A 55,514-nucleotide genomic window follows, 5' to 3' on the forward strand; every position below is an offset into this window, starting at 1 on the left:
GTGCCGGATCTCGGTCAGGCGCTGGTCCGCGGATTTCAGCACGGCCGACATCCACTCGCCCTGCGGATCGAGCGCGGTGCGCCACGCCTGCGACGTGACGTCCTTCAGGTTGTCCTGCCCGAGATGCGCCTCGAGCTCGTCGCCCGCGCGCGTGCGCCACTTCATGTGGCCGGAGTACACGTGGAACAGGACGGGGCGGACGACGCCGTCGGCGAGCGCGCGCCCGTACCCGTAGGCGTAGTCGGTGACCGACGTGCGCAGGCCCTGCTCGTCGGGCGCGTACTCGACGAACGGGATGGGCGCGTCGTCGCTGCGGAACGGCGTGCCGCTCAGCAGCAGGCGCCGCTTCGCGGGCCCGTACGCCTCGCGCAGCGCGTCGCCCCAGCTGAGCGCCTCGCCGCCGTGGTGCACCTCGTCGAGGATCACGAGCGTGCGGCCGCCCTCGGTGAGCGCCCGGTGCACGGACGCCTTGACCGCGACCTGCGCGTACGTGACGACCACGCCGTGGTACTGGCGCGAGAACGTGGTGTGGCTGTTGCGGAACGCGGGGTCGAGCCGGATGTGCGCGCGCGCCGCCGCGTCGGCCCACTGGGTCTTCAGGTGCTCCGTCGGGGCCACCACGATGACGCGGTCGACCTCCCGGGTGCGCAGCAGCTCTCCCGCGAGCGTCAGGGCGAAGGTCGTCTTTCCGGCGCCCGGCGTGGCCGCCACGAGGAAGTCCCGCTTGTCCGCGGCGAAGTACGCCTCGAGCGCCTCCTGCTGCCAGGCGCGCAGCTTGCCGGCGGTACCCCACGGAGCTCTCTGCGGATAGGACGGTGACAGCATGGGAGACCCACCCTAACGGGCGGCGCGGACACCCGATCCAGCGCTTCCCCAGCGACCCGCGCACTCCGCCCCGATGTCCCACTGGATGACGTAGTCTCGTCAGGCCCCGAGACCGAGTGTGGAGGATCCGATGTCGAGCGAGCCCGAGGTGCGCACGCCCTTCGTCCCGAACGAGGGACCCCATCCGTGGCGGCGGTTCGTCGCCCTGGGCGACTCGTTCACGGAGGGGATCGGCGACCCGGAGCCGGACTCCCCCGGCGGCCATCGCGGCTGGGCGGACCGCGTCGCCGAGGTGCTGTCGCGCCAGGTGGACGACTTCGCGTACGCGAATCTCGCCGTCCGCGGGCGGCTCATCCGGCAGATCGTCGACGAGCAGGTGGAGCCCGCCCTCGCCCTCAAGCCCGACCTCGTGACGTTCTGCGCGGGCGGCAACGACGTCATCCGGCCCGGTGGCGACCCGGACGCGATCGCCGCCGTGTTCGAGGACGCCGTCGCGCGCCTCAGCAGCGAGGGCGCCACGGTCGTGGTGTTCACGGGCATCGACACGGACTTCACCCCGGTGTTCCGGCCGTTCCGAGGCCGCGTGGCGATCTACAACGAGAACGTGCGCGCGATCGCCGACCGCCACGACTGCATTGTTGCCGACCAGTGGGCGCTCAAGGAGATCCAGGACCGCCGGTTCTTCGACGACGACCGCCTGCACATGAACGCGCTCGGCCACCACGAGGTCGCGCGCATGGTGCTGCGCGCCCTCAACGTGCCGAACGACCTGCAGCCCATGAAGCCGGACCCCCTGCCCCCGACGACGTGGCGCGAGGCGCGCGTGAACGATCTGGTCTGGGCCCGCACGCACCTCGTGCCGTGGGTGCTGCGCCGGCTGCGGCACCAGTCATCCGGCGACCACATCACCGCCAAGCGCCCCGAGCCGCTGCCCCTCGAGCTGCGGACCGAGGACTGACGCTCAGGCGCGCTGCCCGCGCGACACGGCCCACAGCGCGACCGCGGCCGCCGACGCCACGTTGAGCGAGTCGACGCCGCCCGCCATGGGGATGGTCACGACCGAGTCGGCCGCGGCGAGCGCCCTGCGCGACAGCCCGTCGCCCTCGGCGCCCATCAGGAGCGCCACGCGCTCGGGCGGCGCGGCCGCGAAGTCGTCCAGCGACACCGCATCCTCCGACAGGGCGAGCGCCGCGATGTGGAAGCCCGCGGCGTGCAGCTGCGCCCGTGCGCCCGCGTCGCCGTCCCACTCGGGCAGCCGCGTCCACGGCACCTGGAACACGGTCCCCATGCTGACGCGGACGCTGCGACGGTAGAGCGGATCCGCGCACCGCGGCGTCACGAGCACCGCGTCGGCCCCGAGCCCCGCCGCGGCGCGGAACGCCGCGCCCACGTTCGTGTGATCCACGATGTCCTCCAGGATCACCGCGAGCCGCGCGCCGGCCAGGACCTCCGCGACGGGCGCCGGCTCGGGCCGGTGCATGGCCGCCAGGACGCCGCGGTGCACGGCGTAGCCGGTGACCCCCTCGGCGACGTCCGCGGGCACGACGTACACGGGCACGTCGTGCCCCTCCAGCAGCGGCTCCAGCTCCCCCAGCCAGCGCTCCTGCGTCAGCACGGACCGCGGCCGGTGCCCCGCCGCCAGGGCGCGCGCCAGCACCTTCGACGACTCCGCCATGTACAGGCCGCCCTCGGGCTCGAGCACGCGCCGCAGCGCGACGTCGGTCAGGTCGCGGTAGTCCGCCAGCCGCGGGTCGGCAGGGTCGGCGACGGGGATGATCCTCATCCCCCCAGCATCCCGCACGCGAGCCCAGGCCCGTCGCCGCGCGCGGGCGGCGACGGGCGCCGGGCGGCGGTCCGGCCGGTCATCCGCACGCCCTAGACTCGCTCCGTGCCCCTCGTCCCCGACCTCGACGACGCCGCGCGCTCGGGCGTCGGCCGCGCGATCGACGCCCTGGCCGGCCGCCGCGTCGCGGTGCTGACGGGTGCGGGCGTGTCGACGGACTCGGGCATCCCGGACTACCGCGGCAAGGGCGCCCCGCGGCGCACGCCCATGACCGCGCAGACCTTCCTGAGCGACGAGGCGGCGCGGCGGCGCTACTGGGTCGGCTCGCACCTCGGGTGGCGCGCCTTCTCCGCGGCCGAGCCGAATGCCGGCCACGAGGCGCTCGCGGCGCTCGAGCGCGACGGGATCGTCACGGGCGTGGTCACGCAGAACGTCGACGGCCTGCACCTGCGCGCCGGAAGCCACCGCGTGGTCGAGCTGCACGGCACGATGCGCCGGGTGTTCTGCACCCACTGCGGGCAGGTGTTCGACCGGCGGGACATCGCCGAGCGCCTCGAGCGCGACAACCCGTGGATCACCGTCCCCGACAGCGTCCCGCTCGGCCCCGACGGCGATGTCCTGCCGGAGTCCGCGGAGGGCTTCGCGATCCCGGCGTGCAGCGTCTGCGACGGCGTGCTGAAGCCGGACGTGGTCTTCTTCGGCGAGTTCATCCCGGCCGGCAAGTTCCGCGAGGCCGAGCAGCTGCTGCTCGCCAGCGAGGCCCTGCTGATCGCCGGATCGTCGCTCGTGGTGAACTCGGGCATCCGGCTGGTCGAGCGCGCGCGCCGCCGCAGGCTGCCCGTCGTGATCGTGAACCGCGGCGAGACGCGGGCCGACAACCGCGCGACCGTCAAGATCGACGCGGGGACGAGCGCCGTCCTCTCGGAGCTGGCGCGCGCCCTGCCCGCCGCGCGCTGAGCCCCGCACGCGCCTGCCGCTGAGCGGGCGTCCTCGGCATCCGCCAGGGAAGGCGTCCTAGGCTCGTCCGTGTGACCCTCCTCGCGCTCGTCCGACATGGCCAGACCGACTGGAACGCCGAGCGGCGGATCCAGGGACGCACGGACATCCCCCTCAACGACACGGGCCGCGCGCAGGACCTGCTCGCCGCCGAGGCCCTGCGCGACGGCGGATGGCAGCGCATCGCGTCGAGCACCCTGGGACGCGCGACCGAGACCGCCGAGATCATCGCCTCCGCGCTGGGCCTCGAGCCGCCCGCGACCCACCCGGGCCTCATGGAGCGCGACTACGGCGTCGCCGAGGGCACGCTGGTGGCCGACTTCCATGCGCGCTACGACGGCGGCGTCCCCGTCCCGGGCGCCGAGACGCACGAGGAGCTGACCGAGCGCGCGCTCGCGGCGCTCGCCGAGGTGGTGGCGCAGGAGCCGGACGCCCCGACGATCGTGGTCGCGCACGGCGGCGTCATCCGCGGGCTGCTGGGGCACGCGTCGAACGGCGCGCTCCCGCGGCCCGGCGAGCGGATCGACAACGCGTCGGTCACGCTGTTCCGGATGACCGACGACGGGCTGGTGCTGGCCGCCGACGAGCGGGAGAGCGTCGGCGCCGGGCGCGGCGCCTAGGCGGGCCCGTGGTCCGCCTGCGGCGCACGTCGCCCGACCAGCCCGGATGGACCCGCCGCGGCGCGGGGCGCGGCTTCGTGTACCTCGACGAGCACGGCGAGCGCCTGCCGGCGGAGGAGGTCGAGCGCATCCGTGGCCTGGCGATCCCGCCCGCGTGGCGCGACGTGTGGATCACGCCGTTCCCGAACGGCCATCTGCAGGCGGTCGGGACGGATGCCGCCGGCCGGCGGCAGTACCTGTACCACCCGCAGTGGCGCACGCGCCGGGACGCGGCCAAGTTCGACCGCGTGCTCGACTTCGGCCGCGCGCTCGCGAAGGCCCGCCCCCGCGTGCACGACGACCTGGCGCGCGACGGCATGCCGCCCGAGCGCGCGTGCGCGCTCGCGGTGCGGCTGCTCGACCTCGGGTGCTTCCGGATCGGCAACGACGTGTACGCCGACGCCAACGGCAGCTTCGGGCTCACCACGCTGCGCCGCGACCATGTGACGCGCCGCGGGGACACGCTCGTGTTCGCCTTCATGGGCAAGTCCGGCGTGGACCACCGCATCGAGATCGCCGACGAGCCCGTCACCCGCGCGGTCGAGACGCTGCGCCGGCGCCGCGACGACAGCGAGACGCTCCTGGCGTGCCGCAACGGCGCCTGGCGGTCGCTCACCTCGGCCATGGTCAACGAGTACGTGCGCGACATCACGGGCATGGACGCCACGGCCAAGGACTTCCGCACGTGGCACGCGACGGTGCTCGCGGCCGCCGAGATCGCGTCCGGCGCGGATGAGCTCGAGCGCTCGGGCCGCGGCGGCGTCACGCGCCGGCGCCGCGTCGTGTCGGACGCCATGCGGGAGGTCGCCGCGTTCCTCGGAAACACGCCCACGCTGGCGCGCACCTCGTACGTGGACCCGCGCGTCGTCTCGGCGTTCGATGAGGGCCGCACGATCGCCGCCGCCGTGCGGCGCTCGCACCCGTCCGACGAGGCCAGGCAGGAGGCGCTCGAGCGGGCCACGCGCCGGCTGATCCGGGAAACCGACGGCAGCTGATCGGACCGACCCGGCGCGCCTGGAACGTGCAAAACAGCACGCGCAATCGATCCGATAACGACTGAGCAGGATGCGCAGGGATCGCGGCAGAATACTGCTACTGTCTCGCACTATGGCCTCCCTCGATCACGTCGACCTCGAGCTGCTCGCCGCCCTCAGCGAGGACCCCCGCGCCACCGTGGTGGCGCTCGCGGAGCGACTGCGGCTGTCCCGCAACACGGTGCAGGCGCGGATGTCGCGCCTCGACAAGGCCGGCGTGTTCCGCTCCTTCGAACGCTCCATCTCGACGGCCGCCCTCGGCTTCCCGCTCGAGGCGTTCCTCGCCATCGGCGTGCGCCAGGTGGAGCTGCCGCGCATCACGAGCGAGCTCGCCTCGGTCCCCGAGGTGGTGCAGGTGCACGGGCTCTCGGGTCAGACCGACCTGCTCGCGCTGGTCGCGTGCCGGGACGCCCGCCACCTGTTCGATGTGGACGCTCGCATCCTCGGCATCGAGGGCGTCGAGCGCACGGAGACGTCGCTGGTGATGAGCGAGGCGGTGCCCTACCGGGTGAGCGGCCTCATGCAGCTCGCGCGCCGCGAGCCGTAGGCCCGCTCAGGCGAGGAAGTCGCGGATCGCGGCGGCGGCCTCGCCGGGCTTCTCGTAGTGGATGAGGTGTCCGACGCCCTGGATCTCGACGAGCCGGGCGTCCGGGAAGCGGGTGGCGAGCACGCGCTCGGCCTCGATGGGCGTGATGTCGTCGCGGTCGGCCGCGATCAGGAGCGTCGGCGCCGCGATGCGCGCGGCGTACTCGCTGACGTCGTGGGAGACGCTCGTCACGAACGCGTCGCGCAGCACGTCCCGATCCGCGAAGAGCGAGAAGTACCGGTCGTGCTGGTCGTGGATGAACGCCCGCAGCGCGCGGTCGCGCGTCTTCGCCATCGCGATCGACATGACGCGCACGATCAGGCGGTTGCGCAGCAGCCAGGTGCCGATCGGGCGGGGCAGCCGGGAGCCGGCCCAGTAATACAGGATCGCCAGGCGGGTCAGGATGCCGCGCGGCCCCTCCAGCGCCGGCGCGCCGATCGGGTTGATCAGCACCAGGCGAGGCGTCGCGAGGCCGCGCGCGACGGCCGCGGCGGCGACGATCGAGCCGAACGAGTGCCCCAGGACGATCGCGCCGGGCGCCACCGCGGCGGCGAACGCGCCGAGCCAGTCCGCGTACGCCTCGAGGTCGTGGCGGCGGCCCGGGATCGGCGGCGTCTCGCCGAAGCCGGGCAGGTCCGGCATCACGACCCGGACGCCCTCGCGGATCGCGTCCTCGAGGGCGGCCACCACGGGCTCCAGGCCGTGGTGCTCGCCCCGGAAGCCGTGCACCGCCAGGATCGTCGTCGCGGCGTCGTCCGGGCCGTACACCCAGTAGGCGGTGCGGCCGCCGAGCACGTCGGCCTCGCGACGGACGACCGGGATCGCGGCGAGCTGGGTGGCGTAGGGCGAGGCGACGGGCACGGATCGAGTCTACGGACGCCGGCCTGCGCGCTTCCCGGGGTGCCTCCGCGGGAATGTCCGCGCCGCGTCCTACGGTGTGGCGTATGACGAGGTCGTGGCCGGATCCGCCCCCGCTGTTCGAGCTGGACTGGCTCGACCACCCCGGAGAGACCCCCACCTGGACCCCGCGCGGCGAGGCCGCGACGCGCGACGCCGCGCCCGCCGACGCCGCGACCACCATGACGGTGACCGAGACGACCGTCACCGAGACGACCGTCGCCACGCCCGACGCCGTGGTGCGCGAGACCTCCGTCGTCAGCGAGACCGTCGTGGTCGACCAGGGACCGCGGCGCTGGACCCGACGGATCGGCGTGTTCGACCTCGAGACGACCGGCATCGACGTGACCGAGGACCGGATCGTGACCGCCTACGTCGGCCTGCTCGACGAGCGCGGCGCGGTCATCCACGACGAGCACTGGCTCGCGGACCCGGGCATCGAGATCCCCGAGGGCGCCACGGCCGTGCACGGCATCACGACCGAGCACGCCCGCGCCGAGGGCCGCCCCGCGGCGGAGGTCGTCGCCGAGGTGACGCACGCGCTGCGCACCCTGCTGTCCGCGGGCATCCCCGTGGTCGCCTACAACGCGGCCTACGACTTCTCGCTGCTCAAGTACGAGGGCGAGCGGCACGGCATCGCGACGATCGACTCCCCCGCGCCCGTGATCGACCCGCTCGTGATCGACAAGACGTGCGACCGATACCGCAAGGGCAAGCGCACGCTCGACGTCGTCGCGGCGCACTACTCGGTGCCGCTGGAGTCCGCGCACGAGGCGTCGGCCGACGCGATCGCGGCCGGGCGCGTAGCGCTCGCCATCGCCGAGCGCTTCGCGGAAACGCTGCCCGAGGACGTGCAGGAGCTGCACACCCGCCAGATCGGCTGGGCGCGCGAGCAGGCCGAGAGCCTCACCGAGTACTTCATCCGCATCGGGCGCCTGGAGCCCACCGAGGTCCTCGACGGCAGCTGGCCCGTCCGCGCGTAGCCTGCCGCCGGTGCTGTCGCCCCGGTTCCGAAAACCGGACCGATGAGGCGGGTGGGGCGGATGAGACCCCACCCGCACCGCAGGCACCGCCCATCCGGTGTTCGGAGCGCCGCACCCCGGCCGCTCACAGGCCCGATGTGACGCACGTCGCCCGGTGGGGCTCCTGAGCCTGCCTGCCGGCGGCCGAGCCTGTCTCCGGCGCCCCGTTCCGAAAACCGGACCGATGCGACGGATGCGGCGGATGAGACCCCACCCGCACCGCAGGCACCGCCCGTCCGGTCTTCGGAGCGCGCGTCGGCACCCGGGAACGACGAAGGCCCCGCCGGAGCGGGGCCTTCGAGCGCGGAACGCGGCTTACTTGGAGCCGAAGTTCTTGAAGCGCTGGTTGAACTTCTCGACGCGGCCGGCCGAGTCCATGATGCGCTGCTTGCCCGTGTAGAACGGGTGCGACGCCGACGAGATCTCGACATCGATGACCGGGTACTCGACGCCGTCGAGGTCGATGGTCTTGTCGCTGGTCACGGTCGAACGGGTGAGGAAGGTCTCGCCCGAACCGAGGTCGCGGAACACGACCGCCTTGTACTCGGGGTGGATGTCAGTCTTCATGGGGGTCCTTGCCAAGAGAGTTTGAAAAGTCTTCCGGTGCTTGGGCACCAGCGACCCACTCTACCAGAAGAGCCGGCCGAGCGGGGACCGGATCAGGCGCCGCGCGCCGCGTAGCGGCCGCCGTCCTGCGTCATGGCGATCGGCAGCCCGAACGTCTCGCTCAGGTTCTCGGAGGTCAGCGTCTCGGCGATCGGCCCGGCCGCGACGGCCTTGCCATCGCGCAGCAGCAGGACGTGCGTGAATCCGGCCGGGATCTCCTCGACGTGGTGCGTCACCATCACGAGGGCGGGCGTCACGGGGGACTGCGCGTACGCGCTCAGCAGGCCGATGAGGACCTCGCGCGAGCCGAGGTCGAGGCTCGCGGTGGGCTCGTCGAGCAGCAGCAGCTCGGGGTCGGTCATGATCGCGCGGGCGACCTGCACGCGCTTCTGCTCGCCCTCGCTCAGCGTGCCGAACGTGCGGTCGGCCAGGTGGTCGAGGTGCCACTCGCGCAGCACGCGCAGCGCGCGGCGCTCGTCGATGTTCTCGTACTCCTCGTTCCAGCGGCCGAGCACCGAGTACGCCGCAGTCAGCACCGCGTTGATCACGGTCTCGTCGGCCGGGATGCGGCGCGCCAGCGCCTGCGAGGCGAAGCCGATGCGGGGGCGCAGCTCGAACACATCGGTGCGCCCCAGGCGCTCGTCGAGGATCTCGACGGTGCCCGACGTGGGGTGGACCATCGTGTCCGCCATCTGGAGCAGCGTGGTCTTGCCGGCGCCGTTCGGGCCCAGGATCACCCACCGCTCGTCGTCGTTCACGGTCCACGTCAGTCCGTCCACGATGTTCCGGCCTTCTCGGCGGACCACGACGTCTTCGAAGGAGAGCACAGCGGGCATGCGGCCAGCCTACCCACTCGCCCGCGGCCTCCCCGCCGGACGCGCGGGGCCGCGCGGCCGATGGGCGCCTCCGCGGCCCGGTACGCTCGGAGATCGTGACCGCGCGCTTCCTGGTCGTGCTCGACGCCGACTCCACCCTCATCCGCAACGAGGTGATCGAGCTGATCGCCGACGAGGCCGGCCGCGGCGCCGAGGTCGCCGCGGCGACCGAGGCCGCCATGCGGGGCGAGGTGGACTTCGCCCAGAGCCTGCGCTCGCGCGTCCGCGAGCTCGCCGGCGTGCCCGTCGCCTCGTTCGCGCACGTGCGCGGCCGCGTCGAGCCCACGCCCGGCGTGACCGACCTGATCGACGCCGTGCACGCGCGCGGCGGCCTCGTGGGCGTCGTGTCGGGCGGCTTCCACGAGATCCTCGACGACGTGGCCCCCGCGCTCGGGGTGGACTTCTGGCGCGCCAATCGCCTCGTGGCGGCCGACGGCGCGCTCACGGGAGAGGTCGACGGCCCGATCGTCGACGCCGCTGCCAAGGCCGAGTGGATGCTCCGCTGGGCCGAGGAGCACGGCGTCCCCCGCGCCCGCACCATCGCGATCGGCGACGGCGCCAACGACCTCCTCATGCTGAGCGCCGCGGGGCTGGGCCTCGCCTTCAACGCCAAGCCCGCCGTGCGCCTCTCGGCCCCGCTCGTGATCGGGCCGGTCGACCTCGCGCAGGTCGTGCCGCTGCTCCCCTGACCGCGATCGTCCCGGGGCGTCATCCGCGCCGCCTGGCCCGATGTCGGCGGCCCGGCGTAGCGTGCGGAGCATGGCAGAGATCATCCTGATCCCCGGGCTCTGGCTCGACGCGTCCTCGTGGGACGACGTCGTGCCCGGGCTGGAGGGCGCCGGTCACCGCGTTCACGCGCTGACCCTGCCGGGCGTCGGCGCCCCGGCATCCGAGTCCGCGGACCTCGGCATCGACGACTGGGTCGACGCCGTGGTCGAGCGCATCGACTCGATCGAGGGACCCGTCGTGGTCGTGGGCCACTCGGGCGGCGGCAACGTCGCGTGGGGCGCCGCCGACCGGCGCCCGGACCGGATCGCCCGCGTGGTGCTCGTCGACACGATGCCCCGCCCGACGACGCCGGCATCTCGGAGTTCCCCGTGGTCGACGGGGTCGTGCCGTTCCCCGGCTGGGACTTCTTCGACGACGAGGACGTCGACGACCTCGACGCCGCCACGCGGGAGCGCACGGCCGGGCTCACGCGCTCCGTGCCGACGAAGGTGCCGACCGACGGCATCCGGCTCGCGGACGACCGCCGCTTCGACGTCCCCGTCACGGTGCTCTCCGGCAAGCTCGACGAGCAGAGCCTGCGCGCGATGATGTCGGACTGGCCCGCGTGGGGCGCGACGCTCGATCGCATCCGGAGCTTCGAGGTGGTCACGCTCGGCACGGGCCACTGGCCGCAGTTCTCCAAGCCGGGCGCCCTCGCGGAGGCGATCGCCGCCGCTGTCCGCGAGTAGGCCGTCGCGGGGCGCGGCCGCGCCGGTGCTTGGATGGTGGCATGACCCTCGCTCTGGTGCTGGACCTCCTCGGCACCTTCTTCTTCGCGATGTCCGGCTGTCTGCTGGCCGCGCGGAGCCGCTTCGACATCATCGGCTCGCTGTTCCTGGGCTCGCTCGCGGGGCTCGGCGGCGGGGTCATCCGGGATCTCGTCCTCGGGAACGTGCCCAACGCGTTCGCCAACCCCTGGTACCTCGCGCCGCCCCTGCTCGCGGCCCTCGTGGTCTACTTCCTGCACGCGTGGGTCGAGCGCCTGCATCGCCCGCTGCTGATCCTCGACGCGGGCGGGCTCGCGCTGTTCTGCGTCACCGGCACCGTGACGGCGCTGCACGCGGGGATGAACCCGGTCGCCTCGGCGCTGCTCGGCGTGACAACCGCCGTGGGAGGCGGGCTGCTGCGCGACGTCGTGGCGAACCGCGTGCCGCAGCTGTTCAACCGCGACGACCTGTACGCCGTGCCCGCCATGATCGGCTCGGTCCTGGCGACCGTCCTGTGGCTCACCGGGCTGTACGGCATCGTGACCGCCGTCGCGGTGGCGCTGGTGGTGTTCGCCTTCCGTGTCGTGTCGCTGCACTTCGGCTGGCACATCCCCCACGCGGCGCCCGTCGCGCCGCCTTCCCGAGAGGACCCTCATGGCCGTTGACGTGCGCGTCGAGACCGTGATCGCCCGGCCCGTGGCGGAGGTCGCCGCGTACGCGGCGGACCCGTCGCACGCGCCGGAGTGGTACGCGAACATCCGCAGCGTCGAATGGCGCACGGATCCGGTGCTCGTCGAGGGCGCCGAGATGGACTTCGTCGCGCGTTCCTGGGCCGCCGGCTCGCCTACACGTACCGCGTGGCCACCTACCGTCCCGAGCGACTGCTGGTGATGCGCACGGCCGAGGGGCCGTTCCCGATGGAGACCGCCTACACGTGGGAGCCGGCGCCCGGCGGGACGCGGATGACGCTGCGCAACACGGGCGAGCCCGCCGGCTTCGCGCGCATCGCCGCCCCCGTCATGGAGGCGGCGATGCGGCGCGCGACCCGGGCCGACCTGGCCCGGCTGAAGGGCATCCTCGAGGGTCAGTGACCCATGCCGAGGCCGCCGTCGACCGGGATCACGGCGCCGGAGATGTAGGCGGAGTCGTCCGACGCGAGCCACGTCACGGCGGCGGCGACCTCGGCGGCGCTGCCGTACCGGCCCGCGGGGATGGCCTTGCGGTACTCGGCCTGCGTCTCCTCGGGCAGCTCCGCGGTCATGTCCGTCTCGATGAAGCCCGGCGCCACGACGTTCGCGGTGATGCCGCGCGCGCCGAGTTCGCGCGTCAGCGAGCGGGCGAAGCCGACGAGGGCGCTCTTGGACGACGCGTAGTTGACCTGGCCGGCCGAGCCGTAGAGCCCGACGACGCTGGAGATCAGGATGACGCGGCCGAAGCGCGCCTTGAGCATGCCCTTCGAGGCGCGCTTGACCACGCGGAACGCGCCGCCGAGGTTCGTCGCGATGACGCTGTCGAAGTCGTCCTCGCTCATCCGCATCAGCAGCGTGTCCTTGGTGATGCCGGCGTTGGCCACCACGATCTCGACCGGACCGAGCTGCTGCTCGACCTCGGTGAACGCGGCGTCGATCGCCGCGGCGTCGGTGACGTCGGCGCGCACGGTGAGCGTCCCCTCGGGGCCCTCGCCGCTGCGGGCCGTGACCGCGACGCGGTACCCCTCCTGGACGAAGCGCTCGGCGATCGCGCGGCCGATGCCGCGGTTGCCGCCTGTGACGAGGACGACGCGTTCACTGCTCACGGTGGGTGACTCTCTCTGCTCGGGGTCCCCGACGGATCGGGTCCGGTCGGGCGGTCCGGCGCTGATCCGGGGCCGCACGCCAGCCTATTGTGCGGCGGGTGGCGATGCCGAGGCGACCCGCTCGGGGGCCGCCCGATCGGGCGCGGAAGCGTAGGCTGGAATGATCGTGAAGACCCCCAGGAAAGACGCCTCCGCCGCCCAGTCGGCGACGTCGCTGCCGCTCGCTCCGGCCGACGACGCGGGCGACCGCGTGCGCAACTACCTGATCACGATGGGCATCCGCATCGTGTGCCTGTGCCTCGCGGCGTTCGTCACGCCGCACAGCTGGTACACGTTCGTCTTCGCCGCCGGCGCGATCTTCCTGCCGTACTTCGCGGTGGTCGGCGCGAACGCCGCCAGCGGCCGCCACGTCGCCGACGCCGTGCGCCTCGACGCCCCGGCGATCGACGCCGCGCGGCCCGCGGAGCCGGACGCCGACGCCCCGGCGGCGCCCACCGTCATCACGATCGCCGAGTCCCCCGCGCCGCGCCCCGAGCCCGCTCCACCCGTCGGCGACGAGGCCCGCGACGGCGGAGCCGACGACACCGGGCCGGCGGACCCGGACCGCGCATGATCGGCCTGGATCCCCAGATCCCCACGTGCTCGCGCGCCGGCTGCCCCGAGCCCGCCACGTGGACGATCCGCTGGCGCAATCCGCGGATCCACACCGGGGACCGCCGCAAGACCTGGCTCGCGTGCGACGCCCACGTCGGCTACCTGCGCGACTTCCTGGCCGCGCGCGACTTCCCCCTCGAGGTGGCCGCGGGCGTGGTCCCGGACGGCGCGTCCGCGGAGGACCGCGCATGAGCAAGCCCGAGGTCATGCGGTCGACCGCCGCACGCTGGAGCGTGTACGCGCTGATCGCGGTCGCGTTCGCGGTCGCGTGCGGGTTCCTCTCCCACTGGCAGTTCGAGCGCAACGAGGCCCGCGCCGCGATGCTCGAGCTGGTCGACGCCAACTACGACGCCGCGCCCGTCCCCGTGGAGCAGGTCCTGGACCGGGGATACGCGCCGTCCGACGAGTGGCACCCGGTCACGCTGACGGGCCGGTACCTGACCGAGGATCAGCTCCTCGTCCGCAACCGCGCACAGGGCGGCACGAGCGCGTTCGAGGTGCTGGTGCCGTTCCAGCTGGCCGACGGCCGCATCGTGGCGATCGACCGCGGCTGGGTGCCGCCGGGCGAGGACGCCGTGCCGGATGCCGTCCCGGCGCCGCCCGCGGGCGACGTCACCGTGGTCGCGCGCGTCCGTCCGGGCGAGCCGCTCCCGTCCTCGGGCCGCAGCGCGCCGGAGGGCCAGCTGCCGACGATCCACCTGCCGGCGGTCGCCGATCTGACCGGCCCGGAGACGGAGACCGCCTTCTACGGACTGATGGTGTCGGAGGATCCGGCGCCCGCCGATCGCCCGGCCGAGCTCAAGCCGCCGACCGAGGATCCCGGCCCGCACCTGTCGTACGCGATCCAGTGGATCCTGTTCGCGATCATGGGCTTCGGGTTCATCGCGTACATGATCCGCACCGAGATCCGCGCGCGCCGCGAGGACGCCGAGGACGACGACGAGGACGAGCTGCGGCGCGCGACCCCGGCCCGCCGCGCGCGGACGCGCCGCCGCGATCGCGATGCGGACGAGGAGGACGCCCTCCTCGACGCCGGCCGCTGAGCGGCCGCGCCGCTACGCCAGCGTGATCAGGTCGAGGTAGGACTTGTTCCAGATGTCCTCGACGCCGTCCGGCAGCAGCAGGACGCGCTCGGGGTTGAGCGCCTCGACGGCGCCCTCGTCGTGCGAGACCAGCACGACCGCGCCCTCGTAATGCGCCAGCGCGCCGAGGATCTCCTCGCGCGAGGCGGGGTCGAGGTTGTTGGTCGGCTCGTCCAGCAGCAGCACGTTCGCGCTCGACACGACCAGCGTGGCGAGCGACAGGCGGGTCTTCTCGCCGCCCGACAGGACGCCCGCGGGCTTGTGGACGTCGTCGCCCGTGAACAGGAAGGATCCGAGCACCTTGCGCGCCTCGGTCTCGTTGAGGTTGGGCGCGGCCGAGACCATGTTCTCGAGCACCGACCGGTTCACGTCGAGGTTCTCGTGCTCCTGCGCGTAGTAGCCGATCTTGAGGCCGTGGCCGGGCTCGATCTGTCCCGTGTCGCTCTTGTCGACGCCGGCGAGGATGCGCAGCAGGGTCGTCTTTCCCGCGCCGTTGAGGCCGAGCACGACGACCTTGGAGCCGCGGTCGATCGCGAGATCCACGCCCGCGAAGATCTCCAGGGCGCCGTACGACTTCGACAGCGACTTCGCCATGAGGGGCGTCTTGCCGCACGGGGCGGGCTTCGGGAACCGGAGCTTGGCGACGCGATCCTCCTGTCGGACCTCCTCGAGACCCGACAGCAGCTTCTCGGCACGCGCGACCATCTGGTGCGCGGCGGCGGCCTTGGAAGCCTTGGCGCCGAAGCGCGCGGCCTGCTGCTGCAGCGCCGAGGCCTTCTTCTCCGCGTTGACGCGCTCCTTCTTGCGGCGCTCCTCGTCCGCGACGCGCTGGCGCTGGTAGTGCTTCCAGCCCATGTTGTAGATGTCGATGACCTGGCGGTTGGCGTCGAGGTAGAAGACGCGGTTGACGGTCTCCTCCACGAGCTCCACGTCGTGGCTGATGACGATCAGCCCGCCCTTGTAGGACTTCAGGAACTCGCGCAGCCACACGACGCTGTCGGCGTCGAGGTGGTTGGTCGGCTCGTCCAGGATCATCGAGTCGGCGTCCGAGAACAGGATGCGCGCGAGCTCGATGCGGCGCCGCTGACCGCCCGAGAGGGTCTTGAGCGGCTGGTCCAGGATGCGGTCGGGCAGCGACAGGTTGTGCGCGATCGAGGCGGCCTCGGCCTCCGCCGCGTAGCCGCCCAGGGACTCGAAGCGCTCCGTGAAGTGCGCGTAGCGCTTCATGGCCTTCGCGGCGACCTTCTCGTCGTCCGAGGCCATCGCCACCGACGCCTCCTGCATGCCGAGCGCGAGCGATCCGAGCCCGCGGGCATCGAGGATGCGCGTGCGCGCGAGCTGCTCCGGGTCGCCGCTGCGCGGGTCCTGCGGCAGGTAGCCGAGCTCGCCCGAGCGGTCCACCCGGCCGTTGGCGGGGATCAGGTCGCCCGCGAGCACCTTCGTCAGCGTCGTCTTGCCGGCGCCGTTGCGGCCCACGAGGCCGACCTTGTCGCCCGGCCCGACGCGGAACGAGACGTCCGACATGAGCATGCGTGCGCCGACGCGGATCTCGAGGTCGTGCACGGCGAGCACAGCGGACGTCCAATCGCAGGTGGGGATGTCTCCGGGAACGGAGCGAGGGCCCGGCTGGGCCAGCCTCCCAGTATAGGTTCGTGCCCCTGGGCGTCCGCCCGCGGGCGGCGTCAGACCTGCGGGGTGTCGAAGTAGAGGTGGTGGTGCCGCCGGCACCCGGGGTTGAACGCGCCGCCGCAGTGCGCGCACGCGCACGTCGCGACGTACTCGCGGATCGACGACGTGCGTCCGCAGCGGCCGCACAGCAGCGCCTGGGTCTCGCGCTCCCCCGCGCCCCACGGGCGGGCGGCATGATCGGCCGTCTCCTCGTGGCACGCGTGGCACGGGTACCAGCGGCCGCAGCACGGGAACAGGATGGCCAGCACGTCGAGCTCGGTCGCGTAGTGCGCGCAGCGGGTCTGCTCGTCGACCGGCAGGCCGTGGACGACGTGCCCGCCGACGCGGACGGGCGCCGTCACGCGATCCCCCGCGCGGACAGCGCGTCGGCCACGTCGTCCGCGTGCCGGAGCGACATCACCAGCAGCGGGACGACGGCGCGGAATCCCAGGCGCACGCCGCGGGCGCGCTGGGCCTCCCGGATGCGCCGCAGGAAGTCCGCGATGACCGGCACCAGCGCGATGGTCAGCGACAGCGTGAACGCGACGCGCCACGGGTCCACGCCGAACCGGCGCAGCGGCGCCAGGACGGTCTGCAGCGCCTCGAGCAGGTCCGACGTGCGGGTCGTGATCGTGAGGAGCGCCGCCAGCAGCACGACCGCGGCGATCCGCACGGTGGTGATGTACGCCTCCAGCGGCCCGGAGAACACGAGCTGCATGACCGCGACGAAGGCCACGATCCAGCGGATCGCCCACACCTGCCGCAGCCACTCCAGCGGCCCGAAGCCCGCGAGCGCGAACAGCCCGAACACCGCGGCGAGCGTCACGGTGGCGGTGACGGCCGTGTGCGGCCACACCGACACGGCGACCGCGAGCACGGCGCCGAGCGCGAGCTTCGCCCCCGCGGGCATCCGGTGCAGAGGGCTGCTCCCCGGCCGGTACAGGGAGATCACGCGAACTCCAGGCGGTACCGGTCGACGATCGCGGCCGGATCGCCGACCTCCGCGAGGCGGCCGTCCGCGAACCGCACGACCACGTCGCACCGAGCCGCCAGGTCGAGGTCGTGCGTCACGACGACCACCTGCGCGTCGATCCCGCCCTCCTCGGGCGGAGACACCAGCAGATCGGCCATCCGGCGCGCGTTGCCGAGGTCCAGCAGCGTGGTCGGCTCGTCCGCCACCACGAGCCGGGGCCCGCGGATGAGCACGGACACCAGGGCGAGCAGCTGCTTCTGGCCGCCCGACAGGCTGTACGCGGCGCGGTCGGCAAGCTCGGCGAGGCCGTGCCGCTCCAGCTGCGCCTGGACGCGCTCCGCGACCTCGGCCTTCCCCAGCCCCGCGCGCCGCAGCGACAGCGCCACGTCCTCGGCGACCGTGGGCATCAGGATCTGCGCATCCGGATTCGTGAAGACGAACCCCACGCGCTCCCGCAGCGCGCGCACGTCGCGCGCGGCATCGATCCCGTGCACCGTCACGGTGCCGCGGCTGGGCGCGACGAGGCCGTCCAGCAGCCGCGCGAACGTGGACTTGCCCGAGCCGTTCGCGCCGATCACGCCGATGCGTCGCTGGTCCAGGCGCACCGACACGTCCTCGAGGATGCGGTGCCCGTCGAGCTCGACGGCCACATCCTCGAGGACGATCGCATCGGATGCGTCAGGCATGCTGTGCGGCGGGCTTCGCCGCGGCTCCCGACTCGAACGCGCGCGGGTACGCGCGGTGCAGCGCCAGGGCGAGCACGGTCGCGAGCACCACCTTGACGAGGTCGCCCGGGATGAAGATGAGGCTGCCGACGGCCGCCTCGTGCAGCGGCATGCCGAGGATCGCGGCCTGCACCGGGATGCCGAGGGCGTACACCACGCCGATGCCGCCGACGAGCGCGCCGAGCGCCGTGCGCCACCACGAGATGCGCGCGGCGGACGACTTCGCGATCAGGCCCGCGACGACGGCGCCGGGCAGCCAGCCGATCAGGTATCCGGCCGAGGGGCCGGCGAAGACGCCGAGACCGCCGCGTCCGCCCGAGAGCACGGGCAGCCCGACGGCGACGAGCACGAGCACGATCCCGACGGCGATCGCGGCGCGCTTCGGGCCGAGCACGACGCCCGCGAGCATCACGCCGAGCGTCTGCAGCGTGATCGGCACGGGGCCGACGGGGATGGCGCCGGCGATGCCCAGCACGACGATGATCGCTGCGAAGACCGCGGCCCGGGCGAGATCGCGCCCTTCGAAACCCTTGACTGCCATGGGGACTCCTTCTCTGCGGCACGCGGCCGCCGGGGGTGGGGACGAGCGGCCGGGGGCGCCGCTTCCTGAACAGTGTTCACCTGAACGCCGTTCAGTATAGTGAGGATCATGGATGCCCGTGACGCACGCCCCGATCGGCACGGCTCCGACCGCAACAGCCGCGACGGCATCGTCGACGTCGCGCTGCAGCTCCTGGAGCAGACCGGCCTGCCCGACCTGTCCATGCGACGCCTCGCGGGCGCGCTGGGCGTGCAGCCGAGCGCGCTGTACTGGCACTTCGAGAACAAGCAGTCGCTGCTGGCCGCGGTCGCCGACCGCATCGTGGGGTCGGCGGCGCCGGTGCCCCACGCCGACGACCGCGACGCGGAGGCGACCGCGGTCGCCGGCGCCCTGCGCGACGCCCTCCTGGCGCACCGCGACGGCGCGGAGGTGGTGCTCAGCACGCAGGCGCTGGGCCTCGGGTCCGACGCGGCGCTCGACCGCCTGGCGCAGGCGCTGAGCGAGGCCGACGCGGCCGACGAGGAGGCCCGCAGCGCCGCGACGGTGCTGCTGCAGTTCATCCTCGGGCACGCGTCGCTCGTGCAGCAGCGCATCCAGGCGGCGCGGTTCGGCGCCTATCCGGCCGGCGAGGCGGAGGTCGCCGAGGCGACCGCAGCCGACTTCGCGCGCGGCATCCGCATGCTCCTCGCGGGCCTCGGGGCGCCGCTCCCCCGCTGACGCCGCCCGCGCGCCCGGGCCGCGACGACCGAGGGCCGCCGCCGCACCCGGATCCCGGGATGACGGTGACGGCCCTCACGACGGAGCGACTACTCCGCGAGGCCCTCCTCGATGGCGGCGATGAAGTCGTCCATGCCCCACGTGAGCGACAGCGCGGTGGGCGGCGCGACCGAGGCGATCGCGGACTGGCCGATCACCTTCACGACCTCGCCCTCGGGCACCTGCGGCAGCAGCTGCCCCTGCTCCGACGCCAGGAACTCGTCGACCTCGGCCTCGGTGTCGCCGTAGATCAGCAGCACGTCGGCCTCGAGCTTGTCGAGCTGCTCGTAGCTGAGCGTGTAGTAGAACGTGGCCTCGCCCGTGTCGAGCTCGGTCACGGATTCGGCGCTCACGAAGCCCAGATCCTCGGCGAACTGCACGCGCGGGTCGGCGGGCAGGTACACGTAGAACGTCCCCGCGACGTTCCAGACCTCGGCGATCGAGAGGCCCTCGAACTCGGGGTGCGCCGCCGCCTGCTCGGCGATCGACGCGTCGATGTCGGCCAGCACCTGCTCGGCCTCGTCTGCCTGGCCGAGAGCCTCGCCGACGATGCTGATCACGTCGCGCCACGGCGTCGACCACGCGACCTCGGGGTACGCGACGACGTCCACGCCGGCGTCCGTGAGCTGCGTGTACTCCTCCTCCGTGATCCCGGAGTACGGGGCGAGGACGACGTCGGGCGCGGCCGCGAGCATCTCCTCGATGGGGAGCTGCCCCTCGGCGCCCGAGGTCAGCAGCGCGGGCGTCTCGGCGCCGAGCGCGTCGAGCTCCTCGGCGATCCACGGCAGGACGCCGTTCTCGTCGCCGCCGTACATCTCGGCCGGGATCGCCACGGGCACCTCGCCCAGGGCGAGCACCGCGTCGGCGGCGCCCCAGCCCCACGTCGCGATGCGCTCGGGGGCCTGCTCGATCACGCTCTCGCCGAACGCGTGCTCGATCGTGACGGGGAACGCGCCGTCGCCGCCGGCGGCGGGCGACTCGGAGGGGGCGGCCGCGTCGCCGGCGCAGCCGGTGAGCGCGAGCGCCAGGCCGGCCGCGGACGCGACGGCGGCCAGCGCCTTCGTGCGGGTGAGCTTCATGGTTTCCTTTCGGGACGGGACAGGCCGGGGTCGGGGTCGGTGGGGACGGTCAGGCCCGGTCGGGCGCGGAGTGCGCGCCGCCAGGCACCGGGATGACGAGCGGGGTCGCCGTCAGCGGGTCGGGGATCACGAGCGCCTTCAGCCCGAACGCGTCGGCGACCGTCTCGGCGGTCAGGACGTCGGCGGGCGCGCCGTGGGCGACGATCCGGCCGTCCTTCATGACGACGAGGTCGTCGGCGTAGCGCGCCGCGAGCCCGAGCTCGTGCAGCACGACCACGATGGTCGTGCCGCGGTCGCGGTTGAGACGCACCAGCAGGTCGAGCACCTCGATCTGGTGTGCCAGGTCGAGGAACGTCGTCGGCTCGTCCAGCAGCAGGATGCGCGGGTCCTGGGCGAGGGCCATCGCGATCCAGACGCGCTGGCGCTGACCGCCGGAGAGCTCGCCGATCGACCGGTCCGCGAGCTCCGCGATCCCGGTCGCGGCCATCGCCTCGTCCACCGCGGCCGCGTCCTGCGCGGTCCAGCGGCCCATGAGGCCGCGGTGCGGGTGGCGCCCGCGGCCCACCAGCTCGGCGACCGTCAGTCCCTCGGGCGCAATCGGCTGCTGCGGCAGGATGCCGAGCTCGCGCGCGAGGCGGCGGCGCGGCACGGTGCGCACGTCCACGTCCTCCAGCAGGACGGCGCCGTCCAGCGGCGACTGCAGCCGGGCGAGGTGCGCGAGCAGAGTGGACTTGCCCGACGCGTTCGCGCCGATGATGACCGTGATGCGCCCGGGCGCGATCCGCAGGTCCAGGTCCTCGATCACCCGGCGGCCGGGGTACCCGGCGGCCAGGCCCCGCGCCGAGAGCCGCGGCGCGTCGGTGCCGGCTGCGATACGGGGTTCGGTCATGCGCGTCGTCCCTTCGACGAGGCCAGCAGCCAGAGGAGGTAGGGCGCGCCGACCGCGCCGGTGACGACGCCCACCGGGACCGAGTGCCCGGGGAACGCGTACTGCCCGACCAGGTCGGCGATCAGCAGGACGGAGCCGCCCGTGAGCGCGGCCGCCGGCAGCGCGAGCGCCCCGCGCCCGACGAGCGAGCGCGCGATCGGGGCGGCGCCGAGGGCCACGAAGCTCACGGGGCCGATGAAGGCCGCGGTCGACGCCGCAAGCAGCACGGCCACCACGACCGTGGCCGTGCGGACGACCACCGGATGCGCTCCGAGGCCGCGCACGAGCGGATCGCCGAGCTCGGTGAGCTGCAGCGGCCGCGCCAGCAGCGCCGCCGCCGCGGCGCCGAGCGCCAGCACGGCGCCGATCACGACCACCGGCTCCCACGTCGTCGCGCCGAGGCTCCCGGTGATCCACTTCAGGACGGTGCCCGCCTGGTCCTCCTGCGCGCGCTTGAGCAGGTAGCCGACGATCGACGCGCTCAGGAACGCGAACCCCACGCCCGCGAGCACCAGGCGGTACCCGCCGTCCGCGAGCGTGCGCGCCGCGAGCAGCAGCACGACGGCGACCGCGGCGGCGCCCGCGAACGCGCTGGCCGCGATGGCGGCGCCGGTCCATCCGGCCACGAGCGTGGCGTAGACGGCCCCGACGCTCGCGCCGCCGCTGATCCCGAGGAGGTCGGGGCTCGCGAGCGGGTTGCGCAGCAGCGTCTGGAACAGGGCGCCCGCCAGGCCGAGCGCGGCGCCGGCGAGCAGCGCGAGCGCGGCACGCGGCATCCGCACCTGCCACACGATGTACCGCTCGATCTGCGTGCCGCCGCCGAACAGGGCCTGCAGCATGTCGCCGGGCGGCATCACGAAGTCGCCCAGCACGAGCGCCAGGCACAGGGCCGCGAAGGCCAGCGCGGCCAGGGCCGCCGTGACGGTCGTCGCGCGACGCGCGGTCGTGCGGTGCACCGCCAGGAAGCCCGGAGCGCGCCCGGTCTGCGCGGGGGCGCTCACACCGTCGCCTGCTTCCGCTGCAGCACCAGCGCGAGCAGCGCCGGCACGCCGATGAACGCGACGACGAGGCCGGCCTCGATCTCGGACAGGAGGCGCCCCGCGACATCGGCGAGGATGACGAGCGCGGCGCCGAGCGGCGCGCTCGCGGCGACGATCCAGCGGTAGTCGCTGCCGACGACGCCGCGCACGACGTGCGGCACGACCAGTCCGACGAACATGAGCGGCCCGGCGACCGCGGTCGCCGATCCGCACAGCAGCACGGTCGCGACGAGCGCGATGGCGCGCGTCGAGCGGACGGAGTGACCGAGCCCGCGCGCGGTGTCGTCGCCGAGCGCCACGAGGTTGAGCCCGCTCGCGACGACGGCCGCCATCGCGACGCCGAGCGCGATGGTCGGCAGCACGAGCGCGAGCGTGTCGAGCCCGCGTCCGGTGAGCGACCCCACCGACCAGAAGCGGAACGTGTTCAGCGCCGTGCTCGACGTGGAGAGGATGAACAGCATCACCGACGTGAGGCCCGCGGTCACGGCGGCGCCGGTCAGGGCGAGCTTGGCGGGACTCGCGCCGTCGGCGCCGGCCGAGCCGATCGCCCACGCCAGCGCGGCCGCGAGCGCCGCTCCGGCGAACGCGAACCAGACGTAGCCGGCCGGGTTCACGACCCCCAGCAGCGTGATGGCGAGCAGCACCGCGACGGACGCGCCGGCGTTCACGCCCAGCAGACCGGGGTCGACCAGCGGGTTGCGGGTGATGCCCTGCATGAGCGCGCCGGCCATGGCCAGCGCGAGCCCCGCGGCGAGGCCGATGAGGGTTCGCGGGAGTCGCTGGGTCACGACCACGACGTGGTCGTTGTCTCCGGGGTCGTAGGCCAGGAGGGCGTCGGCCACCGTCACGGGCGCGATCGCGCGCGTGCCGAAGGCGAGGCCCGCCAGCACAGCGAGGATCAGCAGCACCGCGGCGGCGAGCAGGAGCAGCCCCCGGCGGGAGCGGGCGATCATCCGGTGCGCTCGGCGATGCCGCGACGCCAGTACCCCATGAAGGCGACCCGGCGCCGGTCGACGCCGTGGCCCGACACGAGCAGCCGCCGCAGCTGCTTGATCGTGGCGGCCTCGCCCGCGATCCACGCGTAGAACTCGCCGTCGCACGCCGCGTCCTCCTCGGGGCTGTCCCAGAGGATCTCGCGGTCGACGTCGACGTCGGCGAGCACCTGCGGGCGCGGCGCCGCCGCGCGCTCCAGGATGTCGCGGCTCTCGGCCGCCCATGCCGTGACGGCCTCGATGAGGCCCTCGCCGTGCTCGCGGTCCGGGCGTCCGCCATCCTGCTCGCGCACGATCCACCGCAGGTCGGCGTTCGCCGGCGGCCGGATGACGGCGGTGTCGGCGAGGCTCGGCACCTCGAGGAACACGTCCGCCGCGCGATCCGCGGGCAGGCTCTCCAGGATGCTGCCGACCGCCGGAACGGCCGTCTCGTCGCCCACGATGAGCAGGCGGGACGAGTTCGCGGGCTTGAAGTCGATGCCCACGCGCGAGAGGGGGCTGCGCTGGTCGGGGCCGACGACGACCAGCTGGTCGCCGACCCGCGCGGCCTCGGCCCACGAGCCGGCGGGGCCCGCGTCGTGGTGCACCACGAAGTCGACGGTGAGACGCCGGGCGTCCGGGTCGATCCTGCGCACGGTGTACGTGCGGAACGGATTGCGCTCGTGCTCCGCGAGGCCGCGCCAGCGGTCGTACCAGTCGCGGTGCGCCTGCGGGTCGTCCTCATGCTGTCCCACGTCGCACATCGAGCCGTCCGCGAACGGGAACAGCACCTTGATGCGCTGGTCCAGACCAGCGGTGCCGAAGTGCGCGAGGTCGTCGCCGCCGAACTCGATCCGCGCGAAGTGCGGGCTGAGGCGTTCCACGCGCGTCACCGTCGCCCGGTGCGGGCGATAGGCGGGCCGGACGTCGGTCGAGGCGAGAGTGGTCACGGTCGCCCAGCGTACTTCACTTAGGTAAGCCTTAGCTACTTGAGCTCGTGCGCGTGCCCCATCCGCAGGCCCGGGGCGAGGGCGAGGACGGCCAGCAGGGACGCGATCGCGAACACGACCGGGAAGCCGGCGCCGGTGCCGTGCAGGGCCGTGAACGCCAGTCCCATCACCGCGATGGTCGCGGACGCGCCGACCGAGTCGCTGATCTGCAGGGCGGACGAGTTGAACCCCTGGTCGGCGTTCGTCGAGTACGCGAGGGTCAGCACCGTCAGGCGCGGGTACATCAGCCCCATGCCGAACCCCGCGCACGACCAGAGCAGGATGGGCACGACCGGCGGGAGCGACAGGACGACCGTGATCGCGCAGGCGGCGGTCGCGATCAGCAGCAGCGCCACGCCGATCACGGCGATCCGGGTGTTCCCGATCCGGTCGCCGTGGCGGCCCGACACGTGCGAGCTGAGCGCCCACGCGATCGCCGCGGCGGTCAGCCCGAGGCCCGCCCACGCCGGCGAGAAGCCGAACCGGTCGATCAGCAGGTACGGCACGTAGACCTCGGCGCCGAACAGCGACCCGGCGATCAGGCCGCGCATCAGGATGACGCTCGGCAGCCCGCGTCCGATCCGCAGCGTGCGGCGCGGCAGCAGCGGCAGGATGGCCACGCCGATCACGGCCAGAGCGGCCGCGGCGGTCGCCCATCCCGCGGCGGGCGCGACGGATTCCGCGAGCTCCCCTGTGAGCCCCAGGGCGAGCGCCGCGGCAGCGACGACGACCGCGAACAGCAGCCGTCGCCCCACGCCGGGATCGTGCTCTCCCTCGCCGCCGTGGAGCCCGCGCAGGCGCGGCGCGATCATCGCGATCGCGACGACCGTGAGCGCCGCGAGGCCGGCGAACACCCAGCGCCAGTGCAGGTGCTCGGTGACGAGACCGGCGAGGAACGGGCCGACCAGCGACGGCACCACCCACGCGGCCGAGAACGCCGCCATGACCCGCCCGTGGAGCGCGGGCGCATACACGCGCGCGACCACCACGTACAGCGCCACGACCTGCGCCCCCGAGCCGAGCCCGGTGATGAGCCGCCCGAGCACCAGCAGCTCCATGGTCGGCGCGACGGCGTCGATCGCGAGGCCCGCGGTGAACAGCGCGACCGCCGTGTACAGCGGGAGGACGGGGCCCGACCGGTCCGACCAGGCCCCGGCGGCGACCATGCCGATCACGCCCGTCGCGAGCGTTCCGGAGAACGCGAGCGCGTAGAGCGCGTCGCCGTCGAGCGAGGCGCTCACGACGGGCATCACGGTCGTGAGGGCGAGCGAGGTCAGGGCGGCCAGGAAGATCAGGGACGTCGCGCCCACCGTGACCCACGCGACGGAGGGCTCCCACAGCGAGCGGGCGCGGGCGTCCTCGGGATGCGCGGCGACGGGGATGGGCCCGGTGAGCGTGCGGGGGTCGCCGCTCATGCGCGCAGCCGGCCGATGCGCTCGACGGCGTCGGCGAGGATCTCGGGGCTCGTGCCGAAGTTGATCCGCGCGTGGCCCCGTCCCTCGTCGCCGAACGTCGTGCCGGGATTGAGCGCCACGCGGGCCTCGCGCAGGATGCGGGCGGAAGGCTCGTCGCCCCAGCCCAGGCCTGCGAAGTCGACCCACGCGAGGAAGCCCGCGTCGCCGGGCGCGTACCGCGCCTCCGGCACGTGGTCCGCCAGCAGGTCGACCAGCAGCGCGCGGTTCAGATCGAGGCGCGCGAGGAGCGCGTCGAGCCACGGCTCGCCGCTCTCGTACGCCGCGCGGCCCGCGATCGCGCCGAAGATCGACGTGCGCCATTCGACCTCGTCGGGCAGCGCCCGCACGATGCGGGCGGGCTCGGCCGACGCCGTCACGATCTGCGCGCACTTCAGGCCCGCGAGGTTGAAGGCCTTGCTCGCGCTGGCGAGCGCGAAGCCGACCTCCGCCGCCGCGGGCGCGGCGTCGAGGAACGGCGTGAAGGTCGCGCCGGGCCGCGTCAGCGGCCAGTGGATCTCGTCGCTGACGATCCACGCGCCGCGGCGCTCGGCGATGCGCGCCAGCTCGGCGAGGGTCTCGCGCGAGTGGACGGTGCCGGTGGGATTGTGCGGGTTGCACAGCAGCATCGCCTTGGCGCCCGCGGCGAACGCGGCGTCGATCGCCTCGAGGTCGAGCTCCCAGCCCTCCCCCGCGCGCACGAGCGGCACCCGCACCGCCTCGGTGCGCGACTCCTCGTGCACGGCGAAGAACGGCGGGTAGACGGGCGGGGTCACGACCACGGCGTCGCCCGGCTCGGTGACCGCCCGGAGCAGCTCCGCCGCCCCCATCATGACGTCGCACGTGGTGCGGACCCGGCCGGGGTCGACGTCCCACCCGAGGCGGCGCGCGGCGAATCCGGCGAACGCCTCGGCGATCCCGTTGCCGTGCGCGGAGTATCCGGTGTCGCCGCGCTCCACCGCGGCGTGCAGCGCCTCGGCGACGGCGGGCGCGAGGGGGAAGTCCATCTCGGCGACGAACAGCGGCAGGACGTCCTCGGGGTACAGTGCCCATTTGGCGCTCGTCCGGGTCCGCAGCTGCTCGATCGGAAGGGCGTCCAAGGGGGTGGTGCTCACCCGATCGAGCCTAACCCCGCAGACGCGGAACGGGCCCGGAGCCGAAGCCCCGGACCCGTTCATCGGGCCTCGCCACCGACCGTCGTGCGAGCGAAGCGAGCGTGCCGCGAAGCGGCCGAACCGCAGCGCGAAGCGCTGCCGAACGGAGCGTCAGCGACGTTCCTCGCTCGCAAGGGTGCCGCTTTGCTGCCCCGCAGCGCGCGATCGCTTCTGAACTAGATCGCGAATCCCAGGGCGCGCATCATGTCGCGGCCGTCGTCCGTGATCCGCTCGGGACCCCACGGCGGCATCCAGACCCAGTTGATCCGGAACCGCTCGACCACGTCGTCCAGCGCCTGCGCGGTCTGCTCCTCGAGCACGTCCGTCAGCGGGCAGCCGGCGCTGGTCAGCGTCATGTGGATCACGAGCGCGTCGTTCTCCTCGTCCCAGGCGAGATCGTAGATGAGGCCGAGGTCCACGACGTTGACCCCGAGCTCGGGGTCCATGACGTCCTTGAGGGCCTCGGTGACCTCGTCGTACTTCTCCGGGGTGAGGGTCGCGGTCATGTCTCCAGCCTACGCTTCGATGGGCTCGCCGGGCGCGAAGTAGCCCTCGTAGCCCTCGCTCTCGAGGCGCTCGGCCAGCTCGGGGCCGCCCTCCTCGACGATCTCGCCCTTGACCATGACGTGCACGAAGTCGGGCTTGATGTAGCGCAGGATGCGCGTGTAGTGCGTGATGAGCAGGACACCGAGGCCGGTGTTCTCCTTGGCGCGGTTGACGCCCTCCGAGACCACCTTGAGCGCGTCGACGTCCAGACCCGAGTCGGTCTCGTCCAGGATCGCCAGCTGCGGCTTGAGCAGCTCGAGCTGGAGGATCTCGTGGCGCTTCTTCTCGCCGCCCGAGAAGCCCTCGTTGACGTTGCGCTGCGCGAACTTGTCATCCATGCGCAGGTTCTTCATGCCCTGCTTGACGTCCTTCGTCCACGTGCGCAGCGACGGCGCCTCGCCGTCGATCGCGGTCTTGGCGGTGCGCAGGAAGTTCGTCACGGTGACGCCCGGGATCTCGACCGGGTACTGCATCGCGAGGAACAGGCCGGCGCGGGCGCGCTCGTCGACGCTCATCTCGAGGACGTCCTCGCCGTCGAGCGTGATGGTGCCGCCCGTCACGGTGTACTTGGGGTGGCCCGCGATGGTCGACGCGAGCGTCGACTTGCCCGAGCCGTTGGGGCCCATGATCGCGTGCGTCTCGCCGGAGCGGACGGTGAGGTTCACGCCGTTCAGGATGGGCGTCGTGCCTTCTTCGGTCTCCACCGTGACGTGGAGGTCGCGGATCTCGAGGACAGCCATGGTCAGATTTCCTTCTTCAGCGTGGGGTCGATGAGCACGTCGTCTCCGTCGATCTCGACGACGAAGACCGGGACGGGCTCGTAAGCGGGGAGGTTGAGGGGCTTGCCGGTGCGCAGCGAGAACGCCGAGCCGTGGGCCCAGCACTCGAGCGTGTCGCCCTCGACGAAGCCCTCCGACAGGGAGATGTCGCCGTGCGTGCAGGTGTCGCCGATCGCGTGCACCTCGCCGGCCGAGTCGAGCACGACCGCGATCGCGACGCCGTCGACCTCGACCTTCAGCGGGGTGTCCTGCTCGAGCTCGCTCAGCGCGCACACGCGCGTGGCGCTCACGCGGCGGCTCCGTCCGGAGTCGCCGCCAGCTCCTTCTCGATGAGCGCCGTCAGCTCCTCCTCCAGGGAGGGGATGCCGATCTTCTGGACGGTCTCGGCGAGGAAGCCCAGGACCACCAGGCGACGCGCCTCCTCCTCGGAGATGCCGCGCGCCTGCAGGTAGAAGAGCTGCTCGTCGTCGAACCGGCCGGTGGCCGATGCGTGGCCGGCGCCCTTGATGTCGCCCGTCTGGATCTCGAGGTTCGGGATCGAGTCGGCGCGCGCGCCGTTGGTCAGCACCAGGTTGCGGTTGGCCTCGTAGGAGTCGGTGCCGGTCGCGTCCGGGCCGATCAGCACGTCGCCGATCCACACGGTGCGGGCGCTCTCGCCCTGGAGCGCGCCCTTGTAGAGCACGTCGCCCGTGGTCTCGACGCCCTTGTGGTGCAGGTACACCTGGCTCTCGAGGTGCTGGCCGGCGTCGCTGTAGGCAAGGCCGTACATCTCGCCGTTGGAGCCGGCGCCCGCGAGCTCCAGGTTCGGGTTCACGCGCACGACGCCGCCGCCGAAGCTGACGACGATGTGGCGCACCGAGGCGTCGCGGTCGACGCGCGCCTGGTGGGAGGCCGCGTGGATCGCGTCGTCGTCCCACTGCTGCACGGTCACGACCGTGACGTTCGAGCCGTCGCGCGCGATGATCTCGACGTTCTGCGCGTACTGCGCGGAGCCGGCGTGCCGCAGCACGACGGTCGCCTTGCTGTGCTCGAGCGCCTCGATGACGATGTGGCCGTCCGCGCGGCGGTCGGCGCCGAGGCCCGTGAACTGCACCACGATCGGCTCTGCCACCTCCTCCTCGCGCGGAATGCGCACGTGGAGGGCCTCGGTCGCGCCCTGCCAGGCGAGCGCCGCCGGCAGGTCCTCGGGGATGAAGAACTCCCCGCGCGGCGCCTGGCCGGCCGCGAGCGGCGCGCCGACGTACTGCGCGCCCGACACGACCTCGGCGGTCACGCCGTCGTTCGCGGCGGCCGCCTCGAACAGGGGCTTGAGGCGCGCCACCGGCGCGTGCTTCCAGTTGACCTCGCGGCCGGTGGGCACGCCGAAGTCCGCGGGCTCGTACGAGCGGAGGCGCTCCGAGCGGGTCTGCACCGGCACGGTCACCCCGGCGACCTGCGCCGCGGGGTCCACGTGGGCGTGCTCGTCCTGCGCCGCAACCGGCGCCGTCGTCGACGTCGTCATCTAGCCGACCGATCCTTCCATGCCCATCTCGATGAGCTTGTTCAGCTCGAGGGCGTACTCCATGGGCAGCTCGCGCGCGATCGGCTCGATGAAGCCGCGCACGATCATCGCCATCGCCTCGTCCTCGGGGAGGCCGCGGCTCATCAGGTAGAACAGCTGCTCCTCGCTGACCTTCGAGACCGTGGCCTCGTGGCCGAGCTGCACGTCGTCCACGCGGATGTCGATCGCGGGGTACGTGTCGGAGCGCGAGATCGTGTCGACCAGCAGCGCGTCGCAGCGGACCGTGTTGGCCGAGTGGTGCGCGTTCGCGTCCACCCGCACCTCGCCGCGGTAGCCGGCGCGGCCGCCGCCGCGGGCGATCGACTTCGAGACGATCGACGACTGCGTGTACGGCGCCATGTGGATCATCTTCGCGCCGGCGTCCTGGTGCTGGCCGGGGCCGGCGAACGCGACCGAGAGCGTCTCGCCCTTGGCGTGCTCGCCCATCAGGAAGATCGACGGGTACTTCATCGTGACCTTCGAGCCGATGTTGCCGTCGATCCACTCCATCGTCGCGCCCTCGTGCGCCACGGCGCGCTTGGTGACGAGGTTGTAGACGTTGTTCGACCAGTTCTGGATCGTCGTGTAGCGCACGCGCGCGTTCTTCTTCACGATGATCTCGACCACGGCCGAGTGCAGCGAGTCGCTCTTGTAGATGGGCGCGGTGCAGCCCTCGATGTAGTGGACGTAGGAGTCCTCGTCCGCGATGATCAGGGTCCGCTCGAACTGGCCCATGTTCTCGGTGTTGATGCGGAAGTACGCCTGCAGCGGGATCTCGACGTGCACGCCCTTGGGCACGTACACGAACGAGCCGCCCGACCACACGGCCGTGTTCAGCGCGGCGAACTTGTTGTCGCCGGCGGGGATGACCGTGCCGAAGTACTCCTCGAAGAACTCGGGGTGCTCGCGCAGCGCGGTGTCGGTGTCCATGAAGATGACGCCCTGAGCCTCCAGGTCCTCGCGGATCTGGTGGTAGACGACCTCGGACTCGTACTGCGCCGCCACACCGGCGACGAGGCGCTGGCGCTCCGCCTCCGGGATGCCGAGCTTCTCGTACGTGTTGCGGATGTCCTCGGGGAGGTCCTCCCACGACTGGGCCTGCTTCTCCGTGGAGCGCACGAAGTACTTGATGTTGTCGAAGTCGATCTCGCTGAGGTCGGCGCCCCACGTCGGCATCGGCTTCTTCTCGAACAGGCTCAGGCCCTTCAGACGGGTCTTGAGCATCCATTCGGGCTCGCTCTTGAGCGCGGAGATGTCGCGCACGACGGCCTCCGTGAGGCCGCGCTTGGCGCTCGCGCCGGCGGCGTCGGGATCGTGCCAGCCGAACTCGTACACCCCCAGACCTTCGAGCTCGGGGCGGTCGATCAGCACATCGGACATGACGTCACACTCTCCTCTTAGGCCGCAGACGGTGTCAGCCGCTCCAGCGGCGCGAGCCGATCGGATCCGCGCGAGCCGCCGTGGTGGGCCTTCATACGAGACGCGAAGGTGTCGCGCCTAGACTGTGGGCGGTGCGGCGAGACTCTCGCGCGCATCCGCGTCACCACCTTCGATTCTACAGGTTCCGCCCCTCGCCGGGCCGCGCCGGCCCCGCTTCACGGGGTACCGCCAGGAGGCCTTCCCGCCATGTCCGCCGCCACCGCAGCCCCCGTCACCGGCCCCGTCCCGGCCTCCCCGCGCACCGCCGCCGTGGCGGATCGCCTGCTGCGCGTGCTGGCGTGGCTGTCGTTCCTGGCGGAGACGACCATCATCGGCACGGGCGGTGCGGTGCGGCTGACCGGCTCGGGACTCGGCTGCTCGGAGTGGCCCCTCTGCACGCCCGACTCGCTCGTCCCGACGGAGGAGCTGGGCATCCACGGCTTCATCGAGTTCGGCAACCGCACCATGACGGGCGTCGTGGGCCTGCTCGCGCTGGCCGTCCTGATCGTCACGCTGCGCCGCGCACGCGCTCGCCGCGACCTCGCGGTGCTGGCCTGGATCGTGCTGGGCGGCGTCGCCGCGCAGGCCGTGGTGGGCGGCGTCACCGTGTGGACCGGGCTGAACCCGTTCATCGTCGGCTTCCACTACGTCGCGTCTCTCCTGCTGGTGTGCGTGACCGCCGCGTACCTGGTGCGGATGCACGAGGCCCCTGGGCCCCGCGAGCGCGCGGTGCCCGCGTGGTTCGCGATCCTGACGCATGTGACGTCGCTCGCGCTCGCGGCCACGATCCTCTTCGGCGTCCTGACCACGGCGAACGGCCCGCACTCCGGCGACGCGAACGTGATCCGCACGGGCTTCGACGCCACGGTGCTCGCGCACGTGCACTCGTGGCCGGGGTACATCCTGCTCGCGCTGGTCGTCGCGCTCGTGATCGCGGCCGCCGCGCTGCGCCTTCGCCCGCTCCCCTGGCTCGCGGCGCTGCTGGCGGTCATCGCCGTGCAGGTCGTCGTCGGGATCGTCCAGGCGCGCACGGACCTCCCCGCGCTGCTGGTGGGCGTCCACATGGTGCTGGCCGCCCTGTCCGCGGCGGCGTTCACCGTGGTCGTGCTGCGCCTGAAGCGGCCGGTGTCCGCCCCGGCGTGAGCACTCGGTCGGCGTTCATCCGTCGGCCACCTTCTCGTCTAAGGCGGAGGCCGACGCCGAGCTGGCCCGCGTGCGCGCCGCCGGCTTCGCCGGTCGCACCTGGTACGCGGGCTGGGACGGCAGCTCGGACGCCGCCGGTCACTGGCGCATCAACGTCCTCACGATCGATCCGCGGACGTTCCGCGGCGAGATCGGCGGCACGTACGGCCCGACGCTCGAGACGCGCGAGCGCACCACCTGGCTCGCGGCGCATGAGAACGCGACGGCGGCGGTCAACGCCGGCTTCTTCGTGTTCGACCCGGCCGCCGGAGCCGAGGGCGACCCCGCCGGCGCCGGCGTGTACGACGGCGAGCTCGTGTCGGAGACGATCGGCTCGCGGCCGGTGCTCGTCCTGGACGCGCACGCGGAGCGCACCGACATCACCCGCCCCGTCTGGGAGGGCAGCGTGCGGCTGCCGTCGGGCACGGCGACGCTCGACGGCCCCGACCGGGTCCCCGGCCTGATCCGCAACTGCGGCGGCCTCGGCGACGCGGCCACGGACCTGCCCCTGCACGACGTCACGTGCGTGGACGGGGGCGAGCTGGTCGCGTTCGACGCCGAGTTCGGCGCCCGCACGCCCGCGGGCCCGGGCGCGAGGTGGTCCTCGACGCCGCCGATCGCGTGGTCCGGATCGCCGAGACCCGCGGCACGGCGCTGCGCGAGGGAGAGCGATCGCTCCAGGCCACGGGCGACCGCGTGCGCGAGCTCGACGGCCTGCGCGTCGGCGCGGCCGTGCCCGTGACGCTGAAGCTGACGTCGGAGCGCGGCGCCGATCTCACCCAGCCGGGCATGTCCGTGATCAACGGCGGGCCGCTGCTGCTCGCCGACGGCGAGCACCGCATCACGCAGGCCGCCGACGGGATGGTCCACCCCCGCAACCCCTCGTTCCAGTACGGCTGGGTGCTGCAGCGCAACCCGCGCACGTTCGCGGGCGTGGATGCGGCGGGCCGCACCGTGCTCGTGACGGTGGACGGCCGCCAGGTCGGCGAGCTCGGCCTCTCCATCGCGGAGACGGCCGACGTGGCGAAGGCCCTGGGCCTGGTCGACGCGATCAACCTCGACGGCGGCGGCTCCACGGCCATGGTGATCGAGGACGTGCTGGTCTCGCACCCGTCGGACGCCGCGGGCGAGCGCCCGGTGGGCGACGCGATCTACATCCGCTGATTCCGACGGAGGGCCCGGGCGCTCGGCGCCCGGGCCCTCCGCGTTCCCGTCAAGGGGTCAGTCGCTGGTCGCGGTCGGGACGAGGATCCCGCGCGCGAGCGAGTGGAAGTGACGGTTGAACCCGAGGATCGCGGGGGTCGCATTCTCGGGCAGGTCCAGGTGCTCGACGTCCAGGGCGTCCACGACGAAGAAGTAGCGGTGCACCCCCGTGCCCGGCGGCGGGCCCGCGCCGATGTAGCCGCGGACGCCCTTCTCGTTCGGCAGGACGATGCCCGCGGGGGTCTCGCCCGTCGGGAACGACGAGACGTCCGCCGGGATGTCGTACACGGCCCAGTGCCAGAAGCCGGAGCCGGTCGGGGCGTCGGGGTCGAAGCACGAGAGGGCGAACGACTTCGTGCCCTCCGGGGCACCCGACCAGCTCAGCTGCGGCGAGGTGTCGGAGCCGCCGCCGGCCGCTCCCCACTGCGCCTTCGGAAGCGGCTGGCCGTCGGCGATGTCGGTGCTGGTCAGCGTCAGCGGGGCGAAGTCGCGCAGGGTGGCCAGCTCGGCATACGGGTCGTAAGAGAACATGGGGCCTCCTTCCGCCGCCAGGCTAACGCGGCGCCCGGCGTCGGCGCACCCGGCCGCCGCGGGGCGCACAGGGGATCCATAGCGGGCGCATGGACGGCGCCTGGGGCGGGCCCGTTCGACTGGACCGATGAACACGAACGCATCCGACCAGATCCGCACGTCCGCCCCGACCGCCTCCGCGCGGCTGCGCCGCAGCGTCCCGTTCTGGATCCTCCTCGCCGGGTCGGCCGGCGCGCTCGCCGGCGGCCTCGCGCTGACCTGCCGCGCATCGACACCATGGCCGCCAAGCTGACCGACATGACCGCGACCGGCATCGAGGTCTACGTGGGCCAGGCCTGGATCACCCTGGGCGCCGCGCTCGCCGGCGCGGGCGCGATCGGGCTCGCCCTCGCCCTGGCGCTCGCGGGCGCCGCCGCGCTGGTGCCTGCGCCCGCCCGCACGGACGACGCCGCGGAGGAGTGGACCGACGAGGCGCCGGACCAGGACGCCGCGCCCGAGGGCGCGGGGGCGGACGAGCCGGCGTACGCGGGCGCCCGCGCCTGACCGCTACGCGGCGCCGGCGGAGCCGATCCCCCGGCGCCGCGCCAGGTCGGCGATCGCGGTGACGAGGGCGACCGCGAGGAACCCCGCGACCGCCAGCATGCCGGCCGCGTACGCGTCGTGGTACACGACGATCGCGGCCGCGTGGCCTTTCTCGCGGTACACGGTCGCGTAGAACAGCGAGAGGGCGACGGCCGTGCCGATCGCGGTCCCGACCCGCTGACCCAGCTGGCCGACCGAACCCGCGACGCCCGCCTGCGACCGCGGCACCTCCTCGTACATCAGCGCCTGGTTCGGCGCGATGACGAACCCGGCACCCAGCCCGCCGATCACCATGACCGCCGCCATGATCCAGCCGACGTGCGCGGCCGGCGCGAGGAGCGCGGTGACGATCAGCGCCGCGACCGCGAGCAGCATCACCGCGAGCCCGAGCGCCACGAGACGCCGGCCGTGCCGGGCCACGAGTCGCCCGCCGGCCCACGAGGTGACCGCGCTCGAGAGCGCGAAGCCGACCGTCACGGCCGCGGCCGAGAGCGCAGTCATCCGGACCCCGGTCTGCAGGAAGAGCGTCGTGACGAGGAACATCGCCGGCATGCCGCTGAAGTACGCGGCCCCCACGATGGCGCCGTTGCGGAAGGCCGGGGCGCGGAACAGGTTCGCGGGCAGGAGGGGCGTGCGCCCGCGCGCGGCGTATCGCCGCTCCCACAGGATCAGCAGCCCCAGCAGCGCGGCGAAGGCCGCGAGCGCCCACCACCGCTCGGACGGGTCCTGCGGCGACCCCGTCGTCAGCAGGAACGGCAGCATGAGCGCCACCACCACCCCGCCGAACAGCACGATGCCGACGGGGTCCAGGTCGAGGCGCCGCGCCCCGCCGTCCGACCGCGGCAGCAGCCGCAGCGCGAAGACGATCGCCGCGAGGCAGAGCGGCACGTTCATCCAGAAGATGCCGCGCCAGCCGTCCTGCTCGCCGCCCGCCGCGATGAACAGGCCGCCGACGAGCGGCCCGAACGCGGTCGCCAGCCCGATCGTCGCCCCGAACATCCCGAACGCGCGGCCCTGCGCCGCACCGCGGAAGAGCTGCTGGATGAGCCCCATCACCTGCGGCATGTGGATGCCGGCCGCGACGCCCTGCAGCAGGCGCCCCGCGAGAAGAACCTCGACGTTCGGCGCGAGTCCGCACAGCGCGCTCGCGACCGTGAACAGCGACAGGCCGGCGACGAGCAGGGCGCGTCGCGAGCGCTGGTCGCCGAGCCGGCCCATGGGCACCATCAGCAGCGCGAGCGCGAGCACATAGCCGGACACGACCAGCTGCAGCTCGGTCGGGCCGGCCTCGAGCCCCTGCTCGATCGACGGCAGCGCGACGTTGACCTTCGTCAGATCGAGGATCGTGATGCTCGCGACGCCGGCGCACACCCAGAACGCGGGCCAGGGGCGCGCGTCCGCGTGCTCGGGACCGCTCACGTCAGAACGGCAGCAGCGGGTCGATCGCGACGGCGACGAAGACGAGCGTCAGGTAGGTGATCGAGGCGTGGAAGACGCGCATGGGTCCCGCGACCTCGCCGCGGACCGTGCGGGTGTAGAGGCGGTGCGACTCGTACAGGAACCAGCCGCCGAACACGAGGGCCGACACCGTGTACACCAGCCCCATGCCCGCGACCGGGATCAGCAGCAGCGAGCAGACGACCGTGGCCCACGCGTACAGGATGATCTGCAGCCCGACCTGCGCGCCCGAGCGCGTGGCGCCGAGCATCGGCACGTCGACGTTCTCGTACTGGTCGCTGTACTTCATCGACAGCGGCCAGTAGTGCGGCGGGGTCCACAGGAACACCAGGGCGAACAGGATGAAGGGCGCCCAGTCGAGCGAGTTCGCGACCGCGGCCCATCCGATCAGCACCGGGAAGCAGCCCGCGATGCCGCCCCACACGATGTTCTGCTCGGTGCGGCGCTTGAGGATCATCGTGTAGATCACGACGTAGAAGAAGATCGCGAAGGCCGACAGGAACGCCGTGAGCGGGTTCGTGGTGAGCAGGAACCACGCGGTCGACACGATCGCGAGCGTCCACGCGAACACCAGCGCACTGCGCGGCGAGATCTCGCCCGTCACGATGGGCCGGTTCTCGGTGCGCTGCATGTGCGCGTCGATGTCGCGATCGAGGTACATGTTGAACGCCGCGGCGGCGCCGGCGCTCAGCGAGCCGCCGATCACGGTCGCCAGCACGAGCCACAGGTTCGGCAGCCCGTCCGCGGCGAGGAACATGACCGGCACGGTCGAGACCAGCAGCAGCTCCAGCACGCGCGGCTTGGTCAGCGCCACGTAGGCGCGGATCCGGCGCCCCAGGCCGCTCCTCGTCGTGCGGTCGGCGCCGACGGTCGTCGTGGCCATACCTCTCCTCCCCGCGCCGTGCTTCCGTGCCCGTGCGCGCAGAGGCACAGGCCCCCTCAGTCTAGGGCATCCGTACCCCGCGACCCGGCCGCCGCCGCGCTTCCCCGACGCGTCCTCACGACCGCGGATCGCCGCCCGTGAGCGGAGCGACACGTGCGCGTCACGGCCCCGTCTCAGAGCAGGCGATCGACTGTGTCACGCTCCGTCACGGAGCACGTTCCCGGCTCCTGGCCCGGCGCTATGCTGGGGTCACACGCGCGCCCAGCGCCGGTTGCTTCACCCCGTGCACAGCCCACGGTCCTGCCGAGCGGCCCGCTCGGGCGCACCCCCCACCACGAAAGGGCATCCGGTGACGGAACTGCGTTGGGATGAGATCGACAGGCGCGCCGTGGACACGGCCCGCGCACTTGCTGCGGACGCCGTGGAGAAGGTCGGCAACGGCCACCCGGGCACGGCGATGAGCCTCGCCCCCGCCGCCTACCTGCTGTACCAGCGCGTGATGCGCCACGACCCCGCGGACACGCGCTGGGTGGGTCGCGACCGCTTCATCCTCTCGGCCGGCCACTCGTCGCTGACCCAGTACGTGCAGCTGTACCTCGGCGGCTTCGGCCTCGAGCTCGACGACCTCAAGTCGCTGCGCACGTGGGGCTCGAAGACGCCGGGCCACCCGGAGTACGGGCACACCGACGGCGTCGAGATCACGACCGGCCCGCTGGGCCAGGGCCTCGCGTCGGCGGTCGGCTTCGCGTACGCCGCCCGCTACGAGCGCGGTCTGTTCGACCCCGAGGCGCCGGCGGGCGAGAGCCCGTTCGACCACTTCGTGTACGTGATCGCCGGCGACGGCGACCTCCAGGAGGGCGTGACGGCGGAGGCCGGCTCGCTCGCGGGCCACCAGCAGCTCGGCAACCTGATCGCGATCTACGACTCGAACCAGATCTCGATCGAGGACGACACCGACATCGCCTTCACCGAGGACGTCGCCAAGCGGTACGACGCCTACGGCTGGCACGTGCAGACGGTCGACTGGAAGAAGACCGGCGAGTACGTCGAGGACGTCGCCGCGCTCCACGCCGCGATCGAGGCCGCCAAGGCGGAGACGACCAAGCCGTCGCTCATCATCCTCAAGACGATCATCGGCTGGCCCTCGCCCGGCAAGCAGAACACCGGCAAGATCCACGGCTCGGCTCTGGGCGCCGACGAGCTCGCCGCCACCAAGAAGGTGCTGGGCTTCGACCCCGAGCAGCACTTCGTCGTCGCGGACGACGTCATCGCCCACACGCGCTCGCTCGCCGAGCGCGCCGCCGAGCAGCGCGCCGCGTGGCAGGAGTCGTTCGACGCCTGGGCCGCCGCGAACCCCGAGCGCAAGGCGCTGTTCGACCGCCTGCACGCGGGCGAGCTGCCCGAGGGCGTCGCGGACGCGCTGCCCGTGTTCGAGGCGGGCAAGGACGTCTCGACGCGCGCCGCGTCGGGCCAGGTCATCAACGCGCTCGCGGGCGTGCTCCCCGAGCTGTGGGGCGGATCGGCGGACCTCGCCGAGTCGAACCTCACGACGATCAAGGGCGCCAAGTCGTTCGTGCCCGCCGAGCGGTCGACGCACGAGTGGAGCGGCGACCCCTACGGCCGCGTGCTGCACTTCGGCATCCGCGAGCACGCCATGGGCGCGATCGTCAACGGCATCGTGCTGCACGGCCCGACCCGCGCGTTCGGCGGCACGTTCCTGATCTTCAGCGACTACATGCGCCCGGCCGTCCGCCTGGCCGCGCTGATGAACATCCCCAGCATCTTCGTCTGGACGCACGACTCGGTGGCGCTGGGCGAGGACGGCCCGACCCACCAGCCGATCGAGCAGCTCGCGACGCTCCGCGCGATCCCGAACTTCACGGTCGTGCGCCCCGCGGACGCGAACGAGACCGGCGTGGTGTGGCTCGAGATGCTGCGCCGCCGCGGCGGCCCCGCCGGCATCGCGCTGACGCGTCAGAACATCGCGGTGTTCGAGCGCGGCGAGGGCGAGGCCTCGGGCGACGTGTTCGCGTCGGCCCAGGGCGCCGCCAAGGGCGCGTATGTGCTGGCCGAGGCCCCGAACGGCACCCCGGACGTGATCCTGATCGCCACCGGCTCCGAGGTGCAGCTGGCCGTCAAGGCCCGCGAGACCCTGACCGCCGACGGCGTGAACGCCCGCGTCGTGTCGGCCCCGTCGCTCGAGTGGTTCGCCGAGCAGGACGAGGCGTACCGCGAGAGCGTGCTGCCCTCGTCGGTCAAGGCGCGCGTGTCGGTCGAGGCCGGCTCCGCGCTCACGTGGCGCGGCATCGTCGGCGACGCCGGCCGCTCGGTCGCGATCGACCACTTCGGCGCCTCCGCCGACTACAAGACCCTGTTCGAGAAGTTCGGCATCACCGCCGAGGCCGTCGTCGAGGCGGCGCGCGAGACCCTCAAGGAGAACGCATGACCTCCCCCACCGCCGCGCTCGCCGCTCAGGGCGTCAGCATCTGGCTCGACGATCTGTCGCGCCAGCGCATCACCTCCGGCAACCTGGCCGAGCTGATCGCCGAGAAGAACGTCACGGGCGTCACGACGAACCCGACGATCTTCCAGGGCGCGATCAGCGCGCACATCGGCTACGAGGAGGCCGTCGCGGCCCAGGCCGCCGCCGGCGCGACCGCCGACGAGGCGATCTTCGCGCTCACCACCACCGACGTGCGCGACGCGTGCGACATCTTCCGCCCCGTCTACGACGCCACGAACGGCGTCGACGGCCGCGTTTCGATCGAGGTCTCCCCCGACCTCGCGCACGACACCGAGGCCACAATCGCCCAGGCCAAGGAGCTGCACGCCGCGGTCGGCCGCGAGAACGTGCTGATCAAGATCCCCGCCACCAAGGCCGGCCTGCCGGCGATCACCGAGGTGATCGGCGCGGGCATCAGCGTCAACGTCACGCTCATCTTCAGCCTCGAGCGCTACGACGCGGTCATCGACGCGTACCTCGCGGGCCTCGAGAAGGCGCGCGAGGCGGGCATCGACCTCTCGGGCATCCACTCGGTCGCGTCGTTCTTCGTCTCGCGCGTGGACACCGAGGTCGACAAGCGCCTCGCGGCGATCGGGACCGACGAGGCCAAGGCGCTCGCGGCCCAGGCCGGCCTCGCCAACGCGCGCCTCGCGTACGAGCTGTACGAGAAGCGCTTCGCCGAGGACCGCGCCAAGGAGCTCCTCGCCGCCGGCGCCAACGTGCAGCGTCCGCTGTGGGCGTCCACCGGCGTCAAGGACCCCGCGCTGCCCGACACGCTGTACGTCACGGGCCTCGTCGCGCCCGGCACGGTCAACACGATGCCCGAGAAGACGCTCGAGGCGACGTTCGACCACGCCGAGGTCACGGGCGACACCGTCACGGGCGCGTACGCCGAGGCGCACGAGCTGTTCGAGAAGCTGGCGGCCGTGGGCGTCGACTTCGCCGACGTGACGCAGGTGCTCGAGGACGAGGGTGTCGCCAAGTTCATCGCCTCGTGGCACGACCTGCAGGCGACCGTCGCCGGCGCGCTGAAGGCCGCGGCGAAGGGGTCGGACGCGTGACGTTCTCCATCCGCGTCTCGGGCGCCGCCGAGGCGGCCGTCGCCGCGCACCTGCCGACGCTCATCGGCGACTACGTGGCGTCGAGAATCACCAACCTCGACCCCACCCTGTGGGGCCCGGAAGCCGAGGACGAGGCGTCCAAGCGCCTCGGGTGGGTGCAGGCCGTCTCGGTCTCCCGCCCGCTCGTCCCCGAGATCGTCGCGTTGCGCGAGGAGCTCGCCGCCAAGGGAGTGGACCGCTTCGTGCTCGCGGGCATGGGCGGCTCGTCGCTCGCGCCCGAGGTCATCACCCAGACGGCGGGCGTCGAACTCACCATCCTGGACTCGACCGCCCCGGGCCAGGTGCTCGCGGCCCTGGACGGCGGCCTCGAGCGCACCGCGCTCGTGGTGTCGTCGAAGTCGGGCTCGACCGTCGAGACCGACTCGCAGCGCCGCGTCTTCGAGGCGGCGTTCCGCGACCTGGGCATCGACCCCGCGGAGCGGATCATCGTGGTCACCGACCCGGGATCGCCGCTGGACGAGTCGGCGCGCGCCGCGGGCTACCGCGTGTTCAACGCCGACCCCACGGTCGGCGGCCGCTACTCGGCGCTGACGGCCTTCGGCCTGGTGCCGTCGGGTCTCGCCGGCGCGGACATCGCCGAGCTGCTGGACGAGGCCGAGGCCTCGCTCCTCGAGGTCGCGATCGACGCCCCGGAGAACCCCGCCCTGGTGCTCGGTGCCGCGATCGCCGGCACCCTGACGCCGGACGGGTCCGCACGCCGCGACAAGCTGGGCCTGATCACGGACGGCACCCACATCGTGGGCCTGCCCGACTGGATCGAGCAGCTCATCGCCGAGTCCACCGGCAAGGAGGGCACGGGCATCCTGCCCGTCGTGCTGCTGCCGGTCTCGCCCGAGCTCGAGAGCAAGCCCGCCGACCTGCAGATCGTCCGCCTGGTCGACGACGCCGACGAGGTCGAGCACCGTCACCCGGGCGAGATCCTCGTGAGCGGCACGCTGGGCGCACAGCTCGTGGTGTGGGAGTACGCGACCGCGATCGCCGGACGCATGCTGGGCATCAACCCGTTCGACCAGCCCGACGTGGAGTCGGCCAAGGTCGCGGCGCGAGGTCTGCTGGACGCACGTCCCGAGCCGGTCGCCCCGGCCTTCGTGGAGGCCGGCGTCGAGGTGCGCGTGAGCGACCCGGCGCTGGCCGAGAGCGGCACCATCCAGGGCGTCCTCGACGCGCTGTGGGCGACGCTCCCCGCCGACGGCTACGTCTCCATCCAGGCGTACGTGAACCGCCTCGAGGTGCCGCAGCTGCAGGGCCTGCGCGAGATGGTCGCGGCCGATTCCGGCCGCCCCACCACGTTCGGCTGGGGCCCGCGCTTCCTGCACTCGACCGGTCAGTACCACAAGGGCGGTCCGGCGCAGGGCGTGTTCCTGCAGATCACCGAGCGCACCGAGACCGACGTCGAGATCCCGGGCCGTCCGTTCACGTTCGGCCAGCTGATCGAGGCGCAGGCCGCGGGCGACGCCACGGTGCTCGCCGAGCACGGCCGTCCGGTCGTCACGCTGACGCTCGCCGACCCGCAGGCCGACGTGCTCGCGCTGTTCGAGGCGGCCCAGTGACGGTCGAGGTCTCCCGTGGCGTGAACCCGCTGCGCGATCCGGGCGACCGTCGCCTCAACCGCATCGCCGGGCCCAGCGCGCTCGTGATCTTCGGCGTGACGGGCGACCTGTCGCGCAAGAAGCTCATGCCGGCCGTGTACGACCTGGCCAACCGCGGCCTGCTGCCCCCGGGCTTCGCGCTCGTCGGGTTCGCGCGCCGCGACTGGGAGGACCAGGACTTCGCGCAGGTCGTCCAGGATGCCGTCAAGCAGTACGCGCGCACCGAATACCGCGAGGAGACCTGGCAGCAGCTCGCGGCGGGCATCCGGTTCGTCCAGGGCGAGTTCGACGACCCCGAGGCGTTCCGGCGCCTGCGGGAGACGGTCGACCGCCTGGACGTCGAGCGCGGCACGATGGGGAACCACGCGTTCTACCTGTCGATCCCGCCGAAGGCGTTCCCCGTCGTCGCGCAGCAGCTGCTCGACTCGGGCCTCGTCGACGACAAGCCGGACGACGACCGCTGGCGCCGCGTCGTGATCGAGAAGCCGTTCGGGCACGACCTGGCGTCGGCCCGGGAGCTGAACGACGCGCTCGAGGCCGCGTTCCCCGCCGACTCGATCTTCCGGATCGATCACTACCTCGGCAAGGAGACGGTCCAGAACATCCTGGCCATGCGCTTCGCCAACGAGCTGTACGAGCCGATCTGGAATCGCAGCCACATCGACCACGTGCAGATCACGATGGCCGAGGACATCGGCGTGGGCGGCCGTGCCGGCTACTACGACGGCGTCGGCGCGGCGCGCGACGTGATCCAGAACCACCTGCTGCAGCTGCTCGCGCTCACCGCGATGGAGGAGCCCATCAGCCTCTCCGCCGAGCACCTGCGCGCCGAGAAGGAGAAGGTGCTGGCCGCCGTGCGGCTGCCCGAGGACCTCTCCACGGCGACCGCGCGCGGGCAGTACGCGGGCGGATGGCAGGGCGGCGAGAAGGTCGTCGGCTTCCTCGAGGAGGAGGGCATGAGCCCCGACTCCACGACGGAGACCTACGCGGCCATCAAGCTCGAGATCGCCACGCGCCGCTGGGCGGGCGTGCCGTTCTACGTGCGCACGGGCAAGCGCCTGGGCCGCCGCGTGACCGAGATCGCGGTCGTGTTCAAGCGCGCGCCCGAGCACCTGTTCTCGCGCAGCCAGACGTCCGAGCTGGGTCAGAACGCGCTCGTCATCCGCGTGCAGCCCGACGAGGGCGTCACGATCCGCTTCGGCTCCAAGGTGCCCGGCAACGGCACCCAGGTGCGCGACGTCACGATGGACTTCGGCTACGGCCACGCGTTCACCGAGGCGAGCCCCGAGGCCTACGAGCGCCTCATCCTGGACGTCCTGCTGGGCGACCCGCCGCTGTTCCCGCGGCACGAGGAGGTCGAGCTGTCCTGGCGCATCCTCGACCCCGTCGAGGAGTACTGGGCGTCGCAGGGCGGCCCGCTCGAGCAGTACGACTCCGGCTCGTGGGGCCCGCCCTCGGCGGACGCCCTGCTGGCCCGCGACGGACGCGTCTGGAGGCGCCCATGATCATCGACCTGCCCGACACCACGGTCAGCAAGGTCGCCCGACAGCTGGTCAGCACGCGCGAGGAGGGCGGCGCCGTCGCGCTCGGCCGCGTGCTCACCCTGGTCATCAAGTCGCACCGCGGCTTCGGCGAGGAGGCGATCGAGGCCGCGAACGACGCGTCGCGCGAGCACCCCATGCGCGTGATCGTGCTCGTGACCGACCCCGAGGGCGAGGCGCGCCTGGACGCGCAGATCCGCGTGGGCGGCGACGCCGGCGCGAGCGAGGTCATCGTGCTGCAGGCGTACGGCGACGCGGCGAGCAACGAGCAGACGCTCCTCACGGGCCTGCTCCTGCCCGACGCGCCGGTCGTCGCGTGGTGGCCCGACGAGCCGCCGGCGAGCCCGGGGACGTCGGCCCTCGGCCGCATCGCCCAGCGACGCATCACCGACACGTCGACCGCGCCGTACTCGTCCGACCGCCTCAGCCGCCTGGAGAGCTCCTACACGCCGGGCGACACGGATCTCGCGTGGACCCGCCTGACGCGCTGGCGCGAGCAGCTCGCGGCCGTGCTGGACCAGCCGCCGTACGAGCCGGTCACGGCCGTCTCGGTGCGCGGCGCGTCCACGTCGCCGTCGACCGCGCTGCTCGCGGCCTGGCTCGGCCTGGCGCTCGACCTCCCGGTCGACTGGCAGTACGAGGACCCGGACGTCTGGGACCACGGCATCCACTCCGTGCGCCTGTCGCGCCCGAGCGGAGACATCGTGCTCGAACGCCAGACCGAGTCGACGGCGATGCTCACGCAGCCCGGTCAGCCGGACCACGAGCTGCACCTCCCCCGCCGCTCGCTGCGCGAGTGCATCGCGGAGGAGCTGCGCCGCCTCGACCCGGACGAGCTGTACGGCCGCGTGATCAGCGAGGGCTGGGCGCGCCTGGCCGAGCCGCGGGGGTCCGCATGACCGAGCGCCGCGTGGTCGTGCTGCCCGACAAGGCGCAGCTCGCCGAGGGCGTCGCGAACCGCTTCGTGGGCAAGCTCGCGCAGCTCACGCAGGAAGGCCGCACGGTCCACGTGTCGCTCACGGGCGGCTCGATGGGCTCCGCTGTGCTCGCCGCCACGGCGGAGCACGGCTGGGCGTCGAACATCGACTGGTCCCTCGTGCACTTCTGGTGGAGCGACGAGCGGTTCGTGCCGCGCGGCGACGCCGAGCGCAATGCGGGCCAGGCCCGCGCCGCGCTCCTGGACCGCATCGCCGTGCCGGCGGAGAACATCCACGAGCCCGCGTCGACCGACGACGGAGTCTCGCTGGACGAGGCCGCCGAGGCGTACGCCGCCGAGCTGGCGCGGTTCGGCACGGACGAGCGCCCCTGGCCGGAGTTCGACGTGTGCTTCCTCGGGGTCGGACCCGACGGGCACATCGCGTCCCTGTTCCCCGACCGCGGCGAGGTGCACGTGGCCGACCGGGCCGTCCTGCCCGTGCGCGAGTCCCCCAAGCCGCCGCCGGAGCGGATCACGTTCACGCGTCCCGTGATCAACTCGTCGGTGCGGATCTGGATGGTCGTCGCCGGCGCCGACAAGGCGTCCGCGCTGGGCCTGATGCTCGCGGGCGCCGGATACGCGAGCGTGCCGGCCGCGGGTGCGGAAGGCACGGCGCGCACGGTCGTGTTCGTCGACCAGGACGCGGCCGCGAACGTGCCCGAGGAGCTGATCGACCCGGACTACTGATCCGGAAGACGAGAAAGCCCCCGCCTCACGGCGGGGGCTTTCTCGTGCGTCTCACTGGCCGCGCTTCTCGCGGAGCTTCTGCAGCGCCTCGTCGAGCAGCTGCTCGGCCTCGTCGTCCGTCCGGCGCTCCTTCACGTAGGCGAGGTGCGTCTTGTACGGCTCGTTCTTCGCGACCTCCGGCGGGTTCTCCTTGTCGCGGCCCGCCGGCAGACCCGAGTGCGGGTGGTCGACGATGTCGGGGATCTCCTCCTCGGGCAGGCCGGCGGCGTAGTGGCGCACCGTCTCGTTGCCCAGGGCGTCCCAGTAGCTCACCGAGATCCGGTCGGCGTGGTGCCCGTGGTCCTGCTCGCCCATGGGGCCCGAGCCGACGCGGGTGCCGCGGATCGCGTTGCCTCCGACCGCCACGTCAGATCACCTGGAACTTCGTGACGAGGCCGAGGCCGACGATCGAGAAGAACCACACCAGCGCGAGGACGACCGTGATGATGTTCAGGTTGCGCTCAGCGAGGCCGGAGGATCCCATCGCCTGTGACATGCCGCCGCCGAACATGTCGGACAGTCCGCCGCCGCGCCCCTTGTGGAGCAGGATCAGCAGCGTCAGCAGCAGGCTCGTGAGGCCGAGCAGCACCTGCAGGATGAATTCGATGATCTGCACGGAACAGGCCCTTTCGTGGGTGCGGAACTCGTTACCCGCACGAAGGTTCAGTATACGGGCCGCTCGGCGGCACCCCGGGAGCGGGGCACCGCCGAGCGGGCTGGGCGTCAGACGCCGACGTGCTTCTGGAAGCGGACGATCGCGGCGAACTCGTCGACGATGAGGCTCGCGCCGCCCACCAGGGCGCCGTCCACGTCGGGCTGGCGCATGAAGCTCGCGATGTTCGCGGCCTTGACCGAGCCGCCGTACAGGATGCGCGTGCGCGCGGCCGCGTCCTCGCCGAGCTTGGCCTTGACGACCTCGCGCAGCTTGGCGCAGACCTCCTGGGCCTGCTCGGGGGTCGCGGCCTGGCCCGAGCCGATGGCCCAGACCGGCTCGTACGCCACCACGATGTCGGCCTTCGCCGGAACGCCCTCGAGGGCGATCTCGAGCTGACCCACCGGCACGGCGCTCGCGCCGTGCTTCTCGAGGTCCTCGGCGGTCTCGCCGACGCAGATCACCGGGACGAGCTCATGACGGAGCGCGGCCTGCACCTTGGCGGCCACGACCTCGTCGGTCTCCTGGTGGTAGTCGCGGCGCTCCGAGTGGCCGATGATGACCGACCCGACGTCGAGGCGCTTGAGGAACGCTCCCGAGATCTCGCCCGTGTACGCGCCCGAGTCGTGCGTCGACAGGTCCTGCGCGCCGAGGCCGAACGGGATCTTGTCGGCGTCGATCAGCGTCTGCACGCTGCGCAGGTCGGTGTACGGCGGGAAGACCGTGACGTCGACCGCCTCGAACTCGTGCTTGGCGTCCTTCAGCGCCCAGTGCAGCTTCTGCACGAAGGCGACCGCCTGCAGGTGGTCGAGGTTCATCTTCCAGTTGCCCGCGATCAGCGGGGTGCGGGTGCTCACGCCCATCCGAGGACCTCCAGTCCGGGGAGCTTCTTGCCCTCGAGGAACTCGAGGCTGGCGCCGCCGCCGGTCGAGATGTGACCGAAGCGGTCGTCGTCGAAGCCGAGCTGACGGACGGCCGCGGCGGAGTCGCCGCCGCCGACGACGCTCAGGCCGTCGACCTCGGTGAGGGCCTGCGCGACGGCCTTGGTGCCGGCCGCGAACGGCGCGAGCTCGAACACGCCCATGGGGCCGTTCCAGAACACGGTCTTGGAGCCGCGCACGGCCTCCGCGAACGCGGCCGCGCTGTCGGGACCGATGTCGAGGCCGAGACCCGAGGCGCCGAAGGGCGTCTCCTCGATCGCGTCGGCCGCAGTCACCACGTGCTCCGCGTCGGCGCCGAACTTCGACGCCACGACGATGTCGGTCGGGAGCACCAGCTCCACGCCCTTCTCCTCCGCCTGGCGGATGTAGCCGCGGACGGTGTCGAGCTGGTCCTCCTCGAGGAGACTCGAGCCCACCTTGTGGCCCTGGGCCGCGAGGAACGTGAACAGCATGCCGCCGCCGATCAGCAGACGGTCGACGCGCGGCAGCAGGTGGTCGATCACGCCGAGCTTGTCGGAGACCTTGGAGCCGCCCAGCACGACCGTGTAGGGACGCTCGGGCGTCTCGGTGAGGCGGTCGAGCACGTCGAGCTCGGCCGCGATCAGCAGGCCGGCGGCGCTCGGGAGCAGCTCGGCCAGGTCGTAGACGCTCGCCTGCTTGCGGTGCACGACGCCGAAGCCGTCCGAGACCATCACGTCGCCCAGCTCCGCGAGCTGCTCCGCGAACGCGCGGCGCGCGGCGTCGTCCTTGGCGGTCTCGCCCGCGTTGAAGCGCAGGTTCTCGAGCACGGCGATGTCACCGTCCTCGAGGGCCGCGACCGCCTCGTGCGCCGACTCGCCCACGGTGTCGCGCGCGAAGGCGACGGGCTTGCCGAGCAGTTCGGACAGGCGCTGCGCGACGGGCGCGAGGCTGTACTGCGGGTCGGGGGCGCCGTCGGGGCGGCCCAGGTGGGAGCACACGACGACGCGGGCGCCCGCATTGATCAGTGCGTTGAGAGTGGGGAGCGAGGCGCGCACGCGGCCGTCGTCCGTGATCTGGCCGTCCTTGAGAGGAACGTTGAGGTCGCACCGCACGATGACGCGCTTGCCGGCGACCGAACCGAGGGATTCGAGAGTTCGCAGAGACATCGGTCCGACTCTACCGCGCCCGCGGGGACGACGAAGGCCCGCCGGATCACCGACGGGCCCTCGTGCGACGGGTGTGGGTCAGAGACGCTCGCCCACGTACTCCGCGAGGTCGACGAGGCGGTTCGAGTAGCCCCACTCGTTGTCGTACCAGGCCGAGACCTTGGCGAGGTTGCCGGCGACGCTCGTCAGGCCCGAGTCGAAGATCGACGAGAACGGGTTCTGCTGGATGTCGCTCGAGACCAGCGGGTCCTCCGAGTACTGCAGGATGCCGTTGAGGCGACCCTCGGCGGCGGCCGCCTTGTACGCCTCGTTGATCTCCTCCTTCGTCAGGCCCTCCTTGGTGATCAGCGTGAGGTCCACGATCGAGCCGGTGGGAACCGGGACGCGGTAGCTGGTGCCGTCGAGCTTGCCGTTGAGCTCGGGCAGCACGAGGCCGATCGCCTTCGCGGCGCCGGTCGAGGTCGGAACGATGTTGATCGCGGCGGCGCGCGCGCGACGCAGGTCGCTGTGCGGGCCGTCCTGGAGGTTCTGGTCGGCCGTGTACGCGTGCGCGGTCATCATGAAGCCGCGCTCGATGCCGAACGCGTCGTTGAAGACCTTGGCGAGGGGCGCGAGGGCGTTGGTGGTGCACGACGCGTTCGAGATGACGTGGTCGTTCTCGGGGTCGTAGCTCTCCTCGTTCACGCCCATGACGAAGGTGGGCGCCGGGCCGCTGGCAGGGGCCGAGATGAGGACCTTCTTCGCGCCGGCGGCGAGGTGCTTGGCGGCGTCGTCGGGCTTCGTGAAGCGACCGGTCGACTCGATGACGATGTCGGCGCCGATCTCGCCCCACGGCAGCGCCGCGGGGTCGCGCTCGGCGAAGGCCTTGATGACCTTGCCGTCGACCGTGATCGACTGCTCGTCGTAGGTCACGTCCTTGCCGAGCGGGCCGCCGACCGAGTCGTACTTGAGCAGCTGCGCGAGCGCCTTGTTGTCGGTGAGATCGTTGACACCCACGATCTCGAAGTCCGCGCCCTGAGCGAGGGCGGCGCGGACGAAGTTGCGGCCGATGCGGCCGAAGCCGTTGATTCCGATCCTGACGGACACTGAGGTCTCCTGTGGGTCATGCGCGCGGGGAGCGCGCGGTGGGGTGGTGACGGTGCCGGTCCCGGCGGGCACGCACCCCGCCGGGACCACCGTCGGTCAGCCGGCGACGAGCAGGCCGGCGGTCTTCTCGCGGGCGGCGTCGAAGCGGGCGGACACATCCTGCCAGTTGGCGATGTTCCAGAACGCCTTGACGTACTCCGCCTTCACGTTGAGGTAGTCGAGGTAGAACGCGTGCTCCCACATGTCGAGCATGAGGAGCGGCGTGAGGCCCAGCGGCACGTTGGCCTGCTGGTCGAACAGCTGGAAGATCGAGAGGCGCCGGCCGATGGCGTCCCACGCGAGGACCGACCAGCCCGAGCCCTGGATGCCGTTCGCGACGGCCGCGAAGTGGGCCTGGAACGCGGCGAACGAGCCGAACTGGTCGGCGATCGCGGCGGCCAGCTCGCCCTCGGGCTCCCCGCCGCCGTTGGGCGACAGGTTGTTCCAGAAGATCGTGTGGTTGGTGTGTCCGCCGAGGTGGAAGGCGAGGTCCTTCTCGAGCTTGTTCACGTTGGCGAAGTCACCGCTCTCGCGGGCGGCGGCGAGCTGCTCGAGAGCCGTGTTGGCGCCGGCGACGTAGGCCGCGTGGTGCTTGTCGTGGTGCAGCTCCATGATCTTGCCGCTGATGTGAGGCTCGAGGGCCGCGTAGTCGTAAGGCAGGTCGGGGAGGGTGTAGACAGCCATGCGATGATCCCATCCGCGCCGCGGCAACGGCGCTATCGGTGTACCTCCACGTCGCTCGCGCGACGGGACCGGACGATCCTCATCCTAGTGACGCTCGGAGAGGTCGGCTCGCCCGCGTCCTCGATATGACGTCCGGGGCTCAGCTGCCGGCGGGCACCGCGGACTCGGTGCCGGGGATGCCATCCTGCTCGGCGCGCTTGTCGGCCATCGCGAGCAGGCGGCGGATACGACCCGCCACGGCGTCCTTCGTGAGCGGCGGCTCGGCGTGGTGCCCGAGCTCGTCGAGGCTCGCGTCGCGGTGCGCGAGGCGCAGCTCGCCGGCCTGCTTCAGGTGCGGCGGCACCTCGTCGCCGAGGATCTCGAGCGCGCGCTCCACGCGGGCGCAGGCCGCGACGGCGGCCTGGGCCGAGCGGCGCAGGTTGGCGTCGTCGAAGTTCACGAGGCGGTTGACGCCGGCGCGCACCTCGCGGCGCTGGCGGAGCTGGTCCCATTCGGCCGCGGTCTGGCCGGCGCCCATGGCGATCAGCATGCCGCGGATGCCCTCGGCCTCGCGCACCACGACGCGCGGCACGCCGCGGACCTCGCGCGCCTTGGCGCCGATGCCGATGCGGTGGGCGGCGCCGACGAGCGCCATGCCGGCCTCGCCGGTCGGGCAGGCGATCTCGAGCGACGCCGAGCGGCCGGGCTCCGACAGGCTGCCCGACGCGAGGAACGCGCCGCGCCACACGGCGGCGAGGTCGTCGCGGGAGCCGGTCGTGAGGCGGTTCGGGAGGCCGCGGACCGGGCGGCGGCGGACGTCGAGCAGGCCGGTCTGACGCGCGAGGGTCTCGCCCCCGTCGACGACGCGGACCGCGAAGAACTCGCCCTCGCGGCTGCCCGACCCCTGGACGCGGGCCAGCTCCGGGCGGACGCCGTAGATCTCGGCGATGTCGCGGGCCGTGCGGCGCGCGAGATCGGGGGTGTCCACCTCGGCCTCGACCGCCACGCGGCCGGCGATCGAGTGCAGTCCGCCCGCGAAGCGCAGCAGGGCGGTGAGCTCCGCCACTCGCACCGTCGGACGCGGATCGCGCACCGCGACCAGCTCGGCCTTGACATCGGCGGTCAGTGACACCGTTCTCCCCACTTCTCGGACTGCGACGCCATCCCCTGGCGCGATGGATCAGCCTACCTGGCGGGACCCGCCCGCGCCCCGGGGCTGTCTCTCAGCCGGACGCGCTACCGGTGGATCCGCGCGGCCCTACTCACGCCCCAGATCCCGGTGGCGCACGCGCACGGCGACGCCCGGGACGTCCTTGAGGCGGTCCGCGAGCGCGACCGCCATCGCGACCGAGCGGTGCTTTCCGCCGGTGCAGCCGACGGCGACGGTCGAGTGGCGCTTGTTCTCGCGCTGGTAGCCGGCCAGCACCGGCCGCAGCGCGACGGCGTAGGCGTCGAGGAACTCGGAGGCGCCCTCCTGCTCGAGGACGTAGCGGGAGACCTCGGCGTCCTCGCCGGTCTGGCCGCGCAGCTCGTCGATCCAGAACGGGTTCGGCAGGAACCGCATGTCGGCGACGAGGTCGGCGTCGGGCGGCACGCCGTACTTGAACCCGAAGCTCTGGACGGTCACCACGTGGGCCGGGGCCTCGGCGTCGGCGAACAGGTCGCTCACCCGGTTGGCGAGCTGGTGCACGTTGAAGGTCGACGTGTCGATGATCACGTCGGCGCTCTCCCGCAGCGGCGCCAGGAGCCCGCGCTCGCGACGGATGCCGTCGACGATCGTCCCGTTGCCCTGCAGCGGATGCGGGCGCCGGACGGCCTCGAACCGGCGCACCAGCACGTCGTCCGCCGCATCCAGGAACACCACGCGCAGGTTGCTGCTGTCGCGGATCGCCTGCGCCTCGGCCGGGAGCTCGGCGAAGAGGTCGCGCCCGCGCACGTCCACGACCGCGGCGACCCGGGGCAGCCGCCCGCCGAGCCGGCCCGCGAGGTCGAGAAGCGGCCGCAGCATCTGCGGCGGGAGGTTGTCGACGACGTACCAGTCGAGATCCTCGAGCGCGTTCGCCACGGTCGAGCGGCCGGCTCCGGACATGCCGGTGACGATCAGCACCTCTCCCGTGCCGGCGGGGTCCTCGCGCGCCTCGGCGTCGTCGATCATCTCGTCAAGCCTATGCGCTCGGCGCCTCGGCCGGAATCTCGCCGGGGTCCGCGGCCTCGGCCTCAGGGATGTCGGCCGGCTCCCCCTGCAGGTGCCGGTGGATCGTCTGGGCCAGCTTGGGGCCGATGCCCGGCAGCTCCTCGATCTGCGCCACCGTGGCGCCGCGCAGCGCCGCGACGGACCCGAAGTGGCGCAGGAGCGCCTTGATGCGCGCCTCGCCGAGCCCCGGCACCTCGCTCAGGACGCTGCGGATGTCGCGCTTGCGACGCCGCCGCTGGTGCGAGATCGCGAACCGGTGCGCCTCGTCGCGCAGGCGCTGGACGAGGTAGAGCGCCTCGCTCGTGCGCGGCAGGATGACCGGGAAGTCGTCGCCGGGCAGCCAGATCTCCTCGAGGCGCTTGGCGATGCCGCACAGCGCGATCTCCTCGTGCCCGGCCTCGCGCAGCGCGCGCGCCGCGGCCTCCACCTGGGGACGGCCGCCGTCGACGATCAGCAGCTGCGGCGGGTACGCGAAGCGCCGGCGCCGGCGGGCCTGCGACTCCTCCCCTGCCTCGGCCTCGGCGGTCTCGTCGGGCTCCGGCCGGTCGAGGTGCGCGAGCCGCCGCGTCAGCACCTGGTGGATCGAGTCCGTGTCGTCGGTCGTGTGCGCGATCGAGAACGAGCGGTACTGGTCCTTGCGGGGCAGCCCGTCCTCGAACACCACCATGGAGCCCACGACGTTCGTGCCCTGCAGATGCGAGATGTCGAAGCACTCGATGCGCAGAGGCGCCTCGGACATCCCCAGCGCCTCCTGCAGGTCGGCGAGCGCCTGAGTGCGGGCGGCGTAGTCGCTCGTGCGCCGGGTCTTGTGCCGCAGTAGCGCCTGCTGCGCGTTGAGCGTGGCGTTGCGCAGCAGCTCGGCGCGCGGGCCGCGCTGGGCCACGGCGATCTCGACCGCCCTGCCGCGGCGGCTGCGCAGCCACTCCTCGAGCTCGTGCGCGTCGGGCGGGAGCACGGGCACGAGCACGCGCCGCGGGATGTCGGCGGGCGCCGCGTCGCCGTAGGCGCGCTGCAGGATCTGATCGACCAGATCGCCGCCCGAGATGTCGAGCTCCTTGTCGATCGTGGTCGAGGTCACGCCTCGCACGCGGCCGCCCCGGATGACGAACCGGTGGACCGCCGCGGAGAGCTCGTCCTCCGCGATGCCGAAGAGGTCGGCGTCGGCGTGCTCCGGAAGCACGAGCGCGCTCTTGTTGAGCACGGCCTCGATCGACGCGAGCTTGTCGCGCAGCACGGCCGCCTGCTCGTAGTCCATGGCCGCGGCCGCGGCCTTCATCCGCGCCGTGAGGTCGCGCGTGAAGCGCTCGTCGCCGCCGTTCATGAAGGCGATGAAGTCGTCGACGATCGCCCGATGCTCCTCGATCGTGACGCGATGCGAGCACGGCCCGCCGCACTTGCCGATCTGACCCGGGAAGCACGGCCTGCCGGTCTGCATCGCGCGCTTGTAGGACGAGTCGCTGCAGGTGCGGATCGGGAACACCTTGATCATCAGGTCGATCGTGTCGTGCACGGCCCAGACCTTGGGATACGGGCCGAAGTACTTCGCGCCGGGGATGCGGCGGTTGCGCGTGACCATGACGCGGGGCGCCTCGTCGCCGAGCGTGATGGCCATGAACGGGTACGACTTGTCGTCCCGGTACCGCACGTTGTACGGCGGATCGAACTCCTTGATCCACTGGTACTCGAGCTGCAGCGAGTCGACGTCGGTCGGCACGACCGTCCACTCGACGGACGAGGCCGTGGTGACCATGCGTCGCGTGCGCTCGTGCAGCGTGTGCAGCGGCGCGAAGTAGTTCGACAGCCGCTGGCGCAGGTTCTTGGCCTTGCCGACGTACAGCACCCGCCCCTGCGCGTCACGGAACCGGTAGACCCCCGGGTTGGTGGGGATCTCCCCCGGCTTCGGCTTGTAGGGAAGCTGCCCCGACATGCCTACCCGGCCTTGCGGTGGCGCTCGCGCATGCCGAGCACCTCCGCGAGGAACGCGCCGGTGTGACTGCCCTCGACCTCGGCGACCTGCTCCGGGGTGCCCGTCGCGATGATCTGCCCACCGCCCGAGCCGCCCTCGGGGCCGAGGTCGATGATCCAGTCGGCCGACTTGATCACGTCGAGGTTGTGCTCGATCACGATGACCGTGTTGCCCTTCTCGACCAGGCTGTCGAGCACCTCGAGCAGGCGGCGCACGTCCTCGAAGTGAAGACCCGTTGTGGGCTCGTCGAGCACGTACACGCTGCGGCCGTTGCTGCGGCGCTGGAGCTCGGTGGCGAGCTTGACGCGCTGCGCCTCGCCGCCCGACAGGGTCGTCGCCGACTGACCGAGGCGCACGTAGCCGAGCCCGACGTCGACGAGCGTCTTCATGTAGCGGTGGATGGCCTGGATGGGCTCGAAGAACTCGGCCGCCTCGGCGATCGACATCTCGAGCACCTCGGCGATGTTCTTGCCCTTGTAGTGCACCTGCAGCGTGTCGCGGTTGTACCGCTTGCCGTGGCAGACCTCGCAGTCGACGTACACGTCGGGCAGGAAGTTCATCTCGATCTTCAGGGTGCCGTCGCCCGAGCACGCCTCGCAGCGGCCGCCCTTGACGTTGAAGCTGAACCGGCCGGCCTGGTAGCCGCGCACCTTCGCCTCGGGCGTCTCGGCGAACAGGTTGCGGATCCGGTCGAACACGCCCGTGTACGTGGCCGGGTTCGACCGCGGGGTGCGGCCGATCGGCGCCTGGTCGACGTGGACGACCTTGTCGAGGTGCTCGAGGCCCGTGACGCGCGTGTGCTTGCCCGCGACCCGGCGCGCGCCGTTGAGACGCGTGGCGAGGACCTCGTAGAGGATGTCGTTCACGAGCGTCGACTTGCCCGAGCCGCTCACGCCCGTGACGGCCGTCAGCACGCCGAGCGGGAACTCGGCGGTGACGTCGCGCAGGTTGTTCTCGCGGGCCCCCACGACCGTCAGCATGCGCTTGCGGTCGATGCGGCGGCGCTTGGACGGCACGGGGATCTCGCGGCGCCCCGAGAGGTAGTCGCCCGTGATCGAGGTCTTGTCCGCGAGCAGCTGCTTGTAGGGGCCGGAGTGCACGACCTCGCCGCCGCCCTCGCCCGCCCCGGGACCGATGTCGACGATCCAGTCGGCCGCCTCGATGGTCTCCTCGTCGTGCTCCACGACCACGAGAGTGTTGCCGAGGTCGCGCAGCGTGATGAGGGTCTCGATGAGCCGGCGGTTGTCGCGCTGGTGCAGGCCGATGGACGGTTCGTCGAGCACGTACAGCACGCCGGTCAGGCCCGTGCCGATCTGGGTCGCCAGGCGGATGCGCTGCGCCTCGCCGCCCGACAGCGAGCCCGCGCTGCGGCTGAGCGTGAGGTAGTTGAGGCCCACCCGGATCAGGAAGTCGAGGCGCACGCGGATCTCGCGCAGCACCTGCGCGGCGATGTGGGCCTCGCGGTCCGTCAGCGTGAGCAGCTCCATGAACGCGCGCGCGTCGTCGAGGCTGAGGTGCGACACCTCGGCGATCGAGCGGTCGTGCACCTTGACCGCGAGCACCTCGGGCTTGAGGCGGTCCCCATCGCACGCGGGGCACGGCACCTCGCGGAGGTACTCGGCCCAGCGCTGCCGCTGGCTGTCGCTCTCGGCCTGCGACCACTGCCGCTCGATGTACGGGACGACGCCCTCGAAGCCGCTCGC

At 72.7% G+C, this 55,514-nt stretch carries 60 protein-coding genes and 2 pseudogenes (2 of these 62 cut by a window edge); 26 read left to right on the forward strand and 36 right to left on the reverse strand.

Annotated features, from left to right (window positions below; translation table 11 throughout):
* Positions 1–825 carry the 5' end (the start) of a DEAD/DEAH box helicase gene (locus ASD19_RS05135; RefSeq protein WP_055989332.1) on the reverse strand. Its footprint begins 927 nt before the window's first position, so 825 of the gene's 1,752 nt are visible here — the first part of the coding sequence; its start codon is at positions 823–825; its stop codon lies off the left edge, out of view.
* Between the two features lie 130 nt (positions 826–955).
* Between ASD19_RS05135 and ASD19_RS05140 the strand changes: the two genes are divergently transcribed.
* Entirely contained in the window at positions 956–1,783 is an 828-nt protein-coding gene (locus ASD19_RS05140; protein WP_055989335.1) for an SGNH/GDSL hydrolase family protein, read from the forward strand.
* Between the two features lie 3 nt (positions 1,784–1,786).
* On the opposite strand, the gene ASD19_RS05145 is transcribed toward ASD19_RS05140, so the two are convergent.
* Entirely contained in the window at positions 1,787–2,608 is an 822-nt protein-coding gene (locus ASD19_RS05145) for a TrmH family RNA methyltransferase (RefSeq protein ID WP_055989338.1), read from the reverse strand.
* A 105-nt stretch (positions 2,609–2,713) separates the two neighbouring features.
* Between ASD19_RS05145 and ASD19_RS05150 the strand changes: the two genes are divergently transcribed.
* The 4 genes from ASD19_RS05150 (at position 2,714) to ASD19_RS05165 (ending at position 5,844) form a co-directional block, all read left to right on the forward strand.
* Positions 2,714–3,565: a Sir2 family NAD-dependent protein deacetylase gene (locus ASD19_RS05150; protein WP_055989340.1), complete on the forward strand. Its 852-nt coding sequence runs from the start codon at positions 2,714–2,716 to the stop codon at positions 3,563–3,565.
* Between the two features lie 71 nt (positions 3,566–3,636).
* On the forward strand, positions 3,637–4,224 hold the full coding sequence (locus tag ASD19_RS05155; RefSeq protein WP_082542998.1) for a histidine phosphatase family protein: 588 nt from the start codon (positions 3,637–3,639) through the stop codon (positions 4,222–4,224).
* Positions 4,225–4,232: 8 nt separating this feature from the next.
* Positions 4,233–5,258 carry a DNA topoisomerase IB gene (locus ASD19_RS05160; RefSeq protein ID WP_055989342.1) on the forward strand — a complete coding sequence of 342 codons (1,026 nt, stop codon included), beginning with the start codon at positions 4,233–4,235 and terminating at the stop codon, positions 5,256–5,258.
* Positions 5,259–5,370: 112 nt separating this feature from the next.
* Positions 5,371–5,844, forward strand: a complete 474-nt coding sequence (locus ASD19_RS05165) for an Lrp/AsnC family transcriptional regulator (protein ID WP_055989345.1) — start codon at positions 5,371–5,373, stop codon at positions 5,842–5,844.
* A 6-nt stretch (positions 5,845–5,850) separates the two neighbouring features.
* Here ASD19_RS05165 and ASD19_RS05170 read toward each other — a convergent pair whose 3' ends face one another.
* Entirely contained in the window at positions 5,851–6,744 is an 894-nt protein-coding gene (locus ASD19_RS05170; protein WP_055989348.1) for an alpha/beta fold hydrolase, read from the reverse strand.
* A gap of 308 nt (positions 6,745–7,052) precedes the next feature.
* On the opposite strand from ASD19_RS05170, the gene ASD19_RS05175 reads away from it, so the two are divergent.
* Complete coding sequence (locus tag ASD19_RS05175) at positions 7,053–7,763, forward strand: 3'-5' exonuclease (protein WP_442922521.1); 711 nt, start codon at positions 7,053–7,055, stop codon at positions 7,761–7,763.
* Positions 7,764–8,117: 354 nt separating this feature from the next.
* Here the strand turns inward: ASD19_RS05175 and ASD19_RS05180 are convergent, their stop codons facing one another.
* Positions 8,118–8,369 carry a type B 50S ribosomal protein L31 gene (locus ASD19_RS05180; RefSeq protein WP_055989351.1) on the reverse strand — a complete coding sequence of 84 codons (252 nt, stop codon included), beginning with the start codon at positions 8,367–8,369 and terminating at the stop codon, positions 8,118–8,120.
* 92 nt (positions 8,370–8,461) lie between these two features.
* Positions 8,462–9,244, reverse strand: a complete 783-nt coding sequence (locus tag ASD19_RS05185) for an ABC transporter ATP-binding protein (RefSeq protein WP_055989354.1) — start codon at positions 9,242–9,244, stop codon at positions 8,462–8,464.
* Between the two features lie 92 nt (positions 9,245–9,336).
* On the opposite strand from ASD19_RS05185, the gene serB reads away from it, so the two are divergent.
* From serB to ASD19_RS14920, 5 genes and pseudogenes are all read left to right on the forward strand, one after another.
* Entirely contained in the window at positions 9,337–9,972 is a 636-nt protein-coding gene (gene serB / locus ASD19_RS05190; RefSeq protein ID WP_055989357.1) for a phosphoserine phosphatase SerB, read from the forward strand.
* Between the two features lie 70 nt (positions 9,973–10,042).
* Positions 10,043–10,330 (forward strand): annotated as a pseudogene (locus ASD19_RS14735) (esterase/lipase family protein); the annotation flags it as partial.
* 50 nt (positions 10,331–10,380) lie between these two features.
* Entirely contained in the window at positions 10,381–10,740 is a 360-nt protein-coding gene (locus ASD19_RS14740) for a hypothetical protein (protein ID WP_235562997.1), read from the forward strand.
* Between the two features lie 41 nt (positions 10,741–10,781).
* Positions 10,782–11,423 carry a trimeric intracellular cation channel family protein gene (locus ASD19_RS05200; protein WP_055989360.1) on the forward strand — a complete coding sequence of 214 codons (642 nt, stop codon included), beginning with the start codon at positions 10,782–10,784 and terminating at the stop codon, positions 11,421–11,423.
* A pseudogene (locus tag ASD19_RS14920) lies at positions 11,413–11,849 on the forward strand (SRPBCC family protein). The gene ASD19_RS05200 and the pseudogene ASD19_RS14920 overlap by 11 nt, the downstream one beginning before the upstream one ends.
* Here ASD19_RS14920 and ASD19_RS05210 read toward each other — a convergent pair.
* On the reverse strand, positions 11,843–12,553 hold the full coding sequence (locus ASD19_RS05210; RefSeq protein ID WP_055989363.1) for a beta-ketoacyl-ACP reductase: 711 nt from the start codon (positions 12,551–12,553) through the stop codon (positions 11,843–11,845). The pseudogene ASD19_RS14920 and the gene ASD19_RS05210 sit on opposite strands and share 7 nt — an antisense overlap.
* Positions 12,554–12,719: 166 nt before the next feature.
* On the opposite strand from ASD19_RS05210, the gene ASD19_RS05215 reads away from it, so the two are divergent.
* The 3 genes from ASD19_RS05215 to ASD19_RS05225 are packed head-to-tail and all read left to right on the forward strand — an operon-like array spanning position 12,720 to position 14,250.
* On the forward strand, positions 12,720–13,166 hold the full coding sequence (locus tag ASD19_RS05215) for a DUF3099 domain-containing protein (RefSeq protein WP_230667495.1): 447 nt from the start codon (positions 12,720–12,722) through the stop codon (positions 13,164–13,166).
* Positions 13,163–13,399, forward strand: a complete 237-nt coding sequence (locus ASD19_RS05220; RefSeq protein WP_055989366.1) for a hypothetical protein — start codon at positions 13,163–13,165, stop codon at positions 13,397–13,399. The genes ASD19_RS05215 and ASD19_RS05220 overlap by 4 nt, the downstream gene beginning before the upstream one ends.
* On the forward strand, positions 13,396–14,250 hold the full coding sequence (locus ASD19_RS05225; RefSeq protein ID WP_055989368.1) for an SURF1 family cytochrome oxidase biogenesis protein: 855 nt from the start codon (positions 13,396–13,398) through the stop codon (positions 14,248–14,250). Before ASD19_RS05220 ends, ASD19_RS05225 begins: the two co-directional genes overlap by 4 nt.
* 12 nt (positions 14,251–14,262) lie before the next feature.
* Here ASD19_RS05225 and ASD19_RS05230 read toward each other — a convergent pair whose 3' ends face one another.
* The 5 genes from ASD19_RS05230 to ASD19_RS05250 all read right to left on the reverse strand — a co-directional run bounded on the left by ASD19_RS05230 (position 14,263) and on the right by ASD19_RS05250 (position 18,196).
* Positions 14,263–15,861 (reverse strand): ABC-F family ATP-binding cassette domain-containing protein, encoded by a 1,599-nt coding sequence (locus ASD19_RS05230; protein WP_055989370.1) that lies wholly within the window; start codon positions 15,859–15,861, stop codon positions 14,263–14,265.
* A 110-nt stretch (positions 15,862–15,971) separates the two neighbouring features.
* Positions 15,972–16,319: a CHY zinc finger protein gene (locus ASD19_RS05235; protein ID WP_055989372.1), complete on the reverse strand. Its 348-nt coding sequence runs from the start codon at positions 16,317–16,319 to the stop codon at positions 15,972–15,974.
* Positions 16,316–16,909: an energy-coupling factor transporter transmembrane component T family protein gene (locus ASD19_RS05240; RefSeq protein WP_055989375.1), complete on the reverse strand. Its 594-nt coding sequence runs from the start codon at positions 16,907–16,909 to the stop codon at positions 16,316–16,318. The genes ASD19_RS05235 and ASD19_RS05240 overlap by 4 nt, the downstream gene beginning before the upstream one ends.
* Positions 16,906–17,616, reverse strand: coding sequence for an energy-coupling factor ABC transporter ATP-binding protein (locus ASD19_RS05245; protein WP_055989379.1), 711 nt, complete (start codon positions 17,614–17,616; stop codon positions 16,906–16,908). The genes ASD19_RS05240 and ASD19_RS05245 overlap by 4 nt, the downstream gene beginning before the upstream one ends.
* On the reverse strand, positions 17,609–18,196 hold the full coding sequence (locus ASD19_RS05250) for a biotin transporter BioY (protein ID WP_055989383.1): 588 nt from the start codon (positions 18,194–18,196) through the stop codon (positions 17,609–17,611). Before ASD19_RS05250 ends, ASD19_RS05245 begins: the two co-directional genes overlap by 8 nt.
* Positions 18,197–18,304: 108 nt before the next feature.
* Here ASD19_RS05250 and ASD19_RS05255 point away from each other — a divergent pair, with 108 nt between their 5' ends.
* Positions 18,305–18,913 (forward strand): TetR family transcriptional regulator, encoded by a 609-nt coding sequence (locus ASD19_RS05255; RefSeq protein ID WP_082543000.1) that lies wholly within the window; start codon positions 18,305–18,307, stop codon positions 18,911–18,913.
* 89 nt (positions 18,914–19,002) lie between these two features.
* Here ASD19_RS05255 and ASD19_RS05260 read toward each other — a convergent pair whose 3' ends face one another.
* The 12 genes from ASD19_RS05260 to sufB all read right to left on the reverse strand — a co-directional run bounded on the left by ASD19_RS05260 (position 19,003) and on the right by sufB (position 30,809).
* Positions 19,003–20,031 carry an ABC transporter substrate-binding protein gene (locus ASD19_RS05260; protein WP_055989386.1) on the reverse strand — a complete coding sequence of 343 codons (1,029 nt, stop codon included), beginning with the start codon at positions 20,029–20,031 and terminating at the stop codon, positions 19,003–19,005.
* 49 nt (positions 20,032–20,080) lie between these two features.
* Positions 20,081–20,920 (reverse strand): ABC transporter ATP-binding protein, encoded by an 840-nt coding sequence (locus ASD19_RS05265; RefSeq protein ID WP_200941073.1) that lies wholly within the window; start codon positions 20,918–20,920, stop codon positions 20,081–20,083.
* Positions 20,917–21,960 (reverse strand): FecCD family ABC transporter permease, encoded by a 1,044-nt coding sequence (locus tag ASD19_RS05270; protein ID WP_156377116.1) that lies wholly within the window; start codon positions 21,958–21,960, stop codon positions 20,917–20,919. The genes ASD19_RS05265 and ASD19_RS05270 overlap by 4 nt, the downstream gene beginning before the upstream one ends.
* The gene (locus ASD19_RS05275; protein WP_055989389.1) at positions 21,957–22,952 is read right to left on the reverse strand and encodes a FecCD family ABC transporter permease; all 996 of its coding nucleotides are present in this window, start codon (positions 22,950–22,952) and stop codon (positions 21,957–21,959) included. The genes ASD19_RS05270 and ASD19_RS05275 overlap by 4 nt, the downstream gene beginning before the upstream one ends.
* Complete coding sequence (locus tag ASD19_RS05280; RefSeq protein WP_055989392.1) at positions 22,949–23,920, reverse strand: siderophore-interacting protein; 972 nt, start codon at positions 23,918–23,920, stop codon at positions 22,949–22,951. The genes ASD19_RS05275 and ASD19_RS05280 overlap by 4 nt, the downstream gene beginning before the upstream one ends.
* Before the next feature lie 35 nt (positions 23,921–23,955).
* Entirely contained in the window at positions 23,956–25,374 is a 1,419-nt protein-coding gene (locus ASD19_RS05285; RefSeq protein WP_082543001.1) for an MFS transporter, read from the reverse strand.
* A complete protein-coding gene (locus ASD19_RS05290) occupies positions 25,371–26,525 on the reverse strand; it encodes a MalY/PatB family protein (protein WP_055989395.1) in 1,155 nt (384 codons plus the stop codon). The genes ASD19_RS05285 and ASD19_RS05290 overlap by 4 nt, the downstream gene beginning before the upstream one ends.
* A 215-nt stretch (positions 26,526–26,740) precedes the next feature.
* On the reverse strand, positions 26,741–27,070 hold the full coding sequence (locus tag ASD19_RS05295; protein ID WP_055989398.1) for a metal-sulfur cluster assembly factor: 330 nt from the start codon (positions 27,068–27,070) through the stop codon (positions 26,741–26,743).
* Positions 27,071–27,079: 9 nt separating this feature from the next.
* Positions 27,080–27,850 carry a Fe-S cluster assembly ATPase SufC gene (sufC, locus tag ASD19_RS05300; protein ID WP_055989401.1) on the reverse strand — a complete coding sequence of 257 codons (771 nt, stop codon included), beginning with the start codon at positions 27,848–27,850 and terminating at the stop codon, positions 27,080–27,082.
* Between the two features lie 2 nt (positions 27,851–27,852).
* Positions 27,853–28,179 carry a non-heme iron oxygenase ferredoxin subunit gene (locus ASD19_RS05305; RefSeq protein ID WP_055989404.1) on the reverse strand — a complete coding sequence of 109 codons (327 nt, stop codon included), beginning with the start codon at positions 28,177–28,179 and terminating at the stop codon, positions 27,853–27,855.
* Positions 28,176–29,390 carry a Fe-S cluster assembly protein SufD gene (gene sufD, locus ASD19_RS05310; protein WP_055989407.1) on the reverse strand — a complete coding sequence of 405 codons (1,215 nt, stop codon included), beginning with the start codon at positions 29,388–29,390 and terminating at the stop codon, positions 28,176–28,178. Before sufD ends, ASD19_RS05305 begins: the two co-directional genes overlap by 4 nt.
* Positions 29,391–30,809 (reverse strand): Fe-S cluster assembly protein SufB, encoded by a 1,419-nt coding sequence (gene sufB / locus ASD19_RS05315; protein WP_055989409.1) that lies wholly within the window; start codon positions 30,807–30,809, stop codon positions 29,391–29,393. It lies immediately after the preceding gene.
* A 246-nt stretch (positions 30,810–31,055) separates the two neighbouring features.
* On the opposite strand from sufB, the gene ASD19_RS05320 reads away from it, so the two are divergent.
* The 3 genes from ASD19_RS05320 (at position 31,056) to ASD19_RS13995 (ending at position 33,194) form a co-directional block, all read left to right on the forward strand.
* Entirely contained in the window at positions 31,056–31,991 is a 936-nt protein-coding gene (locus tag ASD19_RS05320) for a COX15/CtaA family protein (RefSeq protein ID WP_082543002.1), read from the forward strand.
* Between the two features lie 70 nt (positions 31,992–32,061).
* Positions 32,062–32,772, forward strand: a complete 711-nt coding sequence (locus tag ASD19_RS14755) for a hypothetical protein (protein WP_055989412.1) — start codon at positions 32,062–32,064, stop codon at positions 32,770–32,772.
* Entirely contained in the window at positions 32,685–33,194 is a 510-nt protein-coding gene (locus tag ASD19_RS13995) for a phosphodiester glycosidase family protein (protein WP_442922522.1), read from the forward strand. Before ASD19_RS14755 ends, ASD19_RS13995 begins: the two co-directional genes overlap by 88 nt.
* A gap of 57 nt (positions 33,195–33,251) precedes the next feature.
* Here the strand turns inward: ASD19_RS13995 and ASD19_RS05330 are convergent, their stop codons facing one another.
* Positions 33,252–33,764, reverse strand: coding sequence for a YbhB/YbcL family Raf kinase inhibitor-like protein (locus tag ASD19_RS05330; protein ID WP_055989415.1), 513 nt, complete (start codon positions 33,762–33,764; stop codon positions 33,252–33,254).
* A gap of 127 nt (positions 33,765–33,891) precedes the next feature.
* Between ASD19_RS05330 and ASD19_RS14305 the strand changes: the two genes are divergently transcribed.
* Together ASD19_RS14305 and ASD19_RS05335 are read left to right on the forward strand one after the other, a co-directional pair.
* Positions 33,892–34,056 carry a hypothetical protein gene (locus ASD19_RS14305; RefSeq protein ID WP_156377118.1) on the forward strand — a complete coding sequence of 55 codons (165 nt, stop codon included), beginning with the start codon at positions 33,892–33,894 and terminating at the stop codon, positions 34,054–34,056.
* Positions 34,041–34,307, forward strand: coding sequence for a hypothetical protein (locus ASD19_RS05335; protein ID WP_055989418.1), 267 nt, complete (start codon positions 34,041–34,043; stop codon positions 34,305–34,307). The genes ASD19_RS14305 and ASD19_RS05335 overlap by 16 nt, the downstream gene beginning before the upstream one ends.
* Positions 34,308–34,310: 3 nt before the next feature.
* On the opposite strand, the gene ASD19_RS05340 is transcribed toward ASD19_RS05335, so the two are convergent.
* Both ASD19_RS05340 and ASD19_RS05345 read right to left on the reverse strand, forming a co-directional pair.
* A complete protein-coding gene (locus ASD19_RS05340) occupies positions 34,311–35,765 on the reverse strand; it encodes an MFS transporter (RefSeq protein ID WP_055989421.1) in 1,455 nt (484 codons plus the stop codon).
* Between the two features lies 1 nt (position 35,766).
* Positions 35,767–36,687, reverse strand: coding sequence for a heme o synthase (locus ASD19_RS05345; RefSeq protein WP_055989424.1), 921 nt, complete (start codon positions 36,685–36,687; stop codon positions 35,767–35,769).
* 349 nt (positions 36,688–37,036) lie between these two features.
* Here ASD19_RS05345 and tkt point away from each other — a divergent pair, with 349 nt between their 5' ends.
* Genes tkt through pgl form a run of 6 tightly spaced genes read left to right on the forward strand, consistent with a single transcriptional unit; the run spans position 37,037 to position 45,104 of the window.
* Entirely contained in the window at positions 37,037–39,133 is a 2,097-nt protein-coding gene (gene tkt / locus ASD19_RS05350; protein ID WP_055989428.1) for a transketolase, read from the forward strand.
* On the forward strand, positions 39,130–40,251 hold the full coding sequence (tal, locus tag ASD19_RS05355) for a transaldolase (RefSeq protein ID WP_055989431.1): 1,122 nt from the start codon (positions 39,130–39,132) through the stop codon (positions 40,249–40,251). The genes tkt and tal overlap by 4 nt, the downstream gene beginning before the upstream one ends.
* The gene (locus ASD19_RS05360) at positions 40,248–41,861 is read left to right on the forward strand and encodes a glucose-6-phosphate isomerase (RefSeq protein WP_055989434.1); all 1,614 of its coding nucleotides are present in this window, start codon (positions 40,248–40,250) and stop codon (positions 41,859–41,861) included. Before tal ends, ASD19_RS05360 begins: the two co-directional genes overlap by 4 nt.
* The gene (gene zwf / locus ASD19_RS05365; protein WP_055989437.1) at positions 41,858–43,405 is read left to right on the forward strand and encodes a glucose-6-phosphate dehydrogenase; all 1,548 of its coding nucleotides are present in this window, start codon (positions 41,858–41,860) and stop codon (positions 43,403–43,405) included. The genes ASD19_RS05360 and zwf overlap by 4 nt, the downstream gene beginning before the upstream one ends.
* The gene (locus tag ASD19_RS05370; protein WP_055989440.1) at positions 43,402–44,340 is read left to right on the forward strand and encodes a glucose-6-phosphate dehydrogenase assembly protein OpcA; all 939 of its coding nucleotides are present in this window, start codon (positions 43,402–43,404) and stop codon (positions 44,338–44,340) included. Before zwf ends, ASD19_RS05370 begins: the two co-directional genes overlap by 4 nt.
* Entirely contained in the window at positions 44,337–45,104 is a 768-nt protein-coding gene (pgl, locus tag ASD19_RS05375; protein ID WP_055989443.1) for a 6-phosphogluconolactonase, read from the forward strand. Before ASD19_RS05370 ends, pgl begins: the two co-directional genes overlap by 4 nt.
* A 51-nt stretch (positions 45,105–45,155) precedes the next feature.
* On the opposite strand, the gene ASD19_RS05380 is transcribed toward pgl, so the two are convergent.
* The 10 genes from ASD19_RS05380 to uvrA form a co-directional block, all read right to left on the reverse strand.
* Positions 45,156–45,509 (reverse strand): RNA polymerase-binding protein RbpA, encoded by a 354-nt coding sequence (locus tag ASD19_RS05380; protein ID WP_055989446.1) that lies wholly within the window; start codon positions 45,507–45,509, stop codon positions 45,156–45,158.
* A gap of 1 nt (position 45,510) precedes the next feature.
* Complete coding sequence (secG, locus tag ASD19_RS05385) at positions 45,511–45,759, reverse strand: preprotein translocase subunit SecG (RefSeq protein ID WP_055989449.1); 249 nt, start codon at positions 45,757–45,759, stop codon at positions 45,511–45,513.
* 107 nt (positions 45,760–45,866) lie between these two features.
* Positions 45,867–46,658 (reverse strand): triose-phosphate isomerase, encoded by a 792-nt coding sequence (gene tpiA / locus ASD19_RS05390; protein ID WP_055989452.1) that lies wholly within the window; start codon positions 46,656–46,658, stop codon positions 45,867–45,869.
* Complete coding sequence (locus ASD19_RS05395; protein WP_055989455.1) at positions 46,649–47,863, reverse strand: phosphoglycerate kinase; 1,215 nt, start codon at positions 47,861–47,863, stop codon at positions 46,649–46,651. Before ASD19_RS05395 ends, tpiA begins: the two co-directional genes overlap by 10 nt.
* A gap of 78 nt (positions 47,864–47,941) precedes the next feature.
* Positions 47,942–48,949 (reverse strand): type I glyceraldehyde-3-phosphate dehydrogenase, encoded by a 1,008-nt coding sequence (gene gap / locus ASD19_RS05400; RefSeq protein WP_055989458.1) that lies wholly within the window; start codon positions 48,947–48,949, stop codon positions 47,942–47,944.
* 96 nt (positions 48,950–49,045) lie between these two features.
* Positions 49,046–49,672, reverse strand: a complete 627-nt coding sequence (locus ASD19_RS05405; protein ID WP_055989461.1) for a superoxide dismutase — start codon at positions 49,670–49,672, stop codon at positions 49,046–49,048.
* 139 nt (positions 49,673–49,811) lie between these two features.
* Complete coding sequence (gene whiA / locus ASD19_RS05410; protein ID WP_055989464.1) at positions 49,812–50,783, reverse strand: DNA-binding protein WhiA; 972 nt, start codon at positions 50,781–50,783, stop codon at positions 49,812–49,814.
* A 126-nt stretch (positions 50,784–50,909) separates the two neighbouring features.
* Positions 50,910–51,806, reverse strand: a complete 897-nt coding sequence (gene rapZ, locus ASD19_RS05415) for an RNase adapter RapZ (RefSeq protein WP_055989466.1) — start codon at positions 51,804–51,806, stop codon at positions 50,910–50,912.
* Positions 51,807–51,816: 10 nt separating this feature from the next.
* Complete coding sequence (uvrC, locus tag ASD19_RS05420) at positions 51,817–53,772, reverse strand: excinuclease ABC subunit UvrC (RefSeq protein WP_055989469.1); 1,956 nt, start codon at positions 53,770–53,772, stop codon at positions 51,817–51,819.
* A gap of 2 nt (positions 53,773–53,774) precedes the next feature.
* Positions 53,775–55,514, reverse strand: the 3' portion of a protein-coding gene (uvrA, locus tag ASD19_RS05425; protein ID WP_055989472.1) for an excinuclease ABC subunit UvrA. The gene runs 1,149 nt beyond the window's last position; 1,740 of the gene's 2,889 nt are visible here — the last part of the coding sequence; its start codon lies off the right edge, out of view; it ends in the stop codon at positions 53,775–53,777.

It is taken from the genome of Microbacterium sp. Root53 (genome assembly GCF_001426925.1).
Taxonomy (GTDB): Bacteria; Actinomycetota; Actinomycetes; order Actinomycetales; family Microbacteriaceae; genus Microbacterium.

Coding starts and splice junctions, on each gene's coding strand:
- ASD19_RS05180 (WP_055989351.1), bottom strand. CDS start 8,369: ATGAAGACTGACATCCACCCCGAGTACAAGGCGGTCGTGTTCCGCGAC.
- tpiA (WP_055989452.1), bottom strand. CDS start 46,658: ATGGGCGTGAGCACCCGCACCCCGCTGATCGCGGGCAACTGGAAGATG.
- ASD19_RS05255 (WP_082543000.1), top strand. CDS start 18,305: ATGGATGCCCGTGACGCACGCCCCGATCGGCACGGCTCCGACCGCAAC.
- ASD19_RS05295 (WP_055989398.1), bottom strand. CDS start 27,070: ATGACCGCGACCCTCACCCCGGAGAAGTACGACGAGGTCACCGAGGCC.
- ASD19_RS05345 (WP_055989424.1), bottom strand. CDS start 36,687: ATGGCCACGACGACCGTCGGCGCCGACCGCACGACGAGGAGCGGCCTG.
- ASD19_RS05405 (WP_055989461.1), bottom strand. CDS start 49,672: ATGGCTGTCTACACCCTCCCCGACCTGCCTTACGACTACGCGGCCCTC.
- ASD19_RS05395 (WP_055989455.1), bottom strand. CDS start 47,863: ATGTCTCTGCGAACTCTCGAATCCCTCGGTTCGGTCGCCGGCAAGCGC.
- uvrC (WP_055989469.1), bottom strand. CDS start 53,772: ATGTCGGGGCAGCTTCCCTACAAGCCGAAGCCGGGGGAGATCCCCACC.
- tal (WP_055989431.1), top strand. CDS start 39,130: ATGACCTCCCCCACCGCCGCGCTCGCCGCTCAGGGCGTCAGCATCTGG.
- sufC (WP_055989401.1), bottom strand. CDS start 27,850: ATGGCTGTCCTCGAGATCCGCGACCTCCACGTCACGGTGGAGACCGAA.
- ASD19_RS05200 (WP_055989360.1), top strand. CDS start 10,782: ATGACCCTCGCTCTGGTGCTGGACCTCCTCGGCACCTTCTTCTTCGCG.
- ASD19_RS05185 (WP_055989354.1), bottom strand. CDS start 9,244: ATGCCCGCTGTGCTCTCCTTCGAAGACGTCGTGGTCCGCCGAGAAGGC.
- rapZ (WP_055989466.1), bottom strand. CDS start 51,806: ATGATCGACGACGCCGAGGCGCGCGAGGACCCCGCCGGCACGGGAGAG.
- sufD (WP_055989407.1), bottom strand. CDS start 29,390: ATGACGACGTCGACGACGGCGCCGGTTGCGGCGCAGGACGAGCACGCC.
- ASD19_RS05265 (WP_200941073.1), bottom strand. CDS start 20,920: ATGACCGAACCCCGTATCGCAGCCGGCACCGACGCGCCGCGGCTCTCG.
- ASD19_RS05145 (WP_055989338.1), bottom strand. CDS start 2,608: ATGAGGATCATCCCCGTCGCCGACCCTGCCGACCCGCGGCTGGCGGAC.
- ASD19_RS05260 (WP_055989386.1), bottom strand. CDS start 20,031: ATGAAGCTCACCCGCACGAAGGCGCTGGCCGCCGTCGCGTCCGCGGCC.
- ASD19_RS05370 (WP_055989440.1), top strand. CDS start 43,402: ATGATCATCGACCTGCCCGACACCACGGTCAGCAAGGTCGCCCGACAG.
- ASD19_RS05220 (WP_055989366.1), top strand. CDS start 13,163: ATGATCGGCCTGGATCCCCAGATCCCCACGTGCTCGCGCGCCGGCTGC.
- ASD19_RS05225 (WP_055989368.1), top strand. CDS start 13,396: ATGAGCAAGCCCGAGGTCATGCGGTCGACCGCCGCACGCTGGAGCGTG.
- ASD19_RS05330 (WP_055989415.1), bottom strand. CDS start 33,764: ATGTTCTCTTACGACCCGTATGCCGAGCTGGCCACCCTGCGCGACTTC.
- pgl (WP_055989443.1), top strand. CDS start 44,337: ATGACCGAGCGCCGCGTGGTCGTGCTGCCCGACAAGGCGCAGCTCGCC.
- ASD19_RS05320 (WP_082543002.1), top strand. CDS start 31,056: ATGTCCGCCGCCACCGCAGCCCCCGTCACCGGCCCCGTCCCGGCCTCC.
- ASD19_RS14305 (WP_156377118.1), top strand. CDS start 33,892: ATGAACACGAACGCATCCGACCAGATCCGCACGTCCGCCCCGACCGCC.
- ASD19_RS05335 (WP_055989418.1), top strand. CDS start 34,041: ATGGCCGCCAAGCTGACCGACATGACCGCGACCGGCATCGAGGTCTAC.
- ASD19_RS05140 (WP_055989335.1), top strand. CDS start 956: ATGTCGAGCGAGCCCGAGGTGCGCACGCCCTTCGTCCCGAACGAGGGA.
- sufB (WP_055989409.1), bottom strand. CDS start 30,809: ATGTCCGATGTGCTGATCGACCGCCCCGAGCTCGAAGGTCTGGGGGTG.
- ASD19_RS05285 (WP_082543001.1), bottom strand. CDS start 25,374: ATGAGCGGCGACCCCCGCACGCTCACCGGGCCCATCCCCGTCGCCGCG.
- ASD19_RS05245 (WP_055989379.1), bottom strand. CDS start 17,616: ATGCCTGACGCATCCGATGCGATCGTCCTCGAGGATGTGGCCGTCGAG.
- ASD19_RS05250 (WP_055989383.1), bottom strand. CDS start 18,196: ATGGCAGTCAAGGGTTTCGAAGGGCGCGATCTCGCCCGGGCCGCGGTC.
- ASD19_RS05165 (WP_055989345.1), top strand. CDS start 5,371: ATGGCCTCCCTCGATCACGTCGACCTCGAGCTGCTCGCCGCCCTCAGC.
- ASD19_RS05275 (WP_055989389.1), bottom strand. CDS start 22,952: ATGATCGCCCGCTCCCGCCGGGGGCTGCTCCTGCTCGCCGCCGCGGTG.